Annotated in this window: 44 protein-coding genes and 1 tRNA gene (2 of these 45 cut by a window edge); 27 read left to right on the top strand and 18 right to left on the bottom strand. The window is 67.8% G+C overall.

Annotation, left to right across the window (positions count from 1 at the left end):
- On the top strand, positions 1-7059 hold the 3' portion of the coding sequence (locus ACOGXQ_RS14950) for a cadherin domain-containing protein (RefSeq protein ID WP_419944416.1). Its footprint begins 141 nt before the window's first position; the window shows 7059 of its 7200 coding nt (coding positions 142-7200); the start codon falls outside the window, past its left edge; the stop codon is at positions 7057-7059.
- Here ACOGXQ_RS14950 and ACOGXQ_RS14945 read toward each other — a convergent pair.
- On the bottom strand, positions 6995-7732 hold the full coding sequence (locus tag ACOGXQ_RS14945; RefSeq protein ID WP_419944415.1) for a hypothetical protein: 738 nt from the start codon (positions 7730-7732) through the stop codon (positions 6995-6997). The two genes, ACOGXQ_RS14950 and ACOGXQ_RS14945, sit on opposite strands and share 65 nt — an antisense overlap.
- A gap of 166 nt (positions 7733-7898) precedes the next feature.
- Between ACOGXQ_RS14945 and ACOGXQ_RS14940 the strand changes: the two genes are divergently transcribed.
- The 4 genes from ACOGXQ_RS14940 (at position 7899) to ACOGXQ_RS14925 (ending at position 10339) form a co-directional block, all read left to right on the top strand.
- A complete protein-coding gene (locus tag ACOGXQ_RS14940; RefSeq protein WP_419944414.1) occupies positions 7899-8624 on the top strand; it encodes an IspD/TarI family cytidylyltransferase in 726 nt (241 codons plus the stop codon).
- Positions 8611-9159, top strand: a complete 549-nt coding sequence (ispF, locus tag ACOGXQ_RS14935) for a 2-C-methyl-D-erythritol 2,4-cyclodiphosphate synthase (RefSeq protein WP_419944413.1) — start codon at positions 8611-8613, stop codon at positions 9157-9159. Before ACOGXQ_RS14940 ends, ispF begins: the two co-directional genes overlap by 14 nt.
- 227 nt (positions 9160-9386) lie before the next feature.
- Entirely contained in the window at positions 9387-10121 is a 735-nt protein-coding gene (gene rlmB / locus ACOGXQ_RS14930) for a 23S rRNA (guanosine(2251)-2'-O)-methyltransferase RlmB (RefSeq protein ID WP_419944412.1), read from the top strand.
- 145 nt (positions 10122-10266) lie between these two features.
- Positions 10267-10339: transfer RNA gene (locus ACOGXQ_RS14925), tRNA-Thr, on the top strand.
- 74 nt (positions 10340-10413) lie between these two features.
- Here ACOGXQ_RS14925 and ACOGXQ_RS14920 read toward each other — a convergent pair.
- Together ACOGXQ_RS14920 and ACOGXQ_RS14915 are read right to left on the bottom strand one after the other, a co-directional pair.
- Positions 10414-11508: an alcohol dehydrogenase family protein gene (locus ACOGXQ_RS14920; protein WP_419944411.1), complete on the bottom strand. Its 1095-nt coding sequence runs from the start codon at positions 11506-11508 to the stop codon at positions 10414-10416.
- Positions 11505-13958, bottom strand: a complete 2454-nt coding sequence (locus ACOGXQ_RS14915; protein WP_419944410.1) for an FAD-dependent oxidoreductase — start codon at positions 13956-13958, stop codon at positions 11505-11507. The genes ACOGXQ_RS14920 and ACOGXQ_RS14915 overlap by 4 nt, the downstream gene beginning before the upstream one ends.
- A gap of 188 nt (positions 13959-14146) precedes the next feature.
- Between ACOGXQ_RS14915 and ACOGXQ_RS14910 the strand changes: the two genes are divergently transcribed.
- From ACOGXQ_RS14910 to ACOGXQ_RS14900, 3 genes are all read left to right on the top strand, one after another.
- Positions 14147-15265, top strand: a complete 1119-nt coding sequence (locus tag ACOGXQ_RS14910) for a pyridoxal phosphate-dependent aminotransferase (protein WP_419944409.1) — start codon at positions 14147-14149, stop codon at positions 15263-15265.
- Positions 15266-15335: 70 nt separating this feature from the next.
- On the top strand, positions 15336-16412 hold the full coding sequence (locus ACOGXQ_RS14905; protein ID WP_419944408.1) for an aromatic ring-hydroxylating oxygenase subunit alpha: 1077 nt from the start codon (positions 15336-15338) through the stop codon (positions 16410-16412).
- A gap of 19 nt (positions 16413-16431) precedes the next feature.
- A complete protein-coding gene (locus tag ACOGXQ_RS14900; protein WP_419944407.1) occupies positions 16432-17805 on the top strand; it encodes an MmgE/PrpD family protein in 1374 nt (457 codons plus the stop codon).
- A gap of 75 nt (positions 17806-17880) precedes the next feature.
- Here the strand turns inward: ACOGXQ_RS14900 and upp are convergent, their stop codons facing one another.
- Together upp and ACOGXQ_RS14890 are read right to left on the bottom strand one after the other, a co-directional pair.
- Complete coding sequence (gene upp / locus ACOGXQ_RS14895; protein ID WP_419944406.1) at positions 17881-18510, bottom strand: uracil phosphoribosyltransferase; 630 nt, start codon at positions 18508-18510, stop codon at positions 17881-17883.
- Positions 18507-18644 (bottom strand): hypothetical protein, encoded by a 138-nt coding sequence (locus ACOGXQ_RS14890; protein WP_419944405.1) that lies wholly within the window; start codon positions 18642-18644, stop codon positions 18507-18509. Before ACOGXQ_RS14890 ends, upp begins: the two co-directional genes overlap by 4 nt.
- A gap of 333 nt (positions 18645-18977) precedes the next feature.
- Here ACOGXQ_RS14890 and ACOGXQ_RS14885 point away from each other — a divergent pair, with 333 nt between their 5' ends.
- The 8 genes from ACOGXQ_RS14885 to ACOGXQ_RS14850 all read left to right on the top strand — a co-directional run bounded on the left by ACOGXQ_RS14885 (position 18978) and on the right by ACOGXQ_RS14850 (position 27466).
- A complete protein-coding gene (locus ACOGXQ_RS14885; protein WP_419944404.1) occupies positions 18978-19592 on the top strand; it encodes a LytR C-terminal domain-containing protein in 615 nt (204 codons plus the stop codon).
- Between the two features lie 30 nt (positions 19593-19622).
- Positions 19623-20669, top strand: coding sequence for a glycerate kinase (locus ACOGXQ_RS14880; RefSeq protein ID WP_419944403.1), 1047 nt, complete (start codon positions 19623-19625; stop codon positions 20667-20669).
- Between the two features lie 142 nt (positions 20670-20811).
- A complete protein-coding gene (gene groL / locus ACOGXQ_RS14875) occupies positions 20812-22431 on the top strand; it encodes a chaperonin GroEL (RefSeq protein WP_419944402.1) in 1620 nt (539 codons plus the stop codon).
- Between the two features lie 369 nt (positions 22432-22800).
- Positions 22801-23313, top strand: a complete 513-nt coding sequence (locus tag ACOGXQ_RS14870; RefSeq protein ID WP_419944401.1) for a hypothetical protein — start codon at positions 22801-22803, stop codon at positions 23311-23313.
- 526 nt (positions 23314-23839) lie between these two features.
- Complete coding sequence (locus tag ACOGXQ_RS14865; RefSeq protein WP_419944400.1) at positions 23840-24319, top strand: hypothetical protein; 480 nt, start codon at positions 23840-23842, stop codon at positions 24317-24319.
- Positions 24320-24393: 74 nt separating this feature from the next.
- The gene (locus ACOGXQ_RS14860; protein ID WP_419944399.1) at positions 24394-24948 is read left to right on the top strand and encodes a hypothetical protein; all 555 of its coding nucleotides are present in this window, start codon (positions 24394-24396) and stop codon (positions 24946-24948) included.
- 276 nt (positions 24949-25224) lie between these two features.
- The gene (locus tag ACOGXQ_RS14855; protein WP_419944398.1) at positions 25225-26622 is read left to right on the top strand and encodes a DNA methyltransferase; all 1398 of its coding nucleotides are present in this window, start codon (positions 25225-25227) and stop codon (positions 26620-26622) included.
- 4 nt (positions 26623-26626) lie between these two features.
- Positions 26627-27466 carry an endonuclease gene (locus tag ACOGXQ_RS14850; protein WP_419944397.1) on the top strand — a complete coding sequence of 280 codons (840 nt, stop codon included), beginning with the start codon at positions 26627-26629 and terminating at the stop codon, positions 27464-27466.
- A 99-nt stretch (positions 27467-27565) separates the two neighbouring features.
- On the opposite strand, the gene ACOGXQ_RS14845 is transcribed toward ACOGXQ_RS14850, so the two are convergent.
- The gene (locus ACOGXQ_RS14845; protein ID WP_419944396.1) at positions 27566-28318 is read right to left on the bottom strand and encodes a helix-turn-helix domain-containing protein; all 753 of its coding nucleotides are present in this window, start codon (positions 28316-28318) and stop codon (positions 27566-27568) included.
- A gap of 335 nt (positions 28319-28653) precedes the next feature.
- Between ACOGXQ_RS14845 and ACOGXQ_RS14840 the strand changes: the two genes are divergently transcribed.
- On the top strand, positions 28654-29334 hold the full coding sequence (locus ACOGXQ_RS14840; RefSeq protein ID WP_419944395.1) for an IS110 family transposase: 681 nt from the start codon (positions 28654-28656) through the stop codon (positions 29332-29334).
- Between the two features lie 257 nt (positions 29335-29591).
- Positions 29592-30413 carry a hypothetical protein gene (locus ACOGXQ_RS14835; RefSeq protein ID WP_419944394.1) on the top strand — a complete coding sequence of 274 codons (822 nt, stop codon included), beginning with the start codon at positions 29592-29594 and terminating at the stop codon, positions 30411-30413.
- Between the two features lie 189 nt (positions 30414-30602).
- Here ACOGXQ_RS14835 and ACOGXQ_RS14830 read toward each other — a convergent pair whose 3' ends face one another.
- The 6 genes from ACOGXQ_RS14830 to ACOGXQ_RS14805 all read right to left on the bottom strand — a co-directional run bounded on the left by ACOGXQ_RS14830 (position 30603) and on the right by ACOGXQ_RS14805 (position 34687).
- Positions 30603-31406 (bottom strand): hypothetical protein, encoded by an 804-nt coding sequence (locus ACOGXQ_RS14830; protein ID WP_419944393.1) that lies wholly within the window; start codon positions 31404-31406, stop codon positions 30603-30605.
- Complete coding sequence (locus tag ACOGXQ_RS14825; protein WP_419944392.1) at positions 31393-31947, bottom strand: hypothetical protein; 555 nt, start codon at positions 31945-31947, stop codon at positions 31393-31395. Before ACOGXQ_RS14825 ends, ACOGXQ_RS14830 begins: the two co-directional genes overlap by 14 nt.
- A 140-nt stretch (positions 31948-32087) precedes the next feature.
- A complete protein-coding gene (locus ACOGXQ_RS14820; RefSeq protein WP_419944391.1) occupies positions 32088-32687 on the bottom strand; it encodes a hypothetical protein in 600 nt (199 codons plus the stop codon).
- Positions 32688-32704: 17 nt separating this feature from the next.
- The gene (locus ACOGXQ_RS14815) at positions 32705-32920 is read right to left on the bottom strand and encodes a hypothetical protein (RefSeq protein WP_419944390.1); all 216 of its coding nucleotides are present in this window, start codon (positions 32918-32920) and stop codon (positions 32705-32707) included.
- 306 nt (positions 32921-33226) lie between these two features.
- Positions 33227-33586, bottom strand: a complete 360-nt coding sequence (locus tag ACOGXQ_RS14810) for a hypothetical protein (RefSeq protein WP_419944389.1) — start codon at positions 33584-33586, stop codon at positions 33227-33229.
- A gap of 489 nt (positions 33587-34075) precedes the next feature.
- The gene (locus ACOGXQ_RS14805; RefSeq protein ID WP_419944388.1) at positions 34076-34687 is read right to left on the bottom strand and encodes a hypothetical protein; all 612 of its coding nucleotides are present in this window, start codon (positions 34685-34687) and stop codon (positions 34076-34078) included.
- A gap of 341 nt (positions 34688-35028) precedes the next feature.
- On the opposite strand from ACOGXQ_RS14805, the gene ACOGXQ_RS14800 reads away from it, so the two are divergent.
- The 4 genes from ACOGXQ_RS14800 to ACOGXQ_RS14785 all read left to right on the top strand — a co-directional run bounded on the left by ACOGXQ_RS14800 (position 35029) and on the right by ACOGXQ_RS14785 (position 45362).
- Positions 35029-35418 carry a hypothetical protein gene (locus ACOGXQ_RS14800; protein ID WP_419944387.1) on the top strand — a complete coding sequence of 130 codons (390 nt, stop codon included), beginning with the start codon at positions 35029-35031 and terminating at the stop codon, positions 35416-35418.
- Complete coding sequence (locus ACOGXQ_RS14795; protein ID WP_419944386.1) at positions 35415-38651, top strand: hypothetical protein; 3237 nt, start codon at positions 35415-35417, stop codon at positions 38649-38651. The genes ACOGXQ_RS14800 and ACOGXQ_RS14795 overlap by 4 nt, the downstream gene beginning before the upstream one ends.
- 146 nt (positions 38652-38797) lie before the next feature.
- Entirely contained in the window at positions 38798-42082 is a 3285-nt protein-coding gene (locus ACOGXQ_RS14790) for a tubulin-like doman-containing protein (protein WP_419944385.1), read from the top strand.
- Positions 42083-42122: 40 nt separating this feature from the next.
- The gene (locus ACOGXQ_RS14785) at positions 42123-45362 is read left to right on the top strand and encodes a hypothetical protein (protein WP_419944384.1); all 3240 of its coding nucleotides are present in this window, start codon (positions 42123-42125) and stop codon (positions 45360-45362) included.
- A gap of 199 nt (positions 45363-45561) precedes the next feature.
- Here ACOGXQ_RS14785 and ACOGXQ_RS14780 read toward each other — a convergent pair whose 3' ends face one another.
- The 3 genes from ACOGXQ_RS14780 to ACOGXQ_RS14770 all read right to left on the bottom strand — a co-directional run bounded on the left by ACOGXQ_RS14780 (position 45562) and on the right by ACOGXQ_RS14770 (position 50179).
- On the bottom strand, positions 45562-48651 hold the full coding sequence (locus ACOGXQ_RS14780; protein WP_419944383.1) for a leucine-rich repeat domain-containing protein: 3090 nt from the start codon (positions 48649-48651) through the stop codon (positions 45562-45564).
- Between the two features lie 572 nt (positions 48652-49223).
- Positions 49224-49790 carry a DUF1697 domain-containing protein gene (locus tag ACOGXQ_RS14775; protein ID WP_419944382.1) on the bottom strand — a complete coding sequence of 189 codons (567 nt, stop codon included), beginning with the start codon at positions 49788-49790 and terminating at the stop codon, positions 49224-49226.
- Complete coding sequence (locus ACOGXQ_RS14770) at positions 49787-50179, bottom strand: DUF3224 domain-containing protein (RefSeq protein WP_419944381.1); 393 nt, start codon at positions 50177-50179, stop codon at positions 49787-49789. Before ACOGXQ_RS14770 ends, ACOGXQ_RS14775 begins: the two co-directional genes overlap by 4 nt.
- Before the next feature lie 121 nt (positions 50180-50300).
- Here ACOGXQ_RS14770 and ACOGXQ_RS14765 point away from each other — a divergent pair, with 121 nt between their 5' ends.
- The 4 genes from ACOGXQ_RS14765 (at position 50301) to ACOGXQ_RS14750 (ending at position 53185) form a co-directional block, all read left to right on the top strand.
- Positions 50301-51959 carry an HNH endonuclease signature motif containing protein gene (locus ACOGXQ_RS14765; protein WP_419944380.1) on the top strand — a complete coding sequence of 553 codons (1659 nt, stop codon included), beginning with the start codon at positions 50301-50303 and terminating at the stop codon, positions 51957-51959.
- Positions 51960-52243: 284 nt separating this feature from the next.
- A complete protein-coding gene (locus ACOGXQ_RS14760; RefSeq protein ID WP_419944379.1) occupies positions 52244-52915 on the top strand; it encodes an IS1595 family transposase in 672 nt (223 codons plus the stop codon).
- On the top strand, positions 52912-53052 hold the full coding sequence (locus ACOGXQ_RS14755; protein ID WP_419944378.1) for a transposase: 141 nt from the start codon (positions 52912-52914) through the stop codon (positions 53050-53052). Before ACOGXQ_RS14760 ends, ACOGXQ_RS14755 begins: the two co-directional genes overlap by 4 nt.
- On the top strand, positions 53042-53185 hold the full coding sequence (locus tag ACOGXQ_RS14750; protein ID WP_419944377.1) for a hypothetical protein: 144 nt from the start codon (positions 53042-53044) through the stop codon (positions 53183-53185). The genes ACOGXQ_RS14755 and ACOGXQ_RS14750 overlap by 11 nt, the downstream gene beginning before the upstream one ends.
- A gap of 265 nt (positions 53186-53450) precedes the next feature.
- Here ACOGXQ_RS14750 and ACOGXQ_RS14745 read toward each other — a convergent pair whose 3' ends face one another.
- On the bottom strand, positions 53451-53774 hold the full coding sequence (locus tag ACOGXQ_RS14745; RefSeq protein ID WP_419944376.1) for a hypothetical protein: 324 nt from the start codon (positions 53772-53774) through the stop codon (positions 53451-53453).
- 441 nt (positions 53775-54215) lie between these two features.
- Here ACOGXQ_RS14745 and ACOGXQ_RS14740 point away from each other — a divergent pair, with 441 nt between their 5' ends.
- A complete protein-coding gene (locus ACOGXQ_RS14740; RefSeq protein ID WP_419944375.1) occupies positions 54216-54425 on the top strand; it encodes a hypothetical protein in 210 nt (69 codons plus the stop codon).
- 364 nt (positions 54426-54789) lie between these two features.
- Here ACOGXQ_RS14740 and ACOGXQ_RS14735 read toward each other — a convergent pair whose 3' ends face one another.
- On the bottom strand, positions 54790-56904 hold the full coding sequence (locus ACOGXQ_RS14735; RefSeq protein ID WP_419944374.1) for a cell wall-binding repeat-containing protein: 2115 nt from the start codon (positions 56902-56904) through the stop codon (positions 54790-54792).
- A gap of 205 nt (positions 56905-57109) precedes the next feature.
- Positions 57110-57671 carry the final stretch of a cell wall-binding repeat-containing protein gene (locus tag ACOGXQ_RS14730; RefSeq protein WP_419944373.1) on the bottom strand. It continues 1712 nt past the right edge of the window, so only the last 562 of its 2274 coding nucleotides appear in the window; its start codon lies off the right edge, out of view; its stop codon occupies positions 57110-57112.

The following is a 57671-nucleotide window of genomic DNA, read 5'->3' as shown; positions in this document are numbered from 1 at the left end:
TTGGCAGTGACGGCTGCGGTGGCGTTGTCGGCGTCCTCCGCGTCGGGCCAAGCCGTCGCCGAGGCGCCGACGATCACCAGCGCGGTGTCGTTGACGGTGGACGAGGGAACCACCGCTGTTGCGACGTTCGCTGCGACTGACGGCGACACCGACCCGGCCGATCTGGTCTGGTCGCTAGCGGGCGGCGCGGATGTCGGCGAGTTCTCGTTGGACGCTGCCTCGGGCGAGCTGAGGTTCGCTGCTGCGAAGGATTTCGAGTCGCCTGACGACGCCGACGGCGACGGCGTCTATGCGGTGAGGGTGCAGGTCAGCGACGGCGACAACGACGTCGCCGCAGACGTGTCAGTCACCGTGGCGAACGTGATCGAGCTCGAAGCGGTCGAGGGGCCCGCCTCGGTGACTTTCGAGGAGAACAGCCACTCGCGGGTTGCCTCGTTCACGGCGTCATCGGAAGAGGACCGCGACGGAATCGCCTGGACTCTGGGAGGCGCCGACGCGGACCATTTCAGGATCGACGAGCCGCCGGGCGTGCTGCGGTTCGATCTTGACGCGGTGTCGCCGTCGATCTGGTCCAAGCCACCCGACTTCGAGGCACCGGTGGACAACGGCGGCGACAACACCTACACAGTGACCCTCACACCCGCCGCGGGCACCGACGTCGCCGCCGCTGCGTTCACCGTGACGGTGACGGTGGCCGATGCCGACGAACCCGGCACCGTCACGCTGTCCTCGAAACGGCCCCATACCGGGACCGCGCTCACCGCGGCGCTGTCGGATCCCGACGGCGTGACCGCCGACACCGAATCGTGGGTGTGGGAGCGCAGCACCGGCTACAAGCAGTGGGCTGAGATCTCCGGAGCGGACTCGGCCGACTACACCCCCACCGCGGCCGACGCCGGCAGCTTCCTGCGCGTCACCGTCACCTACACCGACAGCAGCACCGGCAACGCGCAAGCGCAAGCCCAAGCCGTCGCACCCGAAGTCGTCGCAGCGGATCGGCTCAGCGCGCTGACAATCAGCACGAACGACTCTGTCGCGTCGTCCGGAAGCGACGACTGGAGGCTGATGAGACCGGCCTTCGAGGCAGCCACGCTGCACTACTCGATCGGCTGCGACAGCGCCGACACCATGACGCTGACGATGCGTCCAGCGAACGGGTCGAGCCGGATCTCGGTGGACGGCGTCCAGTACGCCAACCCCGGCGCAACCGGCACGCTCACCGCCGCAGTGCCCGTGAGCGGCAACAGCACCGTCCGCGTCTCACTGGCCGACGCCCAAGGCGCGCAGACCCAGTACACGGTGCACTGCCTCGACGACGACTTCCCCGAGATCAACGTCGAGCAGCCCCTCGGAGACACGGGTCTGCTCGACGAACTGATCTTGCTGACGACCACCCAGCGCTTGGCAGCGGTGGACCACCACGGAGTCCCGCGCTTCTCGCGCTCCTACCAATTCGCGGACGGGGAAACAAGGGGCAGGGGAGGACGGTTCTTCCGCTTCTATCCCGACCAGCACAGCGGCCAGCCCCGGTACTCCATCATCTCGAGCGGATTGACGCACATCCTCGACGAAGACCTCGACGAGATCGCGGTGGCACGGACGGTAGCGCCGCTGACCCGCCAGGACGCGCACGACTTCCGGCTGCTCCCTGACGGCAGCTACATGCTGATGGCTTACCAGGACGCTGAGCGGGACATGTCGCATCTGACCTTCAACGCCAATAACGGCGAACCCTACGGTTCCGACGTGTACGTGGAGGACTCGGCCATCCAGATCGTCACCCCGGACGGGCGGGGAGTGTTCAACTGGAACTCGTGGGACCACATCCCGCTGGAGGACTGCACGCAGCACTTCTTCATACCCTCCAACGGCGACTGGGCCCACCTCAACACCATCCAGTGGATCGACGGCCGCATCATCGCCTCGATACGGGGCTGCTCGAGGGTGCTGGCCATCGACGCGACGACCGGCGACGTGGTGTGGAGGATCGGGCCCACCAATCTGAGCGACACCGAGTGGGAGGCACGCGATGTCGGGCCGGCGCCGCTGGACGTCATCGGCGACCCCGAGAAACAGTTCTGCGGCCAGCACGGGTCGTCGCTGCGGCCCAGCGGCAACCTGATCCTGTACGACAACGGCGTGCAGTGCACCAGGAACCCGTGGACCCGTCAGAATCTGCTTCGCGAGAACAACGTCTACAGCCGCGGCCTGGAGTACGCGCTGGACCTCGACAGCGGCGAGGCGATCTTCGTGCGGGACCACTCGCTGTTCGGCGCCAAGAGCGAGCTCGGCTACCGAAACGGCCACATCGAGGAGTTGAGCAACGGCCATTGGCTGATCGCCTGGGGAGGGGCGCGTCCCCGCAACCCGCCCAAGCCGTCACCGGCCAAGAGCGTGACCCAGGCCGACCCCGACACCGGCCAGGAATGGCTCCACTTCGACGGCGACGGCGAGATCACCCGCGCCACCGTCATGCGGCCTGAGGCGCTGGCGCGCAGCGCTGCGTCGCTGACGGCGGAGTTCCCCGACAGCGCCCGCACATCGGTGCTGCATTCCGGTGCCGGCGATGCCCCAGAGGTGGTCGTGGCGTTCAACCGGCCCGTGGCCGATTTCGCGGCCTCGACGCCGTCGGTAAGCGTGCAGGGCGCCACTGTCACGAGCGTGGCGCCGCATCTGGTGGCGGGCGAACCAGCGAACGCGTATCTGATCGCGCTGGCGCCTACGGGTGCGGGTCCGATCTCCGTCCGGCTCGTCGCAGGCGAGGCGTGCGACAGCGGCGGGATCTGCACTGCTGACGGCTCGGTGCTGGAGACGGTCCCTTCGCCGCTGGTGATCGGTCCGCCGATCGAGGTGTCGTTCGGCGCGGCCGTCTACAGCGTGAGCGAGGGGGCCGTGTTGGAGCTGCCGGTGGTGCTCGACAGCGCACATACCCGGCTGCGGGATGTCGAGATTCCGGTTGTCGTGTCGGGCGGGTCGGCGTCCGGTGATGAGTACACGGTCAGGTCGGTGGTGAGCTTCGCAGCGGGCGAGACCCGCAAGCCGGCGACCATCGATGCTGCCGACGATGACCTGGTGGAGGGTCCTGAGACCGTCGAGTTGAGCCTGGGGACATTGCCGGTCGGGTTCTCGGAGGGAACGAGGAGCACTGCGACGATCACGATCGCCGACGCCGACTCGGCGGCAATGAGGGCGGGGTTCGCCTCCAGCGAGGTGTCCGAGGGAGGCGAGGTCGACCTGACGGCGAGGATCACGAACGGCGTCACCTTCGCAGCAGACCAGACCGTCAATCTCGCGTTGTCGGGAACGGCCACAGCAGGCGACGACTACCTGCTGTTGGACTCGGCCAACGCGACGCTGTCGGCACCGCATCAGGTGACGCTGGCCGCGGGAGCAAGTTCGGTCACGCTCACGCTGCGGGCACTGGACGACTCCGACACGGAACTGGCCGAGACGGTATCGCTGAGCGCCACGCTGGCCTCCACGGGTGCGCTCATCGGCTCGGACACCGTCACGATCGGGCCCAGCGACCTGACCGCGCCCGAGGTGTCAATCGCTGCGGGTGGGGCTGTGGCCGAGGGCGCCGACGCGCAGTTCACCTTGTCGCGCACCGAGACTGCGGGCATCCCGCTCAGCGAGCCGCTCACGGTGAGGGTCAGCGTGACGGCGACAGCAGGTGTCGGCCTTGGCGCTGCGCCGTCGGCGGTGACCTTCGACGCCGGTGCCGGCACGGCGGAACTGCGGGCAGCGACCGAGAATGACGCGGTGGTGGAGCACGCTGGTGCGGTGACCGTACTGGTGCTGGCCGCCGTCGGGAACCCGCCGCCCTATGTGGTGGGGTCATCCAACCGGGCACAGGTCGAGGTGCGCGACGACGACACGGTGTCGTTCAGTGTCACGGCTGAGGCGTCCGCGGTCGCTGAGGGCGGCACGGCTGCGGTGACGGTCCGCACCGGCGGCGTCACGTTCGCGCAGCCCCAGACCCTCGAAGTCGAATTGTCGGGCACTGCCACCGCTGCTGACGATTTCGTGCTGCTCGACGCAGGCGATCTGGAGCTTCCTGCGCCCTATGATCTGACCCTCGCTGCGGGTGCCTCGTCGGTTGAGCTGAGGGTCTCAGCCGTCGATGACGGTATGGACGACGACGGCGAGGCCGTGACGGTGACAGTGCGCCATGAGGGGGCGGCAATCGGCTCAGCGACGATCATCGTGAACGACATCAACGAGGCACCGACACTGGAAGGTCGCCCGGCATTGCGCTACGCGGAGAACGACACCGCTGTCGCGGGTGCGTTCACAGCCACCGATCCGGAAGGCGATCTCGTCACATGGGACCTCTCAGGCCCCGACCAGGCGCTGTTCACCATTGCGGGCGGCGAGCTGTCGTTCGGGTCGCCGCCCGACTTCGAGGCGCCCGCCGACGCCGACGGGGACAATGTCTATGGCCTCGTGGTGGAAGCCTCCGCGGTCGGCGGCACCGTCCGCCGCGACGTGACCGTGACCGTGACCGACGTCGACGAGTCCGCGACAATAACCATCGACTCCGGCTCGCTGACGGTGCCCTACGTTGAAGACGCCACCGCGGCGGTGGCGTCGTTCAGCGCCGAGGATCCTGAGAGCGCACCCATCAGGTGGTCGCTCGGCGGCGACGACGGCGAGGTCTTCGAGATCAGCAACCGCGGCGTGCTGCGTTTCCTGCGGCCGCCCGACTATGAGCGGCCCGTCGACGACGGAGGCGACAACGAGTATCTGGTGCAGGTGCTGGCCCGGGCCGGCGCCAGCGACCCCGTGACCCTTGGCATCGCCGTCGACGTCATCAACAGCGACGAGCCCGCCGTAGTGCGATTGTCGTCGCCGCAGCCCCAGGTCGGCGCCGCGATGACCGCTGTGCTCGATGATCCCGACGGCGCGGTGACGTTGTCGTGGACATGGCAGCGATCGCTCAACGGCGGTCCGTGGGCCGATGTCGGCACCGCATCCGGCTACACACCGCAGCCCGCCGATGAGGGTTACGACCTGCGAGCCCAAGCCTCCTACGTGGACAGCTTCGACGGCAGCACCGACAACGCCGCGGCGCAGGCCCCACACGCCACCCGCCCCGCGCCGAGTTCCAACAGCGCACCCGATTTCGGGACGGGATTGCTGCGGCGCACAGTCGACGAGGGCGCAGATGCGGGCGCGTCCGTCGGTGCCGCGGTCGCCGCCGTCGACCACGACGTCGGCGACCGCGCCAAGCTGTCCTACACGCTCTCAGGCGCTGACGCGGAACTGTTCGGCATCGACCGCACCACGGGCCAGATCCGGGTCGGGTCGGGCACAGTGCTCGACTTTGAGACCGCGCCGACGGCCTACTCCGTCACCGTCACCGCCGCGGACCCTTCAGGTACCAGCGGTGCCGTGCCGGTGACCATCGAGCTGAACGACATCAACGAGGCGCCGGTCGCGACGCACGACAGCGCGGCGACTGTGGAGGACACCTCGGTGGGCGTCGCGGTACTCGCCAACGACGCCGATCCCGAGGATGACTCGTTGAGTGTGCGGTTGGGCGACGCTCCGCTGCACGGCAGCGCCACGGTGCTGTCCGACAACACAATCCTCTACACGCCGCGCCGTGACTTCAACGGCCGCGACATCTTCACCTATCTCGCCTCCGACGGGCGCTTGGCACGCGAAGCAGTCGTGATCGTCACCGTCGCCCCGGTCAACGACCAGCCCAAGTTCCCGACGCGCTCGGTGACGCGGTCAGCCCCCGACGGGGCTCCGCCCGGAACGCTGGTGGGTCCACCTGTGGAGGCCACCGACGCAGACGGCGAGCCGCTCAGCTACGAGCTGTTCGAAGAGGACGCGCCGTTCTTTGACATCGATCCCGACACCGGCCAGATCAGAGTCGGCGCTGACACTGTCATCGACCGATCGGCCAAGTCCAGCTACCGGCTCAGAGTCGAAGCCACCGATCCCAACGACGCCAGAGTCAGCACCGCAGTCATCGTCACTGCCGGCACCACGAGCGGCAGCTTCAGGGCAAGCTCAAGCAGCGGCGGTTCTGACGGCGGCGGTTCTGGCAGCGGCGGTTCTGGCAGCGGCGGTGGCGATCTTGATGCAGGCGTTGCGGTGCTGGTGGCGGCCAATGGGCGGAGCGCGGCCGATGTAGGAGTCGCATCGGTGCTGGCGGCCCGCACCCCAGGCGCGGTGGTGGTCTACACCGGCGGCGGCGCGCTGCCGGACCCAACGCGCGAGCTGATCGGCGATGCGCTGCCAGCGGAAGTGATCATCATCGGCGGCACCGCCGCGGTGTCTCACGAAGTGCGAGGACATATCCGCGCCGTGTCGCCTGGCAGCGACGTTGTGCGCGTCACCGGCGCCGACCGCATCGACACCGCCGCCAATACAGCGCGTCACGCCCTCGGTCCGCCCTCGGGGGCAGGGCCGGTGACGATGGTGGTGGCCAACGGCTGGTCCCCACCCGACATCGGCGTCGCCGCAGCGCTCGCGGCGCGCACGCCGCGCTCCGCGGTGCTCTATGTCGGCGCCGACGAGTTGGGCGCGGCGTCCTTGTCGCTGCTGCGCGACTACGAAGTGACACGAGTGGTCATCGTCGGCGGCACCACCGCGGTCAGCGCCGCCGTGGAAGCCCGAATCGGCGCCGCAGCAGCAGGGGCGAGCGTGTCGCGGCTCGCGGGAACCGACCGTGTCGACACTGCCTCATTGGCCGCGCGGCGGGTGCTGGGCGGCCCCGCCGACGCTGCCGCCGGCATCACCTTGGTCATCGCCAGCGGCTGGTCCCCACCCGACATCGGCGTCGCCGCAGCGCTCGCGGCCAAGACTCCCAACGCAGCCGTCGCCTACTCCCCCACCAGCACGCTCCCGGCAGCCACCGCCGCACTCATCGCCGACTACCGACTTGAGCGCATCATCATCATCGGCGGCAGAGCCGCCATCACCGACAGCGTCCGCGACGCCATCGCCGCCGCAGCACCCGACACAGTCATACGCCGCATCAGCGGCGCCACCCGCGAGCACACCGCCGCCGCAGCCGCCCGGTCCATTCTCCGCGGCAACTAGTGCCGTGTCCACCGACGTTCGCTCGCTGCAGAAGCACGGCTTGTGGGTGCGGATGCTGACCGGGCAGATCACCCAGGCCGGCGCAGCCGCGGAGGCGGGTGTGGATCGGTCGGTGATCTCTGGTTTGCGTGGTGCGGCACGCGACGGCGCGATCGCGGCGTTGAACGCGAAGCCGGCCAAGAACCCCGTCAGCACCGTCGTCAGCGGCGACGAGGCCCGGCGACTGCGCCGGCGACGAGGCCCGGCCTGACGTCTTCGGCGGCAAGCCGATCGTCCGTGACCTGCGCATCTCGGTGGAGGTGTCGATGTCGTTCCAGGACTTGATCGATGGCACAGTTCCCGGCGCGGGGAAGTTGAATGCGTCCTTGATCCACCGAATGCACTGCGTGACGAAGTTCTCGTGGATGGCCAGCGCGTACGGAATCGTGACGGTGGCGAGATGCGGGCCGGCGGCACCCAGCACCTCGGCCGCCGCATCGGGGCGCAGGTTGAAGCGAGCTATGTGCGGCACGGCGGGGAAAATCTCGGGCAGCAGCCGGTCCGAACCAGCCGTCAGTTGCAAGGTGTGGGAGGCCAGCGCCGAACCGGCCAGGAACGAGACCATCGCATTGTTGGCGCTCTGCCGCGCCGTGGTGTATTGCCGGTGTATGGGGAAGTGCACTGTTGGGGCCATCGGCACTCCTGGAGCAGCGCAGGACGCGACGTCGAGAGGCTAGAACTCAGCGCCAAAATGGACGGGCGATTTTCGTGCATACCGCATCCCTGACTTCGACGTCAGGAGCGTTCTGCTCGCTCGCAGGTCTGTGCCTTGGTGTTGTTTGCCGGGGCAGACTGGGCTGATGTGGCGCTCGTGGGCTCTGGTGTTGGGGGCTGGGGCGGGGACGCGGTTTGGGGGTGCGGCGGGTGGTCACACCAAGGTGATGGCGAATGTCGCTGGGCGGCCGATGATTGCCTGGGGCCTTGAGGCGGCCCGGGCGGCGTGTGATGGCGTGACGCTGGTGGTGGCGCCGTCCATGGTCGATCGGTTCGGCGCAGGGGTGGATGTCGTCGTGGCGGGGGGGGGGACTCGGTCGGGGTCGGTGCGGGCTGGATTGGGGACTGTTCCTGAAGATGTGGACATGGTGGTGTGCCACGACGCTGCACGGCCGGGGGCGTCGGTGGAACTGTTCGATGCGGTGATTGCTGCTGTTCGGGGTGGGGCGGACGGAGCAGTGCCGGTGCTGCCGGTGAGCGACACGCTGAAGCGGGTGCCGGAGTGGGGCGACTCGGGGGGAATTGTGGCGGCGACGGTGGATCGTTCGAGGCTCTACGGGGTGCAGACCCCGCAGGCATTCCGGCGGGAAGTGCTGGTGGCGGCGCACCGCGGGGATCCTGAGGCCACCGACGATGCGGCGCTGGTGGAAGCTGCGGGCGGCACGGTGATGGCGATCCCGGGCGAGGCGGCGGCGCACAAGGTCACCAAGCCCGACGATCTGGTGATCGTGGAGGCCTTGCTGGGTGGTCGCGCTGCGGGCAGCGGGCAGCGGGCAGCGGGCTCTAGCGTCAACTGGCGTGAGTGCTGCTGACAGCGAGCTTGGGCCCGCGATGCGGGTGGGGCACGGCTATGACGCACATCCGTTCGCCGTTGGCACCGATGCGGGTGAGCGGACGTTGGTGCTGGGCGGGATCCAGTTCCCTGATGAGCAGCCACTGGCGGGGCACAGCGACGCCGACGTGGTCGCCCACGCCGTCATCGACGCGATGTTGAGCGCCGCCGGGCTGGGCGACATCGGCACGCACTTTCCTGACGGCGACGAGCGCTGGCGGGACGCCAGCAGCATCGAGATGCTGAGACAGGTTGCCAGCCGCCTCGGCGACGCCGGCTGGCAGCTCGCCAACGCCGACTGCACGGTCATCTGCGACCGGCCGATGATCGCGCCGCATCGAGACGAGATGGGTGAACGGCTCAGTGCGGCCGCCGGGGGACCGGTCACGGTCTGCGGCAAGCGCACCGAAGGCCTTGGCGGCAGCAATGGCATCGTGGCGCACGCCGTGGCGCTGGTGACAAGCGGATCCGACGGCGAGCAGCTATCGGCGCGAATGGCCGGCGAAGTGCAATGAGTGCGGGTCGGGGCAAGCAGCGCGGCGCCTCCCCGGGGCGCAGCAGGCGGGGTGGTGCTCCGCCGCGCGTCACGCGGGGCACCCGGAATTCGGGCCGTGGGGGCGGATCGCAGCAGCGGCGAGCCGGCTCAGCAAACCAATCCGGACCAGGTCGTCGATCTGACCGCAACGCACAAGCGGCCGACCGGCGTGACGAGGCGCGGCCGCGAGGCCTTGGCGGCGATCACGTGGAAGGCCGTCAGGCCGTGCGCGAGCTGCTGCGAGCGGGCAAGCGCAAGGTGCACGAGGTGTTGATCTCTGAGGACGCGCACTCGGCGGCCACGCTGGCCGAGATCGTCGACCTGGCCGGCGACCGTCGGGTGCCGGTGCGTGAGGTGACCCGCCGCAAGCTGGACGACGCAGCGCTCACCGCAGCGCCGCAGGGCGTGATCGCCAAGGCGACCGCCATCCAACCTGTGCCGCTGGAAGAGCTGGCGAGACCGGCTGGGAATTCGCTGCCGCTGGTCGTGGCCACCGACGGTGTCACCGATCCGGGCAATCTCGGCGCCATTCTCCGCACGGCCGAGGTCGCCGGCGCCACCGGGTTAGTGCTCACCAGCCATCGGTCGGCGAACCTCACGCCGGCAGCGGTGAAGGCAGCTGCAGGTGCCATCGAGTACTTGCCGATCGCCCTGGTCGGTGGACTGCCCGCTGCGCTCGCCAAGCTCCGCGATGCAGGCCTGTGGGCCATCGGCCTGGACGGCCACGCCCCCGACGGACTCGAGTCGCTGCGGGTCGCCGACGAGCCGCTGGTGCTGGTGGTGGGCGCGGAGGGGCGCGGGCTGTCCACCCTGGTGGAGCGTCGATGCGACCAGGTCGTCTCCATCCCGGTGCTGGGACGCATCGAGTCCCTCAACGTCGCAGCCGCTGCGGCCGTTGCCCTGTTCGACATCGCTCGGGCTCGAGCCGCCAATCCCGCCTGATTCGCCGGTGCTCAGCCACCAAGGCTCCTCGGGGCTGAATCTCTCCGTCGCGGCACCAGTTGTTGCCCGCTCTTGTTCGCTTCGCTCACGGGCCGCTCGGGCCACGGCTTCGCCTTTCGGCCCAGCCTCATACGCTGGAGTCGTTGCCCGAGTAGCTCAACGGCCAGAGCACCGCTCTTGTAAAGCGGGGGTTGTGGGTTCGATTCCCACCTCGGGCTCAGCCGTGCTGGTTTCGGCAGACGTCGCCCGCCAGGGCGGGTTCGTCTGTGGGGCAATGCCCCGCAGCGATGGCTCAGAGCGTGATCACCAGATTGCCGAAGTGCTCCTTGCGCACGAAGGCTTCTTGGGCCTCGCGGATGCGCTCGAGGGGGAATGTGCCGCCGAGCACCGGGCGGATCTCGCCGCGCTCGATGTAGCCGACCAGATCGGCGAACAGCCCCGGTCCGTAGATCGTCGCGCCGTACAGCTCCAGGTCGTTGAGGTACAGCGTGCGCAGATCCAGCTCCGCCATCGGACCGGCGATGGCCCCCGAGGTGACATAGCGCCCGCGGCCTGCGAGCGCATCAAGCCACAGCCCCACAGCGTCGCCGCCGACCACGTCAGCGACCGCGTCGAACGGTCCGCCGTTGGCCTCGACCGCCGCAGCCGCATCGTGCTCGGGGTGCAGCCGCGGCACCACCACGTCGGCGCCGAGTTCGAGCACGTGCACCGCCTTGGAGGCGCCGGCGACGGCCACCACCCGCGCGCCTCGCCGCTTGGCGAGCTGCACCAGCGCCGAGCCCACGCCGCCGCTCGCGCCGGGCACCGCAATGCTCTCGCCGCCAGTGAGGCCGATTCGCTGCAGCATGTGCTCAGCCGTCGACGAGGCGCAGGCGAACGTCGCCAGCTCGGCATCAGAGAGCGCAGCGTCGATGGGGTAGACGTTGTCTGCCGGAACCGCGACGTACTCAGCGAAGCCGCCGTTCGCTTCGCTGCCGAGATAACGCGCCTTGCTCCGGTCAGCGGGGTCAGCAGGGTCCTTCAGCCACGGCTCCACGATGACGCGCCGGCCCACGAGGCCCGCGTCGGCCGCCTCCCCGGCGGCAACCACCCGCCCGGCGACATCGGCGCCCTGGATGCGGGGGAACTCCACGCCCCGGCCGCCCCAAGTGGAATCTGCAGCATCGGCGTCCGCGTATCCCGCGCCCGAGGTCGCCTCCGTCACCGACTTGCTGTACCAAGCCACACGCGTGTTGATGTCGGTGTTGTTGATGCCGCACGCCGCCACCTTGATGAGCACCTCGTCGGGACCCGGCACCGGCACCGGCACGTCGTCGCGCACCTCGATCATCTCGGGACCTCCGTGGCCCACCAGCAGCGCTGCCCGCATCGTCGCCGGGGTGCTCATTGGCGCAGCCGTGCCGACGTGGGGTCGTGGATCGGCTCGCTGAGCACCCGCGCTGGACGGTGCTCGCCGAGGACGCGCACCGTCAAGGGAGCGCCCGGTTCGGCGTCGGCCGGGTTCAGGTAGGCGAAGGCCAGACCCTGGCCCACCCAGAAGCCGTACGCACCCGTGGTCACCAGCCCGACCGGGCGGCCATCCCGGCAGACCGCATCACTGCCGCCGACCTCGGCCACGTCGGTGTCGACCGCTAGGTACGCCAGCTTCCAGCGCCACGGCCGCTCACCGCTGCCGGCGGCCGCACGGCGCGCCAGCAGCGCGTCGCGCCCGACGAAGTCGCCCTTGTCGGGCTTCACGAAACGCCCCAGGCCGGCCTCGTCGGGGGTGACGTCATGGGTCAGATCGCGGCTGATCATGTACCGCTTCTCCATCCGCAGTCCCTCGGTGGCGTGGTTCCCGACGTTCGCCATGCCGTAGGGCTCGCCCGCCTCGCTCAAGGCCCCATACAGATCAGCGATGCGATCGAGCGGCACGTGCAGCTCCCAGCCCAGCTCACCCGTGAATCCCACACGCAGCGCCCGCACGCCCGGAATGCCGGCCACGGTGATCGTCTGGCACGACAGCCAGCGGAAGGCGTCGTTGCCCAGATCGGCATCGGTGCACGCACTCAGCACGTCGCGCGACCGGGGTCCCGCCAGCGTCAGCACGCCGTAATCGCCCGAGCGGGTGACCAGCCGCGCGTCGGCGCCCGCCGGCCAGTGCGTCTCGAAGAACTCCCGCTCCTTCAGCTCGAACACTGCGGCCGACACCAGGTAGAAGTGCTCGGGCCCGAGCCGGGAGACGGTCAGCTCGCCTTCGATCCGCCCGGTCGGGGTCAGCGTGTAGGTCAGCGAGATGCGGCCGTGCGCCGGCAGCCGGTTCGTGGTCAGCCGGTCCAGAACCGATGCAGCATCCGGCCCGATGAGGTCGAACTTGGCGAACGCCGTCGAGTCGATGATCCCGACCCGCTCCCGCACGGCAGCGGCCTCGGCCGCGGCCACCTCGAACCAGTCGGTGCGGCGGAACGAGACCACGTCGCGCTGGGGCAGCCCTGCCGCCGGGGGAAACCACTTGGGCCGCTCCCAGCCGTACACTTGAGTGAAGACTGCGCCCGCGTCCGACAGCGTCGGCAGCATCGGCGAGGGACGGTAGGGCCGAGCCTCGGGGCGTTCAAGGCCGGGCAGCGGTGTCTGGTGGCGGAACTCGTAGTCCTCGGTGCCCTTGATGCGCCCGTAGGCGGCCATGTCGCCCGGCTCGATGTAGCCGAAGCGCCGGGCGTCGTAGGCCCGCAGGCTCAGGTCGGTCTCGCCGTGCACCATCCAGCGGGCCAGTTCCCGCCCCAGGCCGGGACCGTCGGCCAGGCCCACCTGTACACCGGCGAACTGCCAGAAGCTCGGCACGCCCGACGGACCGATGAGCGGGTCGCCGTCGGGGGTGTGCGCGATCGCCCCGCGGATGACCCTGCGGATGCCATGGTCGGCCAGGATCGGCACCCGCTCGAGTGCCCGCTCCAGCCACAGCCCGACCCGGTCGTAGTCGGCGTCGAACAGCGGGTTCTCCAAGTCCCAGCCGGGTCCGTCCGCCCAGACGGACTCGGCATTGCGCTGCTCGTAGATGCCGATGAGCCCGGCGTCCTGTTCCTGGCGGATGTAGCCCGAGACGTAGTCGTCGCGCACCACCGGCAATTCGGCGTCGAGTTCGGCGAACTCCGGCACCGGCGTGGTCACGAAGTACGAGTGCAGCGCGTTGGCCATCGGCACCGCCAGCCCGACCATCTGCGCCACCCGGTGGGCGTAGCAGCCGGCGGCGTTCACGACGTGTTCGGCGTGCACCGTGCCGGCTTCGGTGACGACGTCGAACGTGCCGTCGGCTCGCCGGCCGATCTCGATGACGCGGTTGCGGCGGCTCAACTGGGCGCCCTTCTGCCGAGCGACAGCCACCAGTGCATTGGTGGCACCGGTGGGGTCGACATGACCGTCGTTGGGCGTCCACACCGCGCCCTGCGCCTCGGAAGTGTCGAAGAAGGGATGCCGCTCGGCGATGAACTCAGGACCCACCCAATCCATCTCGTTGCCGACGTAGGCGGCGAGGCCGAGCTGCGCCCGCAGCCAGTCCACCTCCTCGTCGTGGTAGGCGATCCGAAAGCTGCCGCTGCGGTGCCAAGTGGTCTCCACACCCGACTCGGCCGGGAGGCTGTCGTACAGCTCGCAGGCGTAGCGCCGCATGGCCGCCAGCGTGTAACCCGAGACCGAATGGGTGACCTGGCCGGCGGCGTGCCAAGTGGAACCCGACGTCAGCTCGCCCTTCTCGATGAGCAGCGTGTCACTCCAGCCTTCGTGAGCCAAGTGGTACAGCAGGCTGGCGCCGCAGATGCCGCCCCCGATGATCGCAACGCGCGTCGCCTCGGGCAGGCTCATGCGCCCTCACATTGGTCACGATGCGGGTCAGGAGGCTGAGCCGATAGGCGAAGCCGTGGCCCGAGCGGCCCGTGAGCGAAGCGAACAAGAGCGGGAAACAACTTCCTCAACACTTCAATGGCTGACCTGTTTACGCGGTCGCGCAGAATGCGGCAGAATACCGCCCAGTGGCGGCTGACCATACACAGGTGCCCAGAGCGGTTCACGCGGCGTTGCGGCATCCGGAGTACTACGTGCCCGGCCTTGCTGCCGACGAGGTGGCACAGCGCTACGGGTTGCGCCTCGACGACATCATCAAGCTCGGCTCGGCAGAGAATCCCTACGGTCCGTCACCGGCCGCGCAGGCTGCTGTGGCGGATGCGGTCGGCCGGATGCAGATCTACCCGTCGTGGACCGCCGAGCCGCTGCGCGAGCGGCTGGCCGAGACCTACGGCTACGAGCCGGGCAACTACCTCTGCGGCGCCGGCGAGACCGAGATCATCTCGGTGCTCATCCGCGCCTACGCAGCGCAGGGCGAGCCGGTGCTGATGCCGGCGCCGTGCTTCCCGATGTACCACCTGTTCGCCGAGGCCGAGGGCCGGGTCGCTGACCTGCGCTGCGAGGCGACCGATCCCCAGACGATGGCGGTGGACATCGACGCCTACATCGCGGCGGTCCGTCCCGAGCACAAGATCGTCTTCGTCACCAACCCTCACTCGCCATCGGGTACGTGGACAGCGGAAGGAGACCTGCGGCGCGTGATCGAGGCCGCCTCGCACTGCCTCGTGGTGCTCGACGAGGCCTACGTGCACTACTCGGGCGACCCCGGCGGCATCGGGCTGGTGGCCGAGTACCCGAATCTCGTCGTGCTGCGCACGTTCTCGAAGGTGCACGGCCTGGCAGGACTCCGGCTGGGGTTCGGCGTGGCCCAATCCGAGGTCATCGACGCGCTGCTGGCCGCGAAGCCCACCTGGAACGTCGGTCAGCTGCAGATTGCCGGGGGCGTGGCGGCACTGGGCGACCACGAGTTCGTGCAGCGCACCGTCGAGGTCATCTGCGACGCACGCGCCTACGCGCAGGAACTGTTCGACACCAAGCTCGACCGGTTCCGCTGCGTAGAGGGCTCACGGTCGAACTTCTTTCTCATCGAGCTGCTGGATCGGGAGCTGGACTCGTCGGGCGTGTGGCAATCGCTGCTCGAACGGGGGGTGATCACCAAGGACGGCGCCGTGTCATTTCGAGGTCTCGGCCACAGATTCCTGCGAGCCGACGTCGGCTTCCGCGAACGCATGGACCGTCTGGTCGCCGCTCTAGGGGATATCCCATGAGGTTGTTGGCGGCGCACCAGCAGGTGTCATTGGACGCGACTGCGCTCGTGGCCGCACTGGGAGACCTTCCGTGAGCCAGGCGCTCGCTGCCCGCTGCTACACCGACCAAGCGATCTTCGATGCTGAGCTGGACGCGGTGTTCGCTCGATCTTGGGTGATGGTCGGCCATGAGTCCCAAGTGGCGGCCCATGGCCAGGTGCTGACCGCCGCGGTCGGTGACGAATCGGTGTTCGTGGTGAACAACGGCGGCCAACTCGGCGCGTTCTACAACGTGTGCCAGCACCGGGGCCACGAGCTGTTCCCCCCGCAGCAGCCCGGCGGAGATGAGCTCGTCGTGCCAGGGCTCGTGACGTGCCCGTACCACGCGTGGGTGTACGCGCTCGACGGCAGACTGGTCAGTGCCCGCAGCCGCGACGTCGGCGAGATCTGCCTGCCGCCGGTGCGTCTCGAGCGCCTCGGCGGGTTCGTGTTCGTGAACCTCGACCAGAATGCGCCTGCGTTGGCGCAGGTGGCGCCCGGGGTGGAATCGGAGCTGCTGTCGAACGCGCCCGCGGCGCCTGAGCGGGTGCTGAGCTGGCGCAACACCCATGTCATGGCGGCTAACTGGAAGGTCGTCGTCGAGAACTACAACGAGTGCTACCACTGCCCGAACGTGCACCGCTCGTTCACCACCGGTGTGGTGGACCCGGCCAGCTACCGCATCTCCTGCGAGAGCGAGGTGATCCGCCACTTCGCGAAAGGCGCCCCAGCCGACCGGTCCGGCTACACCCGCCTCGACGACGGCGCCGACTATGTCGCCTACTTCGTCTGGCCTGCCTCGGCGATCCAGGTGTATCCCGGCCAGGTTGTCAACACGTTCCGCTGGGTGCCGCTCGAGGTCGACCGGACGCTGCTGGTGCGGGAGTTCTGGCTGGATACCGCCGAGCCCTCCGATGTGCAACGCGAGGTCATCGACTTGGACTGGCAGACGACGGCTACCGAGGACTTCGGCTTGGTGGAATCGACCCAGCGAGGACTCCGCAGCCGCGGGTATCGCCCCGGACCGCTCATCTGCGAGTCCTCCGGTGTCGGCACCGTGCACAGCGAGGACTCAGTGGCGCACTTGGGTTCCCTGGCGCGGGCAGCACTGGAGTCTCGGCACGCCTGAGCGCACCGCTTCTGGTTCGATGGGGCTGATGGCGGCCGACGGCGCGACGAATCCGACTGCCGCGCTGGCGGAGTTCCTCGCTGAGGTGGGCGGCTCGGTGCCCGAACGCCTGACGGACATCGCCCAGAACTGCGTCGCCGACACGCTCGGCTGCATGATCTACGGCGCAGTGCTGCCGTGGACTCGCACCGCGGCGGCGTACGCCCGCCAGACCGGTGGGTCTGGCAGCTCGCCGATTGTCGGAGGCGGCCGCACCACGGCACCTATGGCCGCTTTCGCGAACGGCGCGGCGGCGCATGCATTCGAGCTGGACGACGTCCACGAGGAATCGATCTCTCATCCCGGCGCGGTGGTGATTCCTGCAGTGCTGGCGCTGGCCGAGGAACTGGGTGCGGGGGGCAGCGATGCGCTGGACGCCATCGTCGTGGGCTATGAGGCCATGGGCCGTGCCGGAATCGCAGTCGGACCCGCCGCCCACATGCTCGCAGGCTTCCATCCCACCTCGATGTGCGGTGTCTTCGGGTCGGCGGCGGCCGCGGCTCGCTTGCTGGGCCTGGACGCCGGCCGGCTGCGTCACGCGCTGGGGATCGCCGCCACGCTGGCGTCGGGGACTATGGAGTTCGCATCCTCCGGCGGCCAGACCAAGCGCCTCCATGCGGGTCGTGCCGCCGAGGGCGGCGTGATGGCAGCACGGCTGGCCGCCGCCGGCTTCGAAGGGCCGGAGGACGGGCTGACCGGCGCCTACGGCTTCTGCCGGGTGTTCGGCGACGAGCCCAGCGTCGAGTTGCTGACCGATGGCCTCGGGCGCCGCTGGATGCTGGACGAGATCACCGTCAAGCCCTGGGCGGCGTGCAGCGACATCCACCCGCTGATCCAAGCCACCTTGGAGCTGCGCGACGCCCACAGACTCCGACCCGACATGATCCAGCGCATCGAAGCGACGGCCTCCACGAAGGCAGCCGTCCACAACAGCGGGGACGGCATGGCGTCGGTGATGGCCGCGCAGTACTCCGGTCCGTGGAACATCGCGGCGGCGCTGGTGGCGGACCCCGCAGACCCCGCCACCTACAGCGCCGATCGGATCGCCGATGCTGCGCTCGTCGAGCTGCAGTCGAGGGTTGTCGGCATCGCTGCTGACGCACGCTGGGATGCCACCTATGCGCACAAGATGGGCGGCTCGGTGCGCATCACCTTGCGAGACGGCAGCGTGCTGGAGCGCTCGGTGTGCGGCCAGAAGGGTTCGATGCACGACCCCTTGAGTGCCGACGACATCGAAGCCAAGCTCGCCATGCTCGTCGGCTCGCACGAAGCGGCGCTGTGGGACTGGGTACGGGCATTGCCGAGTGTCCCGAGGCTGGCGCTGCCCTCTGTGGTCTGCGAGATTCCTCCATGAGCGCACCGCGGATCGTCGTCGGCAGCCTGAACACCGCCGTCGGAGCAGTTGGACAGCTTGGGAGGACAAGCTTGCTCAGGCAGCTCCGTAGAGCCGGTCTCCGGCGTCCCCGAGCCCGGGCACGATGTAGGCCTGCTCGTTGAGGCGGCTGTCGACGGCGGCCGTCACGATGCGGACGTCGGGGACGCTGCTGCGCAGGGCCTCGATTCCCTCGGGCGCCGCCAACGCGCACACCATCGTGACTCGGCCCACGCCCGACGCCGCCAAGACGCGGATGACCTCCGCAGCCGAACCGCCGGTCGCCAGCATCGGGTCGAGCACCAGCACGGGCCGGTCCTCCAGCACGCTCGGCAGCGATTCGAGGTAGCACTCGTGGCTGACCCCGTCGGGAGTCTCGATCCTGCGCATCCCGATGAATCCGACCGGGGCGGCGGGCAGGAGCCGCAGCGCTGCATCCAGCATTCCCAGCCCGGCTCGCAGGACAGGCACGATCGCCGGCATCGGGTCGAGCCGTGAGCCTTCGGCGGACCCCAACGGCGTCTCCACCGGCGCGGGAGCGGACACGGCGTCGATCAAGGCTTCAGCCACCAGCAGGAACGTCAGCGAGTCGAGCCGTTGGCGGAACTCCTCGACGTCGGTGTTCTTGTCACGCAGCCGAGTGAGGAGCGCTGCAGCTACCGGATGGTCGACGCGTTTGACTCTCATTGGCTGATGTTTATCGGGCTGATGTTCATGCGGCTGATGTTCATCGGGCTGATGTTCATGCGGCTGATGTTCATCGGGCTGATGTTCATGCGGCTGATGTTCATCGGGCTGATGTTCATGCGGCTGATGTTCATGCGCTCGCTCGTGTGGGCAGGTCTTCGCTGGGTGTTGGGTTCCGCGCGCAGACTGATGAGGACGCGCGCCGGGGTACACCTTCGCGATGCGACACCCATTGTTCCCCGCCTTTGTCCGCTTCGCTCGCGGGCCGCTCGGGTCCGGGAGGCCGCTCGGGTCCGGGATTCAGCCTCTGGGCGCTCAGGGGTACACCCGCCGACGCCTCATTGGCCCTACGCTCACAGCATTGCCATTGCCGCCGTCCAGCGGTTCTCGTCACATTTCAACCAACTTGTCGCGGATGCCCGCACGGTCGTGCGTAGCTGGCCCGCACACCTTCGGGAGGTCGCCCGATGAACAGCCAAGCCGGCGAATCCAACAGCGGCGCAGCTGTGCGCGGACTGCTGCTGGTGCTGGTGGCCGTCGTCGTGGGCGTGCTGCTGCTGCGCTCGGTGGACGATCCTGACGAGATTGTCACGACTGACCCGGTGTCCTCCGTCGGTCCCGGATCCACACTGCCCGCGGTGGCGCAGCCCCCACCGACGACCGGCGCTGGCGACCCAATCGGCGAAGTCCCCGCCAGCACGGTTGCCGTGAGCACCACGACGGCACAGGCGCCTGACACCACCTCTTCGGAGGCCGAGCCGTTCCAGCCCCGGCCGGCTGCGGAGATCTCGGTGCAGGTGGCCAACTCCACGACGGTGCGCGGGGCCGCAGGACGGCTCACCGACCGCTTCAAGACCCTGAGCTACATCACCAAGTCGCCGACCAACTACTTGGGCACCCCGCTGGAGCGCACACGCATCTATTACCAGCCGGGTTCGCTGCTCGAAGCACGGGCGATCGCCGGAGTGCTCGAGCTCGACGCCGACAACGATGTCTTCACGATGCTGACCGACACCTCGGCAGTGCAGGGCTTCGAGACGCCCGACGTCCTGGTGGCGCTGGGAACCGACTTGGCTGAGTAGCCCGCCTGCTGAGCAGAACCTATGCGGGTTGTGGCATGTCCGGACAAGTTCCGCGGCACCGCGTCGGCAGCGGAGGTCGCAGCCGCTATCGAGGCGGGGGTTCGCGTGCACGTCGGTGACGCCGCCGAGGTGATGTGCCTGCCGACGGCGGATGGCGGCGAGGGCACGCTCGAGGCGCTGGGCGGACCGAATCGCACCTCGCTGGTGACCGGTCCGCTGCGTGAGCGCATCGAGGCCGCTTGGCGCCTGGACGGCGAGGTGGCCATCGTGGAGATGGCCCGCGCCAGCGGGCTGCTGCTGGCCGGGGGCGCCGAAGGGAATGACCCGCTCGCCGCAACCACGGCAGGCACCGGGGAGCTCATCGCCGAGGCCGTCGCCGGCGGGGCTCGACGCGTGATCGTGGGTGTGGGCGGCTCGGCCACGACCGACGGCGGCTTGGGCGCACTGGACGCCATGGCGCCACTGGCCCGTCTCGCTGGTGTCTCGGTGGTGGTGGCCTGTGACGTGCGCACCGGGTTCTGCGACGCAGCGCGTATCTTCGGCCCGCAGAAGGGGGCGACGGGGCCGCAGGTCAAGCTGCTGGCCCGCCGTCTCGAGCGGCTCGTCGACCTGTACATCGAGCGTTACGGCGTCGACGTCAGCGAGATGGCCCGGGCGGGTGCCGCCGGGGGCCTCGCGGGCGGGCTGGCAGCCGGTCTGCGTGCCGAGCTGGCGGAGGGCTTCGAGGTGGTGGCAACCGAAGTCGGGCTGGCCGAGGCCATCGAAGAAGCCGACTTGGTCATCACTGGCGAAGGCCGTCTCGATGCAGGCTCGTTCGACGGCAAAGTCGTGGGAGGCGTGCTGGCGCTGGCCACCGAGGCGGGGGTGCCGGCTGGCGTCATCGCGGGCGCCCGCGAACCCGGCATCGACCTTGCCGCCGGGTTGCGGACGAGCGACCAAGCCCCCGTCAGCGACCTGGTCGTGCTGACAGAGCAATACGGAACAGAACGGTCGATGTCCGACACGCTGTCCGCCGTGAGCGAGGCCGCTGCTGGGTTGACCGCCGGCTTCTGCTCGGGTGGAGGAGTTGACGGTTAGCACTCTCCGCTCTAGAGTGCTAACCGCTGCAGGCAGTGCGGCAGCGATGTGACGCCCGTCCATCGTCGCCCATTGACCTGTCATTAGCATTCAGCGATTTTCCATTGACACCAAAGTCACCGAGGACAGGAGTCTCCTGAACATGGCCAAGATGATCAGCTTCGACGACGAGGCCCGCCGAGCGCTCGAGTCAGGCATGAACCAGCTCGCCGATGCCGTGCGCGTCACGCTGGGCCCCAAGGGCCGCAACGTCGTGCTGGACAAGAAGTGGGGCGCGCCCACGATCACCAACGACGGCGTGTCGATCGCCAAAGACATCGAGCTGGAGGACCCGGTGGAGCGCATCGGGGCCGAGCTCGTCAAGGAGGTCGCCAAGAAGACCGACGACGTCGCGGGCGACGGCACCACCACCGCCACCGTGCTGGCGTGGACGATGGTGCGCGACGGCCTGCGCAACGTGACAGCGGGCGCCAACCCGATGGCCATCAAGCGGGGCATCGAGGCCGGCGTCGAAGCCGCTGTCGAGGCCATCGAGGAGATGGCGATCAGCGTCACCGACTCCAAGACCCATGTCGCGCAGGTAGCGGCCATCTCGGCTGCCGACGGCGACATCGGCCAGCTCATCAGCGACGCATTCGACAACGTCGGCAAGGACGGCGTGATCACCGTCGAGGAATCGCAGACCTTCGGTCTCGAGATGGATCTCGTCGAGGGCATGCGCTTCGACAAGGGCTATATCTCGCCTTACTTCGTGACCGATCCTGACTCGCAGGAGGCAGTGCTCGACGACGCGTACCTGCTGTTCATGCAGGGCAAGATCTCAGCAGTGCGCGATGTGCTGCCGGTGCTCGAGAAGGTCACCCAGGCAGGCAAGCCGCTGGTGATCATCGCGGAGGACGTCGAGGGCGAGGCCTTGGCCACGCTCGTCGTGAACAAGATCCGCGGCACGATCCGCTCTGTGGCCGTGAAGGCGCCCGGCTTCGGTGATCGCCGCAAGGCCATGCTGGCTGACATGGCGATCCTGACCGGCGGCCAGGTCATCAGCGAGGATGTGGGCCTCAAGCTCGAGAACACCACGCTCGACCTGCTGGGCACGGCCCGCCGCGTGGTGGTCACCAAGGACGAGACCACCATCATCGAGGGCTCGGGCGACGAGTCCGAGGTGCGGGGCCGGATCGAGCAGATCAAGAGCGAGATCGACAACACCGACTCCGACTACGACCGCGAGAAGCTGCAGGAGCGGCTCGCGAAGCTGTCCGGCGGCGTGGCAGTGCTGCGTGTCGGCGCAGCCACCGAGGTCGAGCTGAAGGAGAAGAAGCACCGCATCGAGGACGCAGTCAGCACCACCAAGGCAGCCATCGAGGCTGGCGTGGTGACCGGCGGCGGCGTCACGCTGGTGCGGGCGGAGTCTGCGGTCGGGGCGGTCGTCGACGCGCTTGACGGCGACGAGGCGACCGGTGCCCGGCTGGTCGAGCGTGCGCTCGCCGGCCCGCTGAAGCAGATCGCCGAGAACGCCGGCTACGAAGGCGGCGTGGTGGTCAGCAAGGTGCGTGACCTCAACGGCGCGATGGGCCTCAACGCCGCCACCGGCGACTACGAGGACTTGGTCGGCGCCGGCGTGATCGACGCTGCCAAGGTGACGCTGTCGGCGCTGCAGAACGCTGCGTCGATCGCGGCGCTGTTCCTCACCACCGAGGCAGTGATCTGCGACGAGCCCGACTCCGGCGGCGGTGCGTCCGGCATGCCGGACATGGACTTCTAGCAGGCTGCTGACTTATTCGGATCCGGGCAAGTCTGCAATGCTCTGATCTGCGGCTTTGTGTCCGCGCGGCCTCTAACAGGCTGCTTGAAATATGCAGGTCTGGCCGGAAGCGCAAGCCCCTGACCTGCGGGTTTGCAACTGGACACCGCCCGAAAATCGACTTTTTCAGCATCCTGCTGAGTGGAGAACGCGATTGCGAGGACGGAGGATCGCCATCGGCACCGGCTGGGTGTGAGAAGGCTCGAAAACGGCTGGCGAGTCGAGGCTCTCGCTGGCTACGGTGCGGCAAGGGATGCTGCCCGGCTGAAGGGCAGCCGCCGAAGAGAACGCCCGCGCGCAGTGCTGCGCCGCGACACCCAGCGAGGCCCCATGTCCGCCACAGTCGAAACGGCCGCCGTGAACGCTCCCAACCCCGACCCGACACACCCTGCCGACACCGCGCACTCCCCGCCCGCAGCCACCCGCGCCCACGGCGCGTCGACAAGAGCTCGCCCACGCGGGCACCGGGACCGCTCCTCGACGCTCATCGCCGCCCTCATCACCGTCCTCGGCGCCCTCATCACCGTCCTCGGCGCCCTGCTCATCTGGCAGCTCAACGCGATGAACCACAACATCGACAGCCTCAGCAGAGACCTGCGAAACGAGATCAGCGGCGTCGAGACCAGCCTGCGGAACGAGATCAGCGGCGTCGAGACCAGCCTGCGAAACGAGATCGGCGGCGTCGAGACCAGCCTGCGGGCCGAGATGCAGGCGGGCTTCCGCGAAGTCAACGCGACCCTGCTCGATCACACCGACCGCCTCGCCCGGCTCGAAGCCGCGTCCGCGCTCGCATCGCCGACATCTCCGAGCCCGCCCGGCAGCGCCCACACGCTGCCCCAGTGAAGCCACACAGGCCGCCGGCGGACACACCCGCACCCCAACCGAACCGATGGATCCAAGGTTAGGGTTCTGAATCCGTGGGCTTGATCTACGCCAACACGTTGGCTGTTGCTGTCGTATTGGCAGCAGCAGCGGCTTTGCCGCTCACCTTTTTGGCAGCCCAAAGAATCTTGAGTCCAGAGTCGACGCCGGTTCGTGATCGCGTTTCGCGTCGAGGCCGCTTGAGCGACTGGCTGTCTGATCGTCGGACCTGAATTTGGCGGCGGGTGTTTTGTGTTTGTGCTGGTCAGAGGGGCGCGGCGGGTTGGTGTTTGTACTACATGGGCTGTTGGGGCGGTGAGTGGAGAACGCGATTGCGAGGACGGAGGATCGCCATCGGCACCGGCTGGGTGTGAGAAGGCTCGAAAACGGCTGGCGAGTCGAGGCTCTCGCTGGCTACGGTGCGGCAAGGGATGCTGCCCGGCTGAAGGGCAGCCGCCGAAGAGAACGCCCGCGCGCAGTGCTGAGCCGCGACACCCAGCGAGGCCCCATGTCCGCCACAGTCGAAACGGCCGCCGTGAACGCTCCCAACCCCGACCCGACACACCCTGCCGACACCGCGCACTCCCCGCCCGCAGCCACCCGCGCCCACGGCGCGTCGACAAGAGCTCGCCCACGCGGGCACCGGGACCGCTCCTCGACGCTCATCGCCGCCCTCATCACCGTCCTCGGCGCCCTCATCACCGTCCTCGGCGCCCTGCTCATCTGGCAGCTCAACGCGATGAACCACAACATCGACAGCCTCAGCAGAGACCTGCGAAACGAGATCAGCGGCGTCGAGACCAGCCTGCGGAACGAGATCAGCGGCGTCGAGACCAGCCTGCGGGCCGAGATGCAGGCGGGCTTCCGCGAAGTCAACGCGACCCTGCTCGATCACACCGACCGCCTCGCCCGGCTCGAAGCCGCGTCCGCGCTCGCATCGCCGACATCTCCGAACCCGCCCGGCAGCGCCCACACGCTGCCCCAGTGAAGCCACACAGGCCGCCGGCGGACACACCCGCACCCCAACCGAACCGATGGATCCAAGGTTAGGGTTCTGAATCCGTGGGCTTGATCTACGCCAACACGTTGGCTGTTGCTGTCGTATTGGCAGCAGCAGCGGCTTTGCCGCTCACCTTTTTGGCAGCCCAAAGAATCTTGAGTCCAGAGTCGACGCCGGTTCGTGATCGCGTTTCGCGTCGAGGCCGCTTGAGCGACTGGCTGTCTGATCATCTGAACCAAATCGTGAGCGTCATCCTGCCGCTGGTAACCGCAGCGTTGGTCGCGATTGCGTTCCTGCACGAGACGTTGAGAGATGTGCCGTCCGAAGCTCTTTGGACACCGTCAGCAGCAAGCTGGTTTCTCGGCAGCCGCGAGGGAGGTCTCTGCCTCGTGTACTTGGGAGTTGCCGGGTTGATGTTCGCCATCGCCGGCTTCGCCGCGAAGGGAATAGAACCGGACAGGGGCAGCCGGGTCACGCCGAAGCTCAGATGGGTCTTTTGGAAGCTATCGGTTCGGTGGTGCGCCCGAGCGGCAGGCTTGGCTGCTCTCGGCGTGGTACTGCTCGTCCCAGCTCTGCTGAGCATGCTGGTCGCTGCGCTCGAAGTGCCCTCGCACTGACCCAACACATTGCTGCACACATCGCTCCATCCTCTCAAGGAACAGAGCCTCCACCAAAACCGGGGTGATTCATCTTGGACGTCCCCGGCTTCTCTGCACATGATCGTCACAACGCCGTCACTGGCCTTGAGGCCGAGTCGGACCGACGAATACGTCTCGCAGAGCGGCCGAGTGCCACGGTTGGGTTGCCCGGAGTTTCAGTCAGGAGGCTGGGGTCCGGTTTGTCACACCTCATACGTATGTTCAGGTCCTGCTCTCGGGGCGAAGGAGATGGACATGGCTCGGTGGACTGCACGAACGTCACTAGTGCACTACGAGGATCGCCTGCCTGGGCTGGGAGCGTGGTCTACGGTCGGCGGCGTGGCTGAGGCCCCTCGACCGCCGACCAACGGCGCAATGAACACGCTGCTCGCGTGCGATGCCCCGGCGCACGACTGGTACCGATTCGTCCTGTCATTTCCGCCGCACTTGGTGCGCGACTACGCGGGCCGGTTCGAACTTGCAGACGACGCGGTCGTTCTCGACCCTTTCTGTGGGACGGGTACCACGTTGGTGGAAGCCAAGAAGATGGGGATCGCCGGCATCGGCGTTGAAGCGATGCCGATGGCGAAGTTCGCGGCCCAGGTCAAGACCGACTGGGAACCTGATCCCGACGGCTTGGCCAACCACGCGAATCTTGTAGCCGAGAAGGCGTTGGCAAGTCTGACGGCGGATGGGCTGAGCGATGAGCTGGGCGTACCAACACGCGAGAATCAGCAATTGCGCAGTTTGGATTCCGACGCAGCCAAGTTGCTCATCAAGGACTCGATCAGTCCGCTGCCATTGCACAAGGCACTTGTCCTGCGAGAAGCACTCGACGGCGAGCGGGCAGCAGGGTTCACCGACCATGAACAGCTCGCGTTCGCTCGTGTGCTTCCGACCGAGGTCGGCAACCTTCGGTTCGGCCCGGAGGTCGGGGTTGGCTCGCTGCGCGATGACGCAGCCGTGGTGGCACTGTGGCTCAACCGTGTGTTGACCATCGCCGATGACCTGCGGATCCTGGGCGCGCAAGAGCGTACGTCGGCGATGGTCGTCCCAGGCGACGCTCGCGATGTCGCATCGTGCGTTCCGGTAGAGAGTGTGGATGCCGTCATCACGTCGCCCCCATATCCCAACGAGAAGGACTACTCGCGGACTGTCCGTCTCGAGTCAGTGCTATTGGGCTACCTCACGGACCGGCCAAGCCTGCGAAGCACGAAGCGCGAACTACTCCGCTCGAACACTCGCGGCGTCTACCGCGACGACGACGACTCTGCCTGGGTCGCCGACGACGAGCGCGTGCAGGACCTCGCGACCCAGATCGAAGAACGCCGCATCGCTCTCGGCAAGGACTCGGGGTTCGAGCGCATGTACCACCGCGTGACGAAGCTCTACTTCGGCGGCATGACGCGTCATCTGTCGTCGCTGCGAGATGTGCTGCGACCCGGCGCTCGCCTCGCATATGTAGTTGGCGATCAGGCGTCCTATCTGCGAGTGATGATCCGCACCGGGCAGATTCTCGCCGACATCGCTGAGCGCGCTGGCTACGAGGTAGAAGGCATCGATCTGTTCAGGACGCGACCGGCCACTGCTACACGGGACCAGCTCCGTGAAGAAGTTCTCCTGCTGCGGTGGCCTGGTCCACGGGGTAGGTGAGGGGGTGGCACCGCATGGTGAGACCCTGGCTCAGCGGCTGATCGCCAAGATATTCGCTGATCGCTACCGGCCCGGCATGCGCGAAGTGCCGTTTCCTCGTGATGACATCGTGGCAGCGGCGGAGGCGCTGAGCGAAGCTCGCCCGAAGAACATCGGCGACATCGTGTATTCGCTGCGCTACCGCACGGACCTCCCGCCCTCCCTCCGGGATGAAGCACCACCGGGCCATGAATGGGCAATCTTCCCCGGCGGCAACGCCGTCTACGTCTTGCGTCTCGTGCCGGTGAACTTGATTAAACCGCGCAGCGGCCTGCGAGTCGTGAAGCTGCCGGATGCAACGCCGGGTGTCATCAGCAGCTACGCGATGTCCGACGAGCAGGCATTGCTCGCTCGGGTTCGGTACAACCGTCTGCTCGATGTGTTCACCGGACTGGCGTGCTCGTCTCTGCAGAGTCATCTGCGTACGTCTGTCACGACCGAGAACGCCATCACCGGCAAGCCAAGCAGCTCGCAGGTCGAGACGGATGAGCTGTACGTAGGGCTTGATGAGCACGGTGCCCACTACGTCTTGCCGGTGCAGGCCAAGGGCGGCAGCGACGCGCTGAGTGTCATCCAGATTTGGCAGGATTTCCGCGTTGCTGAGCAGAAGTTCCCCGCACTGCGGCCGCGTCCCATCGCAGCGCAATTCATGGACAACGACGCCATCGCGCTCTTCGAGTTCGACGAGCACGATGGCGAGATCACGATTGAGCGCGAACGCCACTACCGGCTGGTCGAACCCGATGAACTCTCTCCGGAAGATCTACGGTCCTATCGGGCGGCGTCCGAGTCCGCCACGTACTGAGCGATGTGGACAGGAGCCACCCTTCGTAGGGCGCCCCGAACTGCAGAGCAAGTCAGGCTGCATTCTGCGATTCGGCCGACTGGAGCCCGGCCGGCTGGTTTAGCTAGACACCTGCGACAGGCGCCCAGTCTGAACCCAATAAGTACCACCGGGTCTATTGGATAGTGGGAGGTGCGCGTCCACTAGAAAGCCACCACCGCAGTCACCCAGACCGCGGCAGGGCATGTAATGGTGAGTCATCCCCGCCAGCGCTGCCACACCCCGAACCATGACACGCATGCAATGACCACAGAGGTTGTTGACGTGGTTGGCGGGTGTGGCTGCGATGGCGGTGTGGTGCCGGTGGTGATTGCAGGTGTGTGCCCAGTTCTGGAGGCGTCGGCGGCGGTCGGGTTCTGAGCGGGACTTGTGGCTGTAGAGGAACTCCTCGGCCATGGTGCGGTTGAACCGCTCGACCTTGCCGTTGGTTCGGGGCCGACAGGGGCGGGCGAGGCGATGCTTGGCGCGGTTCTCGGCGAAGTCTGCCGAGGTGAAGTTGCGGTCGTTGTCGGTCATGACGGCGTCGATGCCGACGTTCAGCTTGTTGAACCAGTCCCGCGCGTTGCGCCAGAACGGAGCCCTCCCAAGCGACCTCGCGGGCCGGCTCGACCGGTCCTCCAAACCCGCCTCCCCCTCGGCCTCGCAGCGCTTCACCCACTTGCCGACGGCCTGACGCGAGCAGCCCATCTGAGCCGCCACCGCCGTCTTGGACCGGCCCGCCGCCACCCGCTCGACCAACACCAGCCGAGAACGCGGCGACAACCGCAGCCGCAGCGCACCCTGCCGCGGCGATCCTGAAATACTCTTCGACACTGAGCCTTCGTTCGCAGCCGGGATCACAACAGATCCCACACTGCCACGGAGGCTCAACCCATCACAGGACCAGCACCGTCAACAAGGTCCATGGTCATTGCATGCGTGTCATGGTTCGGGGTGTGGCAGCGCCGGCGGGGATGACTCACCATTACATGCCCTGCCGCGGGCTGGGTGACTGCGGTGGTGGCTTTCTAGTTGAGTGTCTCCCCGCCGGTTCGTTGCCTTGGCGGCGTCGCTTGATAGGAGCGTGAACACCCCCGATGTGGTGGCCCGACGCATGTGTGCGCACCGCCGAGGCCAGCTTGTCACAGCCCCGGACAAGGAGGAATCCCATGACAGTGGCGGGCATCGACACCCACAAAGACACCCTGGCCGCCTGCGCAGTCGACGGCCTCGGACGGTCGCTGGAGCACCGCAGCTTCGCGAACACCCCTGCCGGCCACGCCGAGCTGGCCGGCTGGGTCGCCGCCTGTGACGCCGATCTGGTCGCGGTCGAGGGATCAGGCAACTACGGCCGCCCCGCGGTGAGGGTCCTGGTCGGCGCCGGCGCCGAGGTCCGCGAGGTGCCTCCGAACATGACAGCGGCAGGCCGCCGCCGTCAGCGCACCCGCACCAAGACCGATCCCGCTGACGCTGTGGCGATCGCCCGCGTCGGGCTGCGCGAGGCGGCGCTGCCCCCGCCGCGGCCCGACGGCGCCGTCGAGGATCTGCGCAGCCTGGTCCGCTACCGCTGCGAACTGGTCGCCCAGCGCACCCGGCTGATCAACCGGCTCCACGCCGACCTGTCCCAGCTGCGCCCCGGGTATCACCACCGCACCGGCCGGCTCACCAGCGCCAGTGGGCTATTGGGAGCCGCTGTAGGCCGCCTCGCGAGCCTTTACCCTGCCTCCATCCATGGCGCCGACAGGGGGCTGGAGTGCAGAATTCCGTGGCGACGCCGCCACTCGATCAGCTTGGATGGTGGTCGGGACTCTGGTCGTACCTGGGATCCCCCGAGGTCGCCGCTGGGCTGATCGGCGTATTGCTCACAACGACGGTGTCTCGGGCATTAAGGCGTCTTCCTGCCGAGCGGCAGCGAGCGGCAGGGCGAAGTCGTGCCGTGTGGTCACCCCAGCCTCATTTGCGTCCCGCCTCGGTGGACAGCGCGTGGGCGTCGAGTGGAACCGGCCGGGTGCCGATTGAGCGCTGCGTGCAGGGTTCAGTGTTCTCGAGGCTGCGGAGCCGTGCGCGCTCCGTTATGGACCGGCCCAGCAGCCCCAAGCCAGCGTTCGTGATCCGAACTTGCGAACGGTTGCCGTCGGCTGACGTGCCCGGCGACGAGGTCCGTCTCCTCGGCGGATTTCGGCTCAAGATCAGGCTGCACCCCAGTGAACATCCTGAGCACCTGCGCAGGTCGATCGCGCGGCCCTACGGTCCGACGGCACGGACGCTCGCGGTCTGCACGCCCGATGAACTCGCTCAGCTGAGCGGTCGCGTGCAGTGCCACCTCATCGAAGCCGCGCGTCAGCAGGTTCTTATCCGAGAAGACGACCAAGGGGCGTATGTCATCGTCGAGTCCGCCGACCCGCTGGGCACTCCGAACGGGCACGAATGGCAGCCAAGACGCAAGGACGTACCGAATGACGCAATCTGGCTCATTCGCGTCGATGAGACAGTCCCCTCGGCGGTCTCGACGCGGCTGAGCCCGGATTGGAGATCGCGCTGGCAGAGGCGTTACCGACCTCTGGTGGCGTGGCCGCTGCTGCTGATCGTGCCGACAGCTGGTCTCGCCGCATGGGTGACGCTGACTGCACGATTGGCAGGCTTGCTGCAGGGCGAAGGTACCGGATTCGTGGTTAGTGCAGTCTCGACGCTGTGGCTTATTGTCAGGTACGAAGTCGCTGTGAGCGTCGACATCGTGGTGCTGATGCTGGCCGTTCAGTGCGTCCGCTACTGGCGTTACGAGAAGCGATGGGGGCCGTCATGGACCGCAGGCACCACCGGGTGCCTCCAAGACGCACTAGACACGCGCAACGGCAAGCCGCCCCTGCGCAGCTCCGAACCCAGAAGCAGCAAGGTGCGACCCGCTGCGGCACCTCGCCCTGCCGAATAGCTCCCGCTGGCAGCACGGAACGGATGGCCACGTCGTTCTGGGCCTACAGCTGCGGACGCTGTGAGCGTTCACCGCCGTTTGCGGTCAGCTCCGCATCACGCACACACAACCTCACGCGAAGCGACACCTAGAGTCGTCGCTGCGGCTGCGCTTGATGCGCGGCGAGGGAGTGCTGTCGGCTGTGTTCGTCTACGCCGGCCAGTGCCCTGCCGAGCAGGTTCCTTGGCGTGGCCGAGGATTGCGACATCTGGTTCCGCTTGGCAGGAGAGCGTTGCAGTAGCGCGATGGTGTCGTCATGCTCTTTGAGCGAGCACGAGCGACTATCGCCTCGCTGGTCGATACAGAGCCCGACTCCGTGGCGGCAGCACGAGTTCGGGTTGAGTGGGCGGTGCGCCGTGAGCGCCACTCCCTGAAGCGCAGCAGCCACTTTCCCTTGCGGGCTCTAGCAAGCCGGTCCAGGGCGAAGTATTCCATGCCGGGCTTGCGAAGCCGCTCAGGAATCGCTTGCTCGATGAGGTCGAGAATCTCTGATTCCTCGCGTATCCCCAGCTCTCGGATGAGCTGCTCGCAGTCCGACTCATCGACCGGCCTGCCAGAAATGAGCTTCATCGCAAGGATGTAGCGAGAACCTGCAGAGTCAACGGTGAGGACTCTCCCGCTGTAGATGCGGCTGGCTTCCATGGGGATGTTCACCCGTTTGAGTTTCGCTCCGTCATTGAGCCAGTCGGGTCGCAGTCCCGTGTGTCGCCTGCTGATGAGATCCGCGGCGAGTCTCACATCGTCGGTCATCCCCTCAGACACCACATCGATGTCGTGGGTGACACGGTTGGCGGACTTGGTGGACATAACAGCACCACCAGCGATATAGAGATGCACAGATTCTGTGGCACCCTCGCGCTCTAGGAGACTGTCCAGTTCTCCCAAGTAGCCGAGCATTTCGTCGGCATCGAAGAGGCGAAATCCCTCGCTGTCGACTGGATCAGCGGAATCCATGCACCCTGTAGTCGTCGAGATCAACGGGGGCGAACCACACATTGTGGGTGGCGCACGCCTCAGGCGAAATTTCCCGCATATGCGAGTCCCACTTCGAGTCGGTCATGCTGCGATCATTCAGGCACATTGCCCGACCGGCACGATGCTGCATTACCCATGTCGGGATTGCCACGCCGTCGCGGTCGCACAGTGCATGAACGACAGCGGCGATACGCGCGAGATCGAAACGGCGGCGGGTGAATCGATGCCACCGCTGGTGCGCCGTCGGTGCACTAGCGATCATCTCCACTCGACGATCACCAGCGGCAGCCCAGTCCTTGATGAACTGGCGAATGCCGGACACGCGTCCGCGACCATCATTCTCAGCCATCAGCCGCGGCAGTTCACAGGCGCGCAGCAGCCTCGCCGGCGGGGCCACCATCCGTGGAGCCCACGCCGACGTGTCCGCAACCGCCTCCGCGGCCGGCAGCGTCGCGATAGTCACGATGTCATCGTATCGGGGCTTATGTAGGGTAGTTGCCTGCAACGGTGCGACCAGCAAGAACGTTGTTGGATGCGAAAAGCGTTTCCGCAGGTCACAGCCGTGTCGTCAACTATCGTATGTAAGCCCCCAAATTATGCAGTGCGACTACAGCCACATTGTGCCGCAAACAACCTGGATGACGTCAGGAACGGCCTCTGCTACCAGGTGGACCGACAGCGGCCGGCATGGCCGGCGCGGAGAATGCACCTGGCGTTAGCCCGAGGCATGTGCTTGCCGCATTGTTGCCGGGCACCGGTCTCTGCGCTGTGCCGGCGGGCAGCTGACTCATGGAGAGCAGCCTCTGCGTATTGCCGTTCTCGCTCGGCGAACAAGATGACGGATTCCAGGGCCATGACAGGCCCGAAGTGGATAGAACCGTCAGGGTCGTGGGTGATGCATCCGAAGTTCACGAGATGATTTTCCGCCCGCGAGATTGAGGTTGCGCTGATGCGGTTGCCGATTCGACTCGCGATCTGGCGTGGAGTCGTTTGGCCGCCTGACTCGGAGAGCGCCCGCAGGAAAGCCTGTTCGTGCTCGCTCAGCGTGTGCCATGTCGGGCTGAAGACACGCCGGTGCATGTCGCGATCCGTCTCGGCGATCGCGTGAGCTGCGGCGGCCTCGGTGACGGGGGAGCGTGGGGCATCGGAGACGGTCCATGCGTAGTAGCCCAGAAGCTGCATCCGGAACGGCAATGGCCCCGCTGCCTCGGCGAGATCGCCCAGCGCTTCACCGAGGAACTCGCCGCCGGCATCTCTCACCGTCTTGGAGATGCACTTCAGTGCGTCAGCTCTTTGAGCGTCACCGTCTTGCCCGAACCGCGGGGTCCGAGGAGCAGTGACGTGAACCGTGGATCTCGAGGACCGGCACCGAGATCGGATCGGATATCTCGCAGCATGTCGTCGCGCCCGACGCAGGAGTACGGCGGCTGCCCGAAATCAGGAGTGAAGAGGTTCTGTTGGGACGTGTCGTCTTCGCCCAGCAGGTTGCTCATGCCAGCAACGATAACACTAACTGGCGCACAATCTCACAACTTGGCGCACAAACGCACAACGTGAATCACAATGAACGGGTCCTGCGCAACGACCCCACGCGTGACCGACTGCCAGCTCGAACGCCACCGCAACGGCCGCTGCGAGCGCCGCACGACAGCCGGTCAGTCTCATCAGCCGTCCACCGTGCGCCGGGCGCGGCTTGTGCCGCGTTCGGGCGGGACAGGCGACGGGTCAGCCCGGTGCCGATCGAATCGGCGGACGAGGCCGGTGAACGGCGCACGCCGGCGCTGGAATCCAGAGGCGGGTCATCTCGGCACGGCCTCGCAGGCAGGCTCGACACGCCAGCGGCCCAGCTCGGCGACGCCGTCGGCGAAGCGGAACTCGAGGCCCAGATCGGCGTGCAGCACCTGCAAGTGCTCGCACTCCTGACGGACACGCTCGTTCACGTCGGCTGCCAACTCGGGGGTCAACTGCACGGAAGCGACCTCCGCGGCGACTGCCTCCACGGCTTGGGCGGCGATGCGCTCAGCCTTGGCGACAGCGCCTGCGCGCAGCGAGTCGCTCGTGTCGAGCTCGTCGCCGAAGTCGTCCGAGAGCGACGGCACGACGAACACCGCGCCGGTGGTCAGCACCCCGCCGGCAAGCAGGATCAGCAGCCACTTCACCGCAGCACTCTCACGTCGCGCCCATCATAGTGAGTCTCTCTGCCCGGCTTGCCGGAAGTTCCGTGCATGTGGCCGGTGCCGCCGGGGGTTCCTGCGCGTGGCCCCGGTCTGCGCGATGCCCCGGGGGCACGGCCCGCAGTCCGACCCCCGCTGCGGGGTGCTCAGATGCCGCGCCAACAGGCGGAATGGCTTTTGGCCATTTCATCCCAGTCATGAGAAAGCCCAGCCAAGCCGCAGGTCAGAGCGCTGTTGCCGCAGGCAGCCAGTCAAGTGTCTCCACAGGTCAGCGCCTATTGGCGCATCCTCCCTATTGTCGCATCCTCTTGGCGCTGAGCGCTGCGCCGACCTGCCAGCAGGGCACGGCCGTCAAGCGGTGCGGCCGCTGCGACGCACGCTGGGGCACCGACTGATCCAGCCGGTGCCCCACCCTAATGATCGTCACTGGCAAGAGGGAGCAGAAGTCATCTGTCCCAGCGTAAGTCCGGGGTCCTACTTGTCCTTGACCATGCAGTGCGCGAAGGCTGCTTGAGCCGCTGGGTCACCATCTCTCAGGCCGGCTACTTCAGCTCCACTGTCGTCGTCGAAGTTGGTGCCGGTGTTGTTGTCGCCATTGGGATCGAAAGTCGTGATCTCCGTTTCCTCGACATCCTGTTGCGCCTTCTTCTCGGACTCAGTGGCGTCTTTCACTGTGTACTCGAACTTGGCGTAGGAGGCGATTCCGGCGTCCCCGTAGGTGATCTCCAGTCGATCGCATCTGCTCTTGTAATGCTGCTCCCATTCGTCGTACTTCTTTGCGCCGAGGGGTTGTTCGGAAGCGTTTTGGTCGGCGTCGCGCATGATCTGGTCGGCGGCGATGATGGCGGCGGTCTTGCGGGCGCTGGAGCCGGCGATCTGCTCTGAGGTGTCGCCCACCACGTTCTGCACCAGCACCACCGCCAGCGCCGCCAAGCCGGCCACCGCGGCCACGATCAGCAGCCATTCCAGCGTGGTCAGCCCACGCTCGTCGTCCGCGCGCCTGAGGCGCCTGTGCTCGTCTGGCACCCGTCGCGCCGTGGCGACGGCCGTGGCCGTGTCGCCGGGCATGCATGTGGTGTCTGTCATGTCGTCGACCTCTCTGTGTCGGAGTTGTGATGGCTGAGGTGCTGCGGCGCCAGTGAGCGGCCCCGTCAGCGCAGCCTCCTCCCGACGCATGCAGGAGTGCTGCAAGAAGGGGAGTGTATTGGGCCGCGCAGCGCCAACCGCGCACCTCGTCGCCCCGCAGGCCGCTGCAGGCGTGCGCTGCCGGCGCCGACCCGTCGGGTGCAATCGAGTTCGACTGAGTCGGCAGCCGCGCGCACGCGGCGTAGGCTGCGGGTCGGCGGACGCGCTTGGCGCCTTGCCTGCACGCCCGCCCTTGGCTGTTCGATCATGTCCCGCGACAGCGTCGCCGCCTGCACACGCCGATGACAGATCCCTTCGACGCTGACGACTGGCACGGCACCGCCACCGCCGCCGCCGGTGTGCTCGATTCCCCTGCCGAACCGACCGGACGACTCCCCCGCGCATCCCCGCCGTCGCGGGCCGGGCATCGGGTCGCCGCCGTGGTCGCCGTGTCGACGGGGCTGCTCGCGGCGGTCGCCTCGATTCGGTGGCCCGGGCTCGTCACGTACTTGACGGCGCTCGCTGCCTACGGGTGGCTGTGGCTCATCTCCCGCCGCCACCTGAAGGGCCGCAGCGGTCTTCTGCGCCCGCGGCGGTCGCCGATCTGCCTGCTGTGCAGGCTGCTGCGGCCGATCGGTTTCGCAGCCGCCGTCGTCGCAGCGTGGAACGCCGCCGCCGGAGTCGCCCTGTGAGCGGCGCTGCCCATCGGCGAACCCCGGCAGCGGGGATGCAGGCAGGCATTGCACAGCCGGCGACGCGGCTGCCGGCCGCGTGCAGCGTGCCCGGGTTCCCCGGGGCGAATTCGCGAGCGCGCGGACTGCGGTTCACGCTGGCGGCCGCGGCAGCAGTGCTCGCTGCGGCGACCGTGCTCGCAGCGTGGCCGCCGCCCGCAGCTGCGCAGGCCGACACACAGGCTGACGCACAGACCGACACGCAGGCTGACGCACAGACCGACACGCAGGCTGACGCACAGACCGACACGCAGGCTGACGCACAGACCGACGCACAGTGCTCAGCCGACGAGCAACTGCGCCTCATCATGCTGTTCGACATCAGCGGCAGCCTCCGCAACAGCGACCCGCAGGCGCGGCGCCGCGAAGGAGGCCTGCTGGCCCTCGACGAGCTGCGCAGCCTCCAACAGCAGTACCCCCAAGTCGACCTGAGCGTGGCAGTCGACAGCTTCGCCGCCGGCTACGACGCGGGCGACTGGCTCAGCCTGAGCGACGAGGACAACGCCGCCGCCGAACGCCAACGCGAGCGCATCGACGTCACCGCGCGACGCCACGACGGCACCCGGACCGACTACGCCGAAGCCCTGGGCGGCATCCTGAGCCGCTTCGACGAGGCGCCCGCAGGCATCTGCAAGCAGGTCTTCTGGTTCACCGACGGCACCCACGACACCGTCGCACGCACGTCGCGGCTCGTCACCCCCGAAGAGTCGCGCCAGATCGACCGGCTCTGCACGGCCGACGGCGCTGCGGCCCGCCTGAGGGCCCACGGCGTGACCGTCACCGCCATCCACCTCTCCGCGAGCGACTCGGCGCCTGTTCCCGAAACGCTGCTCCGCCTCTACGATCGCAGCGACATCGACTGCCCCCATCCGCTGGCAGGCCGGATCATCAACGTCGACGATGTGGGCATGCTCGCCGACCAGCTCCGCGACACCATCGCCGACAACACGTTCGAAGCCATCGAGCAGCCGGCGCCCACCTCGCCGTGCAGGGTCATCGAGAACGCCGCTGCGGCTTCGCTGACGCAGTGCGAGTTCCCTTTCGCTCTCCAAGCCGACACGCAGGCATTCGAGATCTTCATCGACCTGAAGGCACTGGAGGATCCCGAGCAGGTCCGGATCTTTCTGCTGAGGCCCAACGAGGACACGCCCGCAGAAGTGCGTTTCCCGGACGAGGAGGAGCTGCACCGACCGACAGGACTGCTCCTCTCGTCGGCCACCGCCAACTGGAAGAAGCTCCGCGGCCACCAAGCAGCCGAATTCTCCCGCCTCGTCGCCGGCGACGACTGGGCATGGGAGGGGACATGGAAGATCATCTTCCAAGGCGAGCAGACCGACCGGGCCCGGGCAACGCCGCCCGATCCGGTCATCACCACCCAAGGCCTGCCGGGGCTCGGCCCGGTCATCGGGGCCGACGGCCGGCTGGAAGGTCAGGTGTCGCTGCCGCGCACCGCCGAGCCGTTCCGGGGCCATGTGCGGCTCGCCGTGCACGCGCCCGGCGAAGAACTGCACGGCTGGAGGATCGGACCGACCCCGGGGTTCGGCATCGCGAACCTTGCGTGGCACGTGGACGACATCATCGGGCGGCTCGCATCGGTGCCTCGCATGGACGACTACCTGCGCTCCACCGCTGGCACGGTCCAGCTCAGCGCCGAACTGGTGCAGCTGGTCGACTGGGGCGACGAGACCGACATCGCCTGGCCGGTGCCGGGAGCGCACCAGCAGATCGCCGTGACGATCGCCGCTGCTGCCTGGGAGGAGGAGAGCGGGCTGCATCCGGGAGTCCGTGCCGTCGAGCTCACGCACCAGACGCCGCTGACGCCGGCCGGGGAGTTCCGGGTGCAGCCCGCGCCGGGGTCGCGCAGCGGCAGGCTGGTGCTGGCCTCCGTCGAGGCGACCGTCGACGGCGAGCCTGTCGCCGTCTCCTGGGACGGCGAATGGGAATGCGCGGTGCCCGCTGCGCCCGGAACCGTCGTGGCATCGTGCCCGCTGCTGAGCGTCGAGCCCGCCGTCGAACATGATGCCGTCGCCTCCTTCACGTTCAATCTCACGTCGACACTCGACGAAGCCGGACGCCTCGTCGACGAGGCACGCGCGCAGGGCCTCGCCGTCGATCCTGCGCGCTTCGGGCCGATGGGGATCCGCATGCCGGTCGACGGCCTGGAGATCCGCGTCGCCGCCCCGGGCGAGACGTGGCGCTGGTTCATGGCTTTCCTTGTCGGGATCGTGGCCGTGGCGCTCGTCGCACGCTTCCTCACGGCCCTCGAACTGCGCAAGTGGGATAGCCTGAGCAACGATCAAGCCTTCGAGACGAGAGTTTGCATGCGTGACGGGATCCTCGAACGGCTCGACGGCACACCGGTACAGCCGGCAAAGAACGAGCTGTTCTTCGTGCCCGAGCTCACCCGGTCGGCATCGATGGCTTCCGTCGGCGCAGTGCGCCTGCGCAGCAGTTGGCGGACCGCCCTGCGCGGCAGACAGGCGCTGATCACCGCCTCCGGGCCCGCAGGCGAGTGTCTCTCCGACCAGGACCAGGACAGGGCGCAGCGCGGCATCGTCGGCGAGAGCCTGCACAAGGGATGGGCTCTCAGCAGGGCACAGGCGCTCGATGCATCGGCGGCGCTGGTGGTCTGGGATCTGCCAGACGACCAGAAAGAGGCGAACAGCCGCATCCAGGAAGCAGCGGAGCGCGCCGCCGCTGCGTGCATGAGGCTCGAGTTCCTGCCGGACAGCGCCGATGTGCAGCCGCCCGGGCTCGGCGACGGCAGCGAGGATGAAACCGTCTCGCTCTCGTCGGCCCCGACGGGCGCCCGCAACCCGTTCGGCGGCCGGTCCGATCCGCTGGCGGACGTGTCCGCGGACATGACCGCCCAGCGGGCGAGCAGACCCGACCCGCTCGCCGACCCGCTCGATGACCTGCCTGAAGGCGCCTCCCCCGATGCGCAGCTCGGCGACGGCGACCGGGCCTCCCCCGATTCCGACAGCGACCCTAACAACGACGGCGACCGCGACCGCGACCGCGACGACCCCAGCAACCCCAGCGACGGCGACCGCGACGACCCCAACGACCCCAGCAACGACCCCAACGACAACGACCCCAACGACCCCAGCAACGACCCCAGCAACGACCGCAACGACAGCGACCGCAACGACCCCAACGACAGCGGCGACGGCGGGGTCGAATCGCGTGCCTGACGGCGGTCTGCTGACCGGCCCGGACGCACACAGCCCGGACGTACACAGCCCGGACGTACGCTGAGCGAGCGCGCTGTGCGGCCCATCCTCACACAGCACGACCCCACACGGCCGACGACTCGACCGACGACGACGGAGAACGCAACATGCTGAGACCTGCGATTCTGATCGGATGCGGCGGCTCCGGCCAGAAGGCGATCCGCTATGTCCGCGAAGCTGTGGAGCGACGTCTGCGTCATGCCGGCTGGCAGCGCGATCTGCCGAGCGGCTGGGTTTTCCTCGGACTCGACACGCTCAACCAGCAAGAAGATCCCTCGGAGATCCCGCTGCTCCCGCAGTCCGACTATCACTCGCTGTCGCCGCACTTCCACACTTACCAGCAGCTCGAGCAGGCCGTCCTGGCGCGGCACCGCCCAGCGGACGACTCGACCTACCGGGAACTGATCGGCTGGCGACCGCGGTCGAGCGAAGTGCGTGTGCCGCTCAAGGACGGCGCCGGCGCCACCAGGGCCGTCGGCCGGTTCGCCGGCATTCAGTCGCTGCGACATGTGCTCGAGCGTCCCATTGCCCGCGCGTTCGAGGCAGTCGAGCAGGCCTCGGGCGACTTGGCCGAAGTGTCCGAACTGCTGCGCGTGCCCATCGCGGCCGGCGGGGACGACCCGACGCCGCTGGTCGTGGTCTGCGCGTCCATGGCGGGCGGCACGGGCGCGGGCGTGGCGCTCGACGTGGTCGAGATCATTCGCAACAGCCACCAGTACGGCCAGTTCCCGTCCTTGGTGCTGTTCACGCCCGACATCTTCGACGACCCGAAGTACGACGGCATGCGTCGCTCGATGGCCGGAAACTCGCTCGGCATGATCTGCGAGACCATGAACGTCTACTGGGACACGGTCCAGGATGCGCTCCCGCTGTGGGCCGGGTCGCGCAACCTGCCGGGCCGCGGCCCTCACGCCACCTTTCTGGTCGGGCGACGCTCGCTGCACGGCGGCGATCTGGGCGATGCGGCGGCGGTGTACCGCTCGGTCGGCGAGTCGCTGGCGAACTGGGTGACCAACCGCACTGTCCAAGAACGGGTCCACGCGTTCGTGACGACCAACTGGAGCGACCGGGCCACGAACCACGGCGGCTACCCGTTCGGCCAGGAGCACCAGACCGGGGTCGTCTCCTCGTTCGGGGCCGCGACGATCTCGGTGGGCCGCGACCGGTTCGAGCAATGGGCCAACGACCTGCTCGCCCGCGAGACGCTCGAGGCGCTCGTGCGCGGCCATCTGCGCGAAGAGCACGTGCGGCCCGGAGGAGACCGCCAGTCCGAGAAGGCGCTCGTCGGGCATCTCGGCAGGCTGGCCGCCCCCCACCTGACCTTCGGCGATTCTGCCTCGTCGCTGGTGCAGGCGCCCTCGCCGTCGGCGGAGCACCGCGGCGCGCGCACCGTCCGCTCGGCGTTCGCGAACGACGAGGACGTTCGCGACGAGCGGCGGAGCATCGAAACGGCATTCCGCAACGAGTTCTCGCCCATCCACGAGGGCACCGGCGCCGAGTGGAGCAATTGGCTTCGCCGGGCAGCCCGCACCCGTCGGGACGAGTCGCTCGCGAGAGCGCACGCGTTCAATGCGACACCGTGGGGCACGAACATGGTGATGGCGACCTGCGAGGCCATCTCCGCTCTGGTGGCCAGGACGTCGCTGTGGGTTGCCAAGAGCGCAGTCGACGTCGCCATCGGCTCGCTCAACAAGGAAGTCGAGATGCTGCGCCGCGAAGCGGGCGAGCAGCAGAGCGAATCCGACGCATCGCTCTCGGAGGCGCTGACGCGGCTCGAGCACGAGGGCAGGAGGCTCACCGGCGACTCTGAGCCCGTCACCCAGGCGATGGACCTGCTGGCCCGCGGCATCGCGCGGCGCTGGCTGGCCGAACGGCTCGACATGGCCGCCGCTTCGCTCGAAGCGACCGCTCACCGTGTCTTTCATCCAGCGTCGGATCGCCTGCGCCAGGCCATTGCCATTGCGAGCGATGCGCTGGCCGATGCGGCGGTGGAGACGTGGCCTCGTGACGGCGCCGGCGTGCCGCCCGCCTACCGGCCTTCGAGCGTGGAGTACCCGCTCGAGACGCACGAGTCGTGGCCGGCCCTGCTGAACGATCTCTGCTCGGAGGCGGTCTCGGAGCGCACCGCTGCATTGACGCCCGTCAACGCAGCGCGGTTCGTGCTGATCGCCGGCGACGACCACACGCCGCCGCTGATGCGTCCGGCGCACGACACCTGGTCTCCCACGCACAGCAGCGTCGCGAACTTCCAGTGCGATGTGAACGTCGAAGCCATCGCCAGCCGGGTGCAGTCGTGGACACAGCGGCCGGCATCCCGATTCGCCCGTGTCGTCAAGGAGGGTCTCGGGGCGTATCTCGCCGAGCGCGACCCCGTGACCGAGCGTGCCCGCCCCGATCACACAGAGCGCCTGGCCCGTTTCAGGACGTCGCTGGAGGACGCCATGCGGCAGTCGGCGCCGCTGATGCGCATCGACCACGGCGTCCACAGCAAGATCTACGCCGACGGGACCACGGCGTCCGATGTGGGACTGGAGCTGATCTGCGCTCCCTTCCCGCTGCCCGACGAGCATCCGGCGCACGAACTGGCCGAGCAGATCGTGGGGGCGGAGAACTTCGGCGTGGCCAACGACGACGCCTCCTCGGTGCTGATCTCGTCGTTTCTCCAGAGGCCGGTCCACCCGATCACGGTGGCGTCGGTGACCGACCCCGTGGCGGAGGCGGTCATGGGCACCAACTCGAACCGGGCCGAGATGCAGGCGGCATTCTGGCTCTGGCGCCGCACGCGCCGGCTCGACCAGTTCGTACCGCTGCCGCGCGACAGCCGGTACGCGATGATCCGCGGTTTCGCGACTGCACGCCTGTGCGGCTACATCACCACCGACAGCTCCCGACCCATTCTGATCAGCAGCGAATCCGGGCCGCTCGAGTTCCCCCACCCGATGCTCACGCAGGTCGAGCCCGACGACGTGCTCGCCGGGCTGCTCGAATCGATCGCCTTGGGGTTCGCGTTCGTGCAACGAGACAAGGAAGCGGCGTTCGCCGCCTATGCACAGCTGCACCGCCTCGGTCAATCCATGAACAGCCTGCACAGCGATGCCCAGAAATGGCTCGAGACGGGCCGCTCGCCGCTGGCCGCGGTGGATCAGCCCCGCGCGGCCGGGGCGGACACAGCCGAGCGCATTGCCTCAGCCCGGACGTACCTGACCGCCAACATCAAGCGGCTCGAGCAGATCGACTCCGAGCCGCTCAAGGGCCATGGGAGCGAAGCGAAGCCTCGCGACGGACGTGTCCACGGCACCATCCCGACGCTGGAGATCGTGGACGAGTCGCTGCTGTGCTACCGAGACGTGCTGAGCGCTCTGGACCGGTTCGACGAGGCGCCGATTGTATGAGCGCTGCGGACCGGTTCGACTTCGACGAGGCGCCGACCGCATGAGCGTGTCCGCGCCGGACACGGAAGACAGCGGCGGCGACATCGCTGCGAGCGGCAGGTCGCTGATGATCGTCGTCACCGACGACATGTCCGTCCTGGCGCCTGCACTGCGAGCCTGGTCTCAAGCCGGGCTTTTGAGAGACGTGCTGCTGTGCCCGCGTGACTCGCTCGCCGCTGCCGGCGACGAGGCCGCCTGCGAGGGCAACCTCTCGGGCACTTGGGGCCGGGTGGGATTCCTGCGAGCGCTCGACCATGCCAGGACGCCGCAGCTAGTCATCATCTCGCTGCGTCCCGACATCGGCGATCCTGATTTCGATGCTGAGCGGCTGTTCGGCGACGACGAACGTGTCCTCGAGAGCATCAGCAGGCGGTACCGCTCGCTCGACGTCCGGGTTCGCTCGCTGACGGTGTCGATCCTCGACGACGACGCCTTCGTGGGATACGAGGCATTCTCGCCTCAATGGGACATGCATCTCATCCACGACCGCGAGGTCATCACCGACGGCAGCCTGCCGTCCCGCTCCGTTCGCGGCGATCTCCGACGCGCCGACCGAGCGACGCTGTGTGCGATGACCGCACTCACCGCCGTGGGCGGCTGGACGTTCACGCCTGCGATCCGAGTCGAGCCGGACCGGGGAGACGCGACCGTCAAGTCTGTGCGCATCGTGCGGCCCCAGCTGCGCGTGGTGTTCGCCGGGCCGCTGCTCAGCGAGGCATCTGAGGGGCTGCTGCCGGTTGCGCCTCCTTGGCCTCTGCCGGAAGACTCCCACGCCGAACGAGCGCAGGCAGGAGCAGTTCCTCCGCCGCGGACCGCATCTGAGATCTGCGAAAGCCTCGGTCTCGTCTGCCAGCCGTTCACGCCTGCGCCGCGTTCGAGAACGTCGCTCGGCTTGCGATGGCGCGCCGCGTGGCGAGCGTTGCTCAAGGGCGTGGAACCGCTCTCGGAGACCAACGAAGCCGAACAAGAGCTCGAGGACTTGCGGGCACGACTCGAGACCTGGCCCAGCCGCGTTCGGGGCAGCTCAGCAGAGCAGGCGTCGGCGCTCGCGCGAGAGCTCGAGCGCTCGGGGCTGTCAGATCTCATCGGCGGCACACCGGCGGAACCGGTCCGCTGGGGGGCGCTGCGGATGCTGGCCTTCAGCCTGGTGGACGGTGGCGCCGCGCCTTCGGAGCTGTCTGCAGACGTGACGCTGCTGACCGACAGCAGCCGATCGCGCCTGCTGTGGCCCGACCCAGCGAGCATCGCCGCGGATCCGCGCGACAGCATTCCTGCTCCGGCTGCGCTTGGCGGTCCTGTGCCGGGCATGCCCGCCGACCACGAGTCGGGTTCGGCCGAGCCGCCGGTGCCGGCGACGGCGCCAGACCCAGCCGTCGATGCCGAAACCGCTGCACAGCAAGATCCGCCAGACCCAGCCGTCGATGCCGAAACCGCTGCACAGCAAGATCCGCCAAGCCCAGCCGTCGATGCCGAAACCGCTGCACAGCAAGATCCGCCAGACCCAGCCGTCGATGCCGAAACCGCTGCACAGCAAGATCCGCCAAGCCCAGCCGTCGATGCCGAAACCGCTGCACAGCAAGATCCGCCAAGCCCAGCCGAGTCGGGGTCGGCCGGCTCGGATGCTGATTCAGGCTCGGTCGAGCCGTCCGAGCCGGTGCGCCGGACTGTCGGGTGGATGGGTTCGGCTCTCGGGTGGGTGGCGCTGGCGGATCCGTCTGAGCCGGGTGCATCGCCTGCGCCAACCGCGTCGGCCGGCCCCAGTGCATCGCCTGCGCCAACCGCGTCGCCTGCGCCGGCCGCGTCGCCTGACATGGCTGTTCGCCGGACCGACAGACCCGCAGCGTCGGCGGCTGATGCGGCTGATGCACTGGACTCGTCCGCCGCGTCGGCTGGACGCGGCAGGGCATCCCCCGACAGACGGATCGACGAAGCACACGACGAGGCGCACGACGCTGCACCCGCCGTCGACGATTCGCTGCTCGGACGCGTGCGCGCAGGCTTGAGCAGTGCGATGGACGAAGCTCTCTCACATTGCTTCGAGCATGTGCGCTCCCCGAACCTCGAGCACTCGGCCTACGAGCGGGCAGCGAAGGAAGCAGCCGCTCTGCACCGTGCGCGCCGCTGGCTGGCATCGCTCATGCTCATTGTCGCAGTGATACTGGTCGAGCGCCTCTCCGGTGCCATCGGCATGGTCGTGCGGCTTGCCGGCTCGAGCGATTTCGACACTCGCTCCTCAGCGCCGGCGATCGAGGCCGCCATCGGTCTCGCCGTGCTGTCCGCATTGGCGATCGTGCTGATGGCCCGGGCGCTGAGCACAGGAACGGTGTCGCTGCGGCACTACGACCTGCAGCGGCAGCGACGCTGGCACGAGGCGGCAGGTCGGCACTCTGCCGTCGAGTTGGCGCGGCTCTGCTCGGCGTCGGTGGAATTCGAGGATCACGCACGCATCATCGCCACCATGCTGCACCGCCCCTACAGCGCGGGTTCGCCCGAATCACGGACTCGCCTCGAAGCGGAGGGACTGCCGCACCCAGCGTCGATGGTGTTGGCGCACGCGTCGGCGGTTCCGCAGCGACTGGCCGAGTTCCGGCGCCGCGAGCGGGCGCTGGCCGTCCAGCCAGGATGGATCTCCAGATTGTTCGCATCGGCGCACGACTATTGGAGTGCCGATTTCGAGTCCGCTGTCGGCGGACGCTTCGACGGACCAGATGCCGACCACACGCCGCCGGGATTGGTCCGCTACCGCGATGCCCGCACCGGAGAACCGCTGCCGGGAGCACGCGAGCACTTTGCCCGCGCCATCGAGGACGACGACGGCCTGCGCCGACGCGTCACTGCCGAGACGATCGGCGATCTGCTCGGCGGTGATCTCTCAGGCACAGCGCAGCATGGCGGGCTGGTGCGAGGACTCTCGGAATTGCTGGGCAGCGCCAACGTTCCCGACGCCCCGGCGCTCGACGGCGTGCCGACGCTGAGTTTCCTGGACTTGAGCCGCGAGAGCGGAGATGTCGACTGGTCGGTGCTGGGTCCAGGCGCAAAGCCCCCCGAGGTCGACATCCGGGGCAGCCAGTCGCCCGTCGAGGTGACCGAGCAGACGGGCCGGCCCGAGACGCTGATCGCGTCGTGGCGCCTGCTGATCTCCCATCCTCTCGAAGCGCAGAGTCTGCGCTGCTGGAACCCGGACGCCACTCGACGTCCGTCCGAGCCGTCTGCTGCTCGGACACGCACGACCGTCGTGTAGGCGTTCCCCGAACACGAGCGTGTGAGTCAGGTGCAGCCGTAGTCCGTCGGCGTCCGTCGGCGGTACGGCGCCGACGGAGGGTTGCAGATGTGCGCCCAAGCCTCGTTGCAGGTGTGCTCGTTGCAGATGTGCGCCCAAGCCTCGACGGCGGCGGCGCCGGTCTCGGGGCGGGGTCAGTCTTGGGGGTCTCGGGGCGGGGTCAGTCTTGGGCGAGAATGCGTCGGGCTGCCCGGGCGGCAGTGTCGGTGCGGGTCTGGCCGGTGATGCGCTCGATGTCGACACTGTCGGGCGCGGCTTCGCGAACCGCGTCGCGGACCTCGTCGCTGACCGCTGAGCGGCCGCCGACGATGACCACCGACACCGGCTCGTACTCGTCGATGAGCGCCTCCGCGGCATCGGAAAGCGCCTCCGCCTCGGTGTAGACCACCGCCGCGTTGCCGCTGGCGGCCGCCAGCGCCGCCGCCACGCCCACATCAGGCGGCGACCAGCCGTTCGCTATCACCAAGGTGACCCTCGCGGCGTCCTCGGCATCGCCGAGCACACGCCGCGCCGCCGCCGCCGCGGTCGCGACACGATCAGCGCCGGACACACGCGACACGCTCGCCTGCCCGCCCGCCGCGTCAGCGGCCCGCTGCTGCGCAGCCGCGCTGACCGCCGCCTCACCGCCCACCACCACCACCTCCTCGGTGGGGTACTCGCGCAGCAGCGCAGCCGACTCCTCAGCCAACGCGCCGCTGCCGGTGTACAGCACCGCCGCGCGGTCCCCGCTGGCAGCCGCCAGCGCCGCCGCCACGCCCACATCAGGCGGCGACCAGCCGTTCGCTATCACGAACGTGACCCCGCCGCCGGCAGCGCCGCCCAGCACACGCCGCGCCGCCGCCGCCGCGGTCGCGACACGATCCGACCCCGACACCCGCCGCACATCAGAATCCCTCGACGCCGCACGAATCTCGCTCAGCACCGCCCGAGGCACCGCCGCCGGGCCGCCCACCACCAGCACCTCAGCCGGCAGCGAATCCCTCAGCAGCCTCCCCACCTCAGCAGGCAGCCCCCCCTCAGCGGCATACACCACCGCGCCGCCCTCACGAGCCGCCAGCACCGACGCCACACCCACATCAGCAGCACTCCACCCATCAGCCACCACCAACGTCGCCACACCCACATCCAGACCGCCGCCACCACCGCCACCAGAAAAACCACCGGTGCTGACGGTGGTGACAATGTTGCTGGTCCTGGCAGTGCTGCCGACACCGCACACGCTCAGACCGAGCTGCTGCCCGCTCAGCAGGCTCGTCAACGCAACAGGAATGCACCCCGACAGGCTGTTGCCGACCAGCCGGAGCGTGGTGAGGCTGGCGAGGTCGCCGAGTTCAGGCGGAATCGAACCCGACAGATCGTTGTCGTTCAGCCAGAGCTCGGTGAGGCTGGCGAGGTCGCCGAGTTCAGGCGGAATCGAACCCGACAGATCGTTGTCGTACAGGATGAGCCTAGTGAGGCTGGCGAGGTCGCCGAGTTCAGGCGGAATCGAACCCGACAGGCTGTTGCCGTCCAGCCAGAGCTCGGTGAGGCTGGCGAGGTCGCCGAGTTCAGGCGGAATCGAACCCGACAGGCTGTTGCCGTCCAGCCAGAGCTCGGTGAGGCTGGCGAGGTCGCCGAGTTCAGGCGGAATCGAACCCGACAGGCTGTTGCCGTCCAGCCGGAGCGTGGTGAGGCTGGCGAGGTCGCCGAGTTCAGGCGGAATCGAACCCGACAGATCGTTGTCGTACAGCCGGAGCGTGGTGAGGCTGGCGAGGTCGCCGAGTTCAGGCGGAATCGAACCCGTCAGATCGTTTTGCGACAAGTCGAGCTCGGTGAGGCTGGCGAGGTCGCCGAGTTCAGGCGGAATCGAACCCGACAGATCGTTGTCGTACAGCCAGAGCTCGGTGAGGCTGGCGAGGTCGCCGAGTTCAGGCGGAATCGAACCCGTCAGATCGTTGTCGTACAGCCAGAGCTCGGTGAGGCTGGCGAGGTCGCCGAGTTCAGGCGGAATCGAACCCGTCAGATCGTTGTCGTACAGCCAGAGCTCGGTGACGCGGGGAGGGCTGCCCGCGACGGTGACGCCGTCCCAACTGGACATCGCCACGGAGGTGCTCCAGTTCAGCGACGCTGTGGTGCTGGCGCCGATGAGCGTCGACTGAGCGTCGAGCAGGATGCCGCAGTCGGCGATGAGACCGGTGTCGGTCGTGGAGTTCGACACCGCTGCGGTGCCCGAACACATCACATCCGTGGTGCCGCCCATGTTGCCGGGCATGTTGCCGGGCATGTTGCCGGGCGGCGGGGTGCCGCCCATGTTGCCGGGCATGTCGCCGGGCGGCGGGGTGCCGCCCATGTTGCCGGGCATGTTGCCGGGCGGCGGGGTGCCGACGTCGGAAACGCATGTGCTCAGACCGAGTTGCTGCCAGCCCTGCGGACCCGTCACCAACCCCAGCCTCGCAAACCCGGCAGGAACACATCCCGACAGATTGTTGCCGTACAGGGTGAGACTGGTGAGGTTGGTGAGGTTTTCCAGTTCAGGCGGTATCGAACCTGTCAAGTCGTTGTTGGAGAGCAAGAGCTCGGTGAGGTCGGCGAGATTGCCCAATTGAGACGGAATCTCGCCCGTCAGACTATTGTTGTACAGCCAAAGCCAGGTAAGGTTGGCGAGATTGCCCAATTGAGACGGAATCTCGCCCGTCAGAGCATTGTCGTGCAGCCGAAGCACAACGAGGTTGGCGAGATTGCCCAATTGAGACGGAATCTCGCCCGTCAGAGCATTGTCGTGCAGCCGAAGACGGGTGAGGTTGGCGAGATTGCCCAATTGAGACGGAATCTCGCCCGTCAGAGCATTGCCGCTCAGGTCAAGACGGGTGAGGTTGGCGAGATTGCCCAATTGAGACGGAATCTCGCCCGTCAGATTATTGTTGTACAGCCAGAGATGGGTGAGGTTGGCGAGATTGCCCAATTGAGACGGAATCTCGCCGTGAATCGAGACTCCACCAAGCTGGAGGCGGGTGACACGGGTGGGGTTGCCCGAGACGATGACGCCGGTCCAATTGGACATCGCCACCGAAGTGCTCCAGTTCAGGGTACTGAATGTGTCGAGCTTTGACTTCGCGGCTAGCAGATTGTCGCAGTCGGCGATGAGGCCGGTGTCAGTGGCGGAATTCGACACCGCAGCGGTGCCCGAGCACATCGAGACCGACTGGGCAGCGGCAGACCCGCCCAGCCCGAGAACTGCCACGGCCGCGACCACGAGCACCTGCACGGACACCGCCGCCGCGAACCGGCGCCTGCCCGCGTTCATTGGGGGGGGGGGGGGGGTAGCGGTCCATGCTCAAGTTCCCTCTTCTGGAGTAAACGGCTCCGAAGAACCGGCATCGGTGCAGTGTCGGTGCAGCATATACACCGAGCGAACCAGACAAGAGCATCAGCGAAACAGGCGCTGTCCTGCGGAAACGCTCAAGCCTGCGTCGGCGGCAGCACCGCGCAGACCTGCGGCGTCACTGAGCTTCCGCGTGGCTCGAACGAAATCGGCTGACAGCCGCTCCGCTGATCCACGCGGCCTAGTGTCCCGAGTGGGGAACTCGTTGCACATAGCAGCACCAGCGTCTCGCGCTCACCGTCGCTCAGCACCACCGGCCGTTACCGTCGAACACCCACCCAGGCTCCGATCATCGACCAAGACCCCATGATGGCGCAACGGACACTAAAACACGACTAACGGTCCGCCATCAGTCAAGTCGCGTGATTCTCCCCCATGCGCAGGTCTCTGACCTGCGGAAATGCGTGAGCGGATCACGCGACTTAAGACGCGGCGGACCCTAATCATCTAGTGCTGGGCGGCTAGAGCTTGGCGGCGATGCGTTCGAGCGTGTTCCAGTTGCGGGCGGTGGCGGTGACGTCGAGGTGTCGCTCGAGATGCGAGTACGACAGGCGCAGCGCCTTGATGCCGTCGGGTGCCCAGACGTAGGCCTCTGTGCCCTCGATGTGGACGACCTCGGGGCTGTGGTCGGCGTCGACGAGCTCACGGACGGCGTCGGGGCTCGGTTCTTCGGAGAGGAAGTTGACCAGGTAGCGGGAGCCGTCGTCGGCGACGTGGCCGAGGGGATTGCGTTCGAGGATGGCTTCGATCTCGGCGGCGGCGCGGGCGGCGCAGGGCACGTGGACGTCGAACTCGTCGGCCAACAGCTGCTGGACGGAGACGGCCACGGCGGCGGTGCTGGGCCGGCCGGGCTGGTCGGGCTGGTCGGCGGTGACCTCGGCAGTGACGATGATGTTGCCGCTCTGGAGGATCGTGACGGGATCGGCGTAGCCGGCCTCCGCCAGCTTGGGGCGCAGATCGGCCATGGGGACCCGGTTGCGCCTGCCCACGTTGATCCCCCGCGGGAGAACCACGCAGCGCGTTGTCATGTCTGCTCATAGTCGAGAACGTATGAGTGTTTCCCATCGGTGTTGTCGATCTCCAAGGTGCCCGAAATGCCTGTCAGCTCGCCGGTGCCGGAGTCGGGAACAATCCTCACGGCGAGTTCCGCGTCGCCCTCGGACATGATCCCGCTGTGCTGAAGGACAAAGGAACCTGATCTCCCCGCGACGGAGCCTGTGAAGTACTCGATCGCGACGTAGCCGGCCGAGCCGGGGGTGCCGGTGCGGGCGGCGACCATCTGGGCTTCAGACGCACCGACCATGTCGCCGGCGAATTCCTTGCGCACGGTGATGCGAGTGATCTGGTTCCCGTCCCGCTCGAGAAATGGAGGCTCGGCCTCCATCGTGACTTCCAAGGCTCCGCGAGCGGTGGTCATGAAGGTGCTCCTTGGTCGCGATTGAGAAACGGGGCCACGCGTCCGCTCGGGTAGTGCATGCGGCTGGCAATGACTGAAGCTCAGGCTAAGCGTGTTACACCCCTCGTATACGTTGGCCTTCATGACCTCCAGCCCGAGGCATCGACTTGGCAGTGGCCCGCAGTCCGCGGTCCGCCCGTTGGTCGGCCGGGCGTGCCTGGCGGAGATGCGTGCGCGGCTGGCGCAGCGATGTGAGGGCGAAGTTCGCGGCAACGCCGGCGGTGTCCGTGATGCTGTGGATGCTGCGGTGGAGTCGTTGCTGGACGGTCCCCTGGTCAGCAGTGATCAGGCGCAGACTGCGGACGATGAGGATGTGGTGTGGTGCACGCAGGCGGTGCAGCGGGCCATCAACGTGCTCGAGGGGGCGCGCAGCACGCTGGCTGGCGAGGCGACACGGCGCCGGCTGCATGCGCGTCGCGGGGAGGCCTCGGCGGCAGAAACGCTGGTCAATGCCACGGGGGTGGGAGGCGCGTTGGCGCGCCGCGTTGAACGCGAGGCAGAGATTCTGGATGCGCAGCCGCAGGTGGCTGCGTCTTTGGGACACGGCGTGATCAACGCAGAGCAAGCTGCTTTGGTCGCTGCGGCGGAGGTCCCCGACGAGGCGCGAAGGGACCTGTGCAAGCAGGCTCGGAACCAGACGGCAGACGAGACACGGAAGACCGTGCGTGCCGCGGAAGCAGCGTGGCGACGCGAGAGCGATGCACAGCGGCGGGCGCGCCAGCGCGCAGCTAGGTCGGCTTCGATGTGGATCGACCCCGACAACGGCATGTGGCACCTGCGGGCCAAGTTTGACGCGCTCACGGGCGATGCAGTCAACCGACTCTTGATGAGCGCTGTCGAGCGGAACTGGCGGAGTGACAAAGAGCTGCCTGAATCGAGTCGGCGCAGCGTGCAGCAGCGAGCCGCCGACGCGCTCGCGTGGCTGCTCACCGCCGCCAGGGGCCATGGTGCAGCCAATACGGGAGGAAATGCGGCTGCTTCCGGTGGTGCCCAGCACACCGACTCGGTGCCCCGGGATGCCGTGGCGGTCCTTGGCGCGCCGGAAGAAGCGGCGACGCCCCGGGATGCCGGAGCGGCCGCCGGCGAGCGCGGGGGAGACGATGTCTGGATCGTGCCGAGTCCAACGCAGATGATCGTGCTCGCCACGCTGGACAATCTGCGTGGCGGCTCGAGCGAGCGGGCTGCGGTCGCGGGCGCCGACGACGAATCTCTGTCGCTCGCGAATCCACGTCCGGCAGCTCCAAATGCTGCGTCCGCGGACGCCGCGTCGACACAGGCGCATGACCTGCTGGCAGTTCCCGGCGCGACCGCGATCACCGAGAACGGCACCATGCTCGGCGTCGCTGACCTGCGCCGGATCGCCTGCGACACACAAGTCATACCGGCAGTGATGGGTGGCCCGAGCGAGGTGCTCGACGTTGGGCGGGCCAAGCGCACCATTACGCCAGCCCTGCGCAGGGCATTGATTGCACGCGACCAACGATGCGTCTGGCCCGGCTGCGGCAGAGCGCCCGTTCACTGCGACGGGCACCACATCCAGCACTGGCTCGACGACGGGCCGACCAGCCTTGCCAACCTGGCGCTGCTCTGCCACAGCCACCACCACCGGCTGCACGAGTACAACCTGGTGCTACATCCACCGACCGAGCCGGCACCGCCCGGGGAAGGCTGGACCATCACACAGGCCCCACCCCGCAAGGCGTGCACGCCGGTCCGAGATCACACCCGACAGAACCGTTGAACGCTAGATCGACAAATCTGCACAGCCACTAGTGTCCTGAGTGGCTAGATGGTTGTTTCCAAGGGGTCAGTGCAAACATCTATAGTGAAAGATACTGAAATATACGCAAAAGGATATTGAGCGCTCAGGAACACGGGCGCGAGCAGCGGATGTCCGAGCCGGAGCTGAGCCGGAGCGCAAGGTCGGCAACGGACTCAGGAGCCGAGCAACCCGCGATACGGAAGTCATGGGAATGACTTACGTAGTTACCCATAGATGTCACACCCCCTGTTTACGTTGGGGGCATGGCAAACGGGTTGAGCGTGTTTCAGGTGATGGAGATGTTTCCCGATGAGGCGGCGGCTGAGTCGTGGTTCTGCGAGCAGCGCTGGCCCGGTGGGGTGCGCTGTGTGGAGTGTCACAGCGACAACGTGGCCGTGCGGCCGACGCGGAAGCCTCAGCCGTTCCGGTGCCGTGACTGTCGGAAGGATTTTTCGGCCAAGACCGGGAGTGTGATGCACGCGTCGAAGCTGCCGATCCGCACCTGGGTGCTGGCGATGTGGCTGCTGTCGGATCATTGCAAGGGCACGTCGTCGCATCAGCTCGCCCGCGACTTGGGGATCACGCAGAAGTCGGCGTGGTTCTTGGCTCATCGTATTCGCGAGGCGTGGACCGAGACCTACAGCACCGACCGGTTCGCCGGTCCGGTGGAGGTGGACGAGATGTTCGTGGGCGGCAAGGCCAAGGCTCGGCATCGGAAGCGGCAGGCCGATCCGTTGCTCGATCTGGTGACGCCGGTGGTGGGGATGGTGGATCACGGGTCGGGCAAGGCGGTGGCGATGCCGATTGGCGACTTGAAGGCTTCGACGCTGACGGGGTTCGTGAAGGAGCGCACTGTTCCGGGTGCGGTGGTGCGCACCGACGAGGGGTCGGGTGTATGCCGCTGGCGAAGATGGGGTATCGGCATCAGACCGTGAATCACAGCAGCGGCGAGTACGTCGGCACCGATGGGGCGACGACGAACAGCATCGAGGCGTTGTGGTCGGTGTTCAAGCGCGGTTACGTCGGCACCTACCATCACATGTCGCGTAAGCATCTGGCTCATGTCGCGTAAGCATCTGGCTCGGTACGTGACCGAGTTCACGGCCCGTCACAACGCTGCTCGTTCGGCTCTGGCGGCGCGGCTTGCGGGGCTGGCAGCGGGCACGGACGGCAAGCGGCTCGACTGGGCGACGCTGACGGCGTAGCGAACACTCGCGCGGCTGTCGTAGCGTGGGGCTGGGGCTGACCGGGGGCTAGGTCGGCCAGAAGGCGACGAAGATCGCGATGACCGCAGCGACAGCGGCGATGAGAACGATGACAGCGCAGCCGGCTTGGGCGGCTTTGTTGCCGAAGTCGTCTATCGCTGCTTGGGCTTTGGGCTTGGTCGGCAGGTGCGCTCCGCATTGCGGGCATTTCTTGGCTCCCCGAGAGCACGGGTGCGCGCAGTCTCGGCAGGCTGAGGTCGGCACGCTAGGCGTCGGCTCGGTGAGTTACGGGCCGGTACTGCCGGGTGGCCCACCAGATGCCGAACAGGATCACGGCCCAGGACATCGCGCTGCCGCTGGCGATCATCCACGGCAACGCGGCGAGGGCTTGATCGGCAGCGCAGTCGGTGCTGTAGCGAGAGCATTCGGCGGAGGATGCGGTGACGGCGGCTAGGACGCCTCCGGCGATTGCGATGGCCGCGGTGCCGATGCACATGACGGCCCACAAGCGTCGCCAGCGGTTCTTCTCGACAGTGACGGCGAACCCGTCGGGCAGCTCGGCCAGCCCGACGGCAAGGCGGGTGCTCATGGGGCGGTCCCCTTCGAGTCGGAGGCTCAGGTCGTCGTGCTACCAACACCGTTCGCAGCCGATCCGAAGGGGACCACGGCAACGCCGTGAGCCTCTGACATTTCGACTGCGGCCCCTAGGAGACTGCTGAGCAATTGCCGAAATCGCCGATTCATGGGCACAAAGCCGCAGGTCAGAGCGTTGCAGACTTGCCCGAATCCGAATAAATCAGCGGTCTCCTAGGGGCCGGTGTTGGTAGCACCCGGAAACCTACCGCGGTCCCGTCAACTGTGTTTACGATGTGTAGCGTTACCCGCTACGGCGAGATCAAGGGCGTCACGACATGAGCGACCAGCCAGACGACGCAGATCGAAAGCCAGAGCCTCCGCCTGCCATTCCCGACAGCCCGGAGCGCATTGCTCGCGCGGTGGCGGTCAGCCGGCCGCGGCCGCAGAAGAACCGATGAGCACGCCCGACGAGACCCGCGAGTTCCTGACCGAGATGTTCGACCAGATCGGCGAACGCTTCGACCGGGTAGACGAGCGTTTCGACCGGCTTGAGTCTGACATCGACGGCCGTTTTGGCCAGCTTGACGAGAAGGTGGATCGGGTGCTGCGAGAGAACGGGGCGCTGATCGACGCGGTGGCGGATATCAACAAGCGGCTTGGGTAACTAAGTCAGTTACCCCCGGAGTCATCGATGTCTCTCGATGATCGGAGCCTGGGTGGGTGTTCGACGGTAACGGCCGGTGGTGCTGAGCGACGGCGAGCGCGAGACGCTGGTGCCGCTATGTGCAACGAATTCCCCACTCGGGACACTAGGAGGGTGGTCGGAAAAAGGGGATCTTGCCGACACAGCAAGTCCCTGACCTGCGGGTTTGCATCTGACAAACGCCGAAACAGCGGCTTTCCGACCAGCCTCCTAGCCGACTGGTCAGAAACGGGGGTCTTGCCGAAACCGCGCCCAGCGCCCCGGCGAGTCCGCCTGGTGCCGGGTTGCGTCTTGTCATGGGGGTGCTGGTTTGGGCGGCGGCTTCTCAGTCGGCGAGTACTCGCCGGGCTGCTTGGGCGGCGGTGTCGATCCGGTTGTCGCCTGCGATGCGCCGCACCGCGGCGGTCGGGGCTGCGTCGACGATCGCTGCGCGCACGGTGGCGCTGACGGCCGATGCGCCGCCGACGATGAAGACACGGCCGGGCCGGTAGGCGCGTATGAGTGCCTGCGTCGCTGCGGGCAGCGCACCGCTCCCGGTGTACAGAACGGCGGCATTGTCGGTCGCCGCCGCGAACGCCGCCGCCACCCCGACATCGGGCGACGACCAGCCGTTGGCCACCACCAGCGTGACCTCCTCAGACGCCGCTACCGCCCCGTGCAGCACACGCCGCGCCACCTGCACAGCGGTCCCCACACGATCAGTGCCGGTCACCCGCGTCGGGACCGCCACACCCGCAGCCTCCGCGATCTCGTCCGCGACCGCGGCCGAGACCGCATCGACGCCCCCCAGCACAAACACGCTCTCCGCCCGGTAATCGCGCAGCACCGCAGCCGTGGCCGGCGGCAGGCTGCCGCTGCGCGTGTACAGCACGGCCGCCTGCTCGCTGCCCGCCGCCAGCGACGCCGCGGCGCCGATGTCAGGCGGAGACCAGCCGTTCACCACGACAAACGCAACGCCTCCCGCAGCGGAGGGATCGCCCAGAACCCGCCGCGCCGCGCGCGCAGCAGTGCCGGCCCGGTCGATGCCGGTCACCCTCGCGACCCCCGACCCGGGCGACACCGCCCGAACTCGATCGCTCACCGCGTCCGACACGACCGACTCCCCGCCGACGATGACGACCTCAGCAGGCAGCTCGTCCCGCAACAACTGCTCCACCGCCGAAGGCAGCGCACCCGCCCCCGTGAACACCACCGCCGCCGCCTCGGTCCGAGCCGTCAGCACAGCAGCCGTGCCCACATCCGCGGGACTCCAGCCGTTCGCCACCACCAGCGTCGCCGTCCCAGCAACCGCACCGCCGGCCTCCTCGTCCTCTGCGTTCCCGGCCTCCTCGTCCTCTGCGTTCCCGGCCTCCTCGTCCTCTGCGTTCCCGGCTTCCCCTTCAGAGCCTTCTTCATCGTGACGCCCATCCCGCTCCGGAGCACCCTCGCCGCTCTGAGACTGCCCCGCCGACTGCCCCGACTGCCCCGCCGACTCGGCGCCCGACCACGGAATCGCCGGCGTGCTCGTCGGCTGCCCGTCGGCACCGAGCTCAACCACCGTCACCGCGAACGCCAAGTCGTTATCGCCCGTCCTTGACCAAGCCTTGTAGATTGCAGCGGACACGTAGTAGGTCCCTGACGTCGACGGGGTGAAGTCGGCCCATACGGGACTCTCCCAATAGCGCGCATCCTCGCGATGGTCGACGCCGTCTCTGGTGCCCGGAATATGGGTGCCGTCGGCATCGCGGACGCCGTACAGCAACGGCAGCCATCTTTGATTGCCGCTGTTCCGCTCGGCATCCCCTGTCCTCGTCTCGACGGTTATCCGATACGCCGTGCCGGCGGAGAGGCTGATGCGGAACCAGTCGATGTCTCCGGGATAATCCCAGTGCCTCACCACGGCAGCGCCGGCCGCGGCAGTGCACGCGGTGCTCGTGCTCTGATAGCAGTCGTCGGGAAGGCTGATGACCTTCAGCCAGTACGTCGGAAATTCTTGGACGTACTCGATCTGATGTTCTTTTTCTTCGCGGTCCCACTTCCAATGATCAGGCAGGCCGGCGGCGAGGTAATACGTACCCGACGTCGGCACCACAAAAGTCATCTGCACGCGATATGGCACCCGTCCATCGGGCAGCACTACCTCAAGGGTGCCATATGACTTCGGTTCACCGTGCCATGAGGCCAAGTCGGTATCGGGAACCAGCGTCCCGCTGCTGTCGTATATACCGTGCAGGCGGCGGTCGCGGCTGAACGCGACCGAGTATCCGACTTCAGCCTCCAACGTCAATTCGAACCAGTCGACCTCGTCATGCGCACGATGAGTTGCCGACACCGCGGGGCCGTCCACAGTCAGAGAGCAGGTCGTGTCGGTCGATGCCGCGCAGTCGTCCGGCGGCGTCTGCGCACCCGCATTCCCGACCGGCAGCGCGAGCACGGTCGCGACCACCGGCAGCCACAGCAACGCCGCAAGGAACCTGCGAGGGCGGGCCGGCGCCGACCGCCGCACACGCGCCGCGCCAAAGCGTGAGCCGGCGAAGTGTGGGCCGACACTGTCAACATTTCCCTGCTTGCCCATGCCGCGACACGAGCGCCGCAGCACTCGACGGTTCGTTTCCGTCGTCCGTGCGGGTCTGGCACGGACGGGCTTGTCCAGCGCGGGGCGAAGGTCAGTCATCGGCGAGAATGCGTCGGGCTGCCCGGGCGGCAGTGTCGGTGCGGGTCTGGCCGGTGATGCGCTCGATGTCGACACTGTCGGGCGCGGCTTCGCGAACCGCGTCGCGGACCTCGTCGCTGACCGCTGAGCGGCCGCCGACGATGACCACCGACACCGGCTCGTACTCGTCGATGAGCGCCTCCGCGGCATCGGAAAGCGCCTCCGCCTCGGTGTAGACCACCGCCGCGTTGTCGTCAGCGGCCGCCAGCGCCGCCGCCACGCCCACATCAGGCGGCGACCAGCCGTTCGCTATCACCAAGGTGACCCTCGCGGCGTCCTCGGCATCGCCGAGCACACGCCGCGCCGCCGCCGCCGCGGTCGCGACACGGTCAGCGCCGGACACACGCGACACGCTCGCCTGCCCGCCCGCCGCGTCAGCGGCCCGCTGCTGCGCAGCCGCGCTGACCGCCGCCTCACCGCCCACCACCACCACCTCCTCGGTGGGGTACTCGCGCAGCAGCGCAGCCGACTCCTCAGCCAACGCGCCGCTGCCGGTGTACAGCACCGCCGCGCGG

It is taken from the genome of Candidatus Poriferisodalis sp. (assembly GCF_965208485.1).
In the GTDB taxonomy this organism is placed as follows: Bacteria; Actinomycetota; Acidimicrobiia; order Acidimicrobiales; family Poriferisodalaceae; genus Poriferisodalis.
Note: the sequence above shows the minus strand (reverse complement) of the source record. Positions and strands in the feature narration are given on the sequence as shown.

Coding starts and splice junctions, on each gene's coding strand:
- ACOGXQ_RS14945 (WP_419944415.1), bottom strand. CDS start 7,732: ATGGCCCCAACAGTGCACTTCCCCATACACCGGCAATACACCACGGCG.
- ACOGXQ_RS14940 (WP_419944414.1), top strand. CDS start 7,899: ATGTGGCGCTCGTGGGCTCTGGTGTTGGGGGCTGGGGCGGGGACGCGG.
- ACOGXQ_RS14920 (WP_419944411.1), bottom strand. CDS start 11,508: ATGAGCACCCCGGCGACGATGCGGGCAGCGCTGCTGGTGGGCCACGGA.
- ACOGXQ_RS14915 (WP_419944410.1), bottom strand. CDS start 13,958: ATGAGCCTGCCCGAGGCGACGCGCGTTGCGATCATCGGGGGCGGCATC.
- ACOGXQ_RS14900 (WP_419944407.1), top strand. CDS start 16,432: ATGGGGCTGATGGCGGCCGACGGCGCGACGAATCCGACTGCCGCGCTG.
- upp (WP_419944406.1), bottom strand. CDS start 18,510: ATGAGAGTCAAACGCGTCGACCATCCGGTAGCTGCAGCGCTCCTCACT.
- ACOGXQ_RS14890 (WP_419944405.1), bottom strand. CDS start 18,644: ATGAACATCAGCCGCATGAACATCAGCCCGATGAACATCAGCCGCATG.
- ACOGXQ_RS14885 (WP_419944404.1), top strand. CDS start 18,978: ATGAACAGCCAAGCCGGCGAATCCAACAGCGGCGCAGCTGTGCGCGGA.
- groL (WP_419944402.1), top strand. CDS start 20,812: ATGGCCAAGATGATCAGCTTCGACGACGAGGCCCGCCGAGCGCTCGAG.
- ACOGXQ_RS14870 (WP_419944401.1), top strand. CDS start 22,801: ATGTCCGCCACAGTCGAAACGGCCGCCGTGAACGCTCCCAACCCCGAC.
- ACOGXQ_RS14865 (WP_419944400.1), top strand. CDS start 23,840: ATGTCCGCCACAGTCGAAACGGCCGCCGTGAACGCTCCCAACCCCGAC.
- ACOGXQ_RS14855 (WP_419944398.1), top strand. CDS start 25,225: ATGGCTCGGTGGACTGCACGAACGTCACTAGTGCACTACGAGGATCGC.
- ACOGXQ_RS14840 (WP_419944395.1), top strand. CDS start 28,654: ATGACAGTGGCGGGCATCGACACCCACAAAGACACCCTGGCCGCCTGC.
- ACOGXQ_RS14830 (WP_419944393.1), bottom strand. CDS start 31,406: ATGGATTCCGCTGATCCAGTCGACAGCGAGGGATTTCGCCTCTTCGAT.
- ACOGXQ_RS14815 (WP_419944390.1), bottom strand. CDS start 32,920: ATGAGCAACCTGCTGGGCGAAGACGACACGTCCCAACAGAACCTCTTC.
- ACOGXQ_RS14805 (WP_419944388.1), bottom strand. CDS start 34,687: ATGACAGACACCACATGCATGCCCGGCGACACGGCCACGGCCGTCGCC.
- ACOGXQ_RS14800 (WP_419944387.1), top strand. CDS start 35,029: ATGACAGATCCCTTCGACGCTGACGACTGGCACGGCACCGCCACCGCC.
- ACOGXQ_RS14790 (WP_419944385.1), top strand. CDS start 38,798: ATGCTGAGACCTGCGATTCTGATCGGATGCGGCGGCTCCGGCCAGAAG.
- ACOGXQ_RS14785 (WP_419944384.1), top strand. CDS start 42,123: ATGAGCGTGTCCGCGCCGGACACGGAAGACAGCGGCGGCGACATCGCT.
- ACOGXQ_RS14775 (WP_419944382.1), bottom strand. CDS start 49,790: ATGACAACGCGCTGCGTGGTTCTCCCGCGGGGGATCAACGTGGGCAGG.
- ACOGXQ_RS14770 (WP_419944381.1), bottom strand. CDS start 50,179: ATGACCACCGCTCGCGGAGCCTTGGAAGTCACGATGGAGGCCGAGCCT.
- ACOGXQ_RS14765 (WP_419944380.1), top strand. CDS start 50,301: ATGACCTCCAGCCCGAGGCATCGACTTGGCAGTGGCCCGCAGTCCGCG.
- ACOGXQ_RS14760 (WP_419944379.1), top strand. CDS start 52,244: ATGGCAAACGGGTTGAGCGTGTTTCAGGTGATGGAGATGTTTCCCGAT.
- ACOGXQ_RS14750 (WP_419944377.1), top strand. CDS start 53,042: ATGTCGCGTAAGCATCTGGCTCGGTACGTGACCGAGTTCACGGCCCGT.
- ACOGXQ_RS14745 (WP_419944376.1), bottom strand. CDS start 53,774: ATGAGCACCCGCCTTGCCGTCGGGCTGGCCGAGCTGCCCGACGGGTTC.
- ACOGXQ_RS14740 (WP_419944375.1), top strand. CDS start 54,216: ATGAGCACGCCCGACGAGACCCGCGAGTTCCTGACCGAGATGTTCGAC.